This window comes from Yersinia vastinensis (assembly GCF_902726565.1).
Lineage (GTDB): Bacteria > Pseudomonadota > Gammaproteobacteria > Enterobacterales > Enterobacteriaceae > Yersinia > Yersinia vastinensis.
The window spans coordinates 399,947-457,617 of sequence record NZ_CACVAF010000002.1; the positions used below are offsets into that span (position 1 = coordinate 399,947).

A 57,671-nucleotide genomic window follows, 5' to 3' on the forward strand; every position below is an offset into this window, starting at 1 on the left:
ACACAGAGAAAACACTCTAGCGGCGGGCGAGCAATAGCCCTATAACCAACCCTACTGTGGCGCCGATTCCCACACTGCACCACGGTTTTTCGCGGACATAATCGTCGGTACAGCACGCCAGCGCTTTTGCCCGTTTGATATAGCATTCACTGCGGCCACTCAAACGGTATTGAACCTCCTTTAAGGCTTTCTCCGCCCGCGCTTTGATTTCCTGATAACTTTCATCGGCAGCATCACCCGAGGCCCGCAGCACCTCTTCCAATGTATCCGTCAACATGGTCAAATCATCATCCAGTGAAGTTTGCTGTTCTCTATCTCGGTTCATATGCGTTCTCCATGATTGAAAAAAGAGCATCCTATAAGGATAGTCTATCTGGGGAGGGACGAGGATGAGTTCGGATTGATGATGAGTTTGTGGGCACCTCCGTCGCCACTAATCTCATGTCGACTGAACCAAATCACCCAAATCAACCATAAACACTACACGCCCCCTGCTCTGCCCCGGTAAATTGCTCTCGCAACGCACCAAATAATTCTCGCCCAGATCCAGCATGGAAAGCCGAGATATCTGGCCGTTCCACAGGGCGGCTGGCCAATTCGGTTTCATCGACTAACAATGAAAGTTCACCGCTAACACCATCCACCCGAACCCGATCGCCGTTGCGGATTTTTGCCAGTAAACCACCGCAATAAGCTTCTGGCGTCACATGAATTGCCGAGGGGACTTTGCCTGATGCACCAGATAAACGGCCATCGGTGACCAGCGCCACTTTAAAACCGCGATCCAATAATACGCCCAGTGGCGGCATCAACTTATGTAACTCCGGCATTCCAATGGCTCGTGGCCCTTGATAACGTACGACCACCACACAGTCGCGGTTCAACTCACCAGATTCAAATGCTGGCCCGACGTCGTGCTGGTTTTCAAATACCACCGCAGGCCCTTCGATAATTTGATGCGCATGAGGCACTGCTGACGTTTTCATCACCGCACGCCCCAAATTGCCACTTAATACTTTGGTCCCCCCATGTGGCGAGAAAGGTTGAGCCAAATGGGCAATAACCTGATCATCCAGTGACCGCACAGGCCCGCTGCGCCATTGCAGCTCCCCCTTTGCCAGATAGGGTTCTTGGGTGTAACGCTGTAAACCAAACCCAGCCACCGTATGGACATCTTCGTGCAGCAAACCACCTTGCAGTAGCTCTCTTACCAGCAATGCCACTCCCCCCGCAGCCTGAAAATAGTTAATATCTGCCGGGCCATTCGGGTAAATGCGACATAGCTGCGGGGTCACTTCTGACAGTTCGGAAAAGTCATCCCAATTAATGATAATGCCTGCCATGCGCGCCATCGCCACCAGATGCATGGTGTGATTGGTCGAGCCACCAGTGGCCAGCAGTGCCACGATGCCATTCACTACCACTTTTTCATCCACTAACTGGCCAACTGGTAGATAGTTGCCGCTAATTTGTGTCAAACGCGTGACCTGACGCGCCGCCGCCGCGGTCAAAGCATCACGCAGTGGCGTATTAGGCTGAATAAATGAAGAACCGGGTAAGTGCAGCCCCATCACTTCCATTACCATCTGATTCGAGTTGGCGGTGCCATAAAATGTGCAAGTGCCAGCGCTGTGATAAGAGGCGGCTTCCGCTTCCAACAATGCATGTCTGTCAACTTTACCCTCGGCATACAGTTGGCGTACCCGCACTTTCTCTTTATTAGATAAACCACTGCTCATTGGCCCCGCAGGAACAAAAACCGCCGGTAAATGGCCAAATGACAAAGCAGCCATCAGTAACCCCGGCACAATTTTGTCACATACCCCAAGATACAAAGCCCCATCGAACATGTTGTGAGACAGGCCAATTGCCGCAGACATGGCAATGACATCACGGCTCATCAGTGACAGCTCCATGCCATCTTGCCCTTGTGTCACTCCGTCACACATAGCGGGAACTCCCCCCGCAACCTGCCCGACCGCACCGACATCATGCAGTGCCTCTTTCAATTGTTGTGGGTAATGCTCATAAGGCTGATGGGCGGACAGCATATCGTTATAGGAAGTAATAATGGCAATATCGCTACGTACCATATTTTTCAATGCGGTTTTATCATCAGGTTGGCAGGCAGCAAAACCATGAGCCAAATTGCCACAGGCCAGTTGCGAACGGTGAACGGTATTCCCCTTTGCTGCACTAATGCGTTGCAAATAGGCCGTGCGAGTCGCCGCAGAACGCGCAGTAATACGCTGCGTGACGCGGATGAGAGTCGGGTTCATCGCCATTCCTTATTCACTCAAGGGAGCCAAAAGTTCAATACTGCCCGCAGGGAGGCCGATAAAATCCGCCAATACCAGCAACAGCAAATTGTGATCATCCAGATGTGGCGCGCCGGAAACATTAACGCTGCCGATAATACCGGCCTGTCTAACCTGTAGTGGGTATCCACCACCTAACGCGGCGTAATCTCGCAAACTGACACCATAACGCGCTTCCAGCGAGGTCTGGCGCTGTTGCAGCATTAACCCGGCGGCATAAGAACTGATACCCAGTAACTCCACCATATGGCGTTTGCGCCGTAGCCAGTCACTGTTTTCAGCAGTGGTGCCTGGCATGGCGTAACTGAATAATGTTTGCCCGTTCACGGTGATATTGATAGCCAGAGCCACACCTTGCCGTTCGGCCTGCTGCTTGATTTTTTCACCTAACTGCCAAGCTGTTTCATGATTAAAATGCGTCAACTGCAAAAGCTGTTGGTGCTGTTGGCAGTGGGTGAGTTGCTGCTGTAAGTTCATGAGATTCTCCGGTGATGAGCGGCGGCTGGGTTATCTCCCATCGATACCGCCTATCTGGCTTAAGCGCGTTTGGCTTTGGCTAAGTTTTTGTCAGCCATTCCTGTTCCCTTGGTGGTGACTTCAACGTCACACTCTTTTGGCAAGGTAAGCGTAATCAGCCCGGCAATAATCAAGGAGCCAGCTAACATGCAAACTGCCGCACTTTGGCCGTAGAAGAAAATCATCACCCCCACCAAATACGGGCCGCAGAATCCGCCCAGATTACCTAACCCGTTAATCACACCACGCGCGCCCCCCGCCACTTCGGGTACCGCAATGCGCCCCGGAATTGACCAGAATGGACTCGTTGCTGCTTTAAGGAAGAAACCACACACCACTAACGCCAAATACGAGACCAGTACGTTGTGACGGAAAATCACCGATGTCACCAGACCCGCGGCAAAACAAAACAGGGAAATCATAATCAACAGACGGCGTTTCCCGGTTTTATCCGACAACGCAGAGATGACGTAAATACCGGCGGTAGTCGCAATAAAAGGCAAAATCGCCAGAACACCCACGGAGGCCATATTGCCGCCAGTCAGATTCTTTAAAATAGTGGGTAACCACAAGGTGTAGCCATAATCCCCTGTCTGATAAAAAAAGTTTAGTGCGACCAACTTCATCAAACCTCTATTGAGGAAAACAGCTTTGAGTGGGGCGTTAGTTACTGGCGTATCCAGCATCCGTTCAGCACGCTCCCGCGCCAGCTCTGTGACCAAATAATCACGTTCTTTGGCGGACAACCATTTGGCCTCTTCTGGCCGGTCACTGATAACAAACCACCACATCACCAGCACCACGGCTGATAGTGACCCTTCCAAAAAGAACAACCAACGCCAATCGAGTGCATTAATGATAAAGCCAGATAGCGGAGCGGTGAACATGCCTCCTATCGGGGCAAACATCATCACGAAAGCATTCGCGCGACCAATCTCACGTTCTGGGAACCAGTTACTGACCATGGTCAATACCACCGGCAACATGCCGCCCTCAGAAACCCCCAGAACAAAGCGCAGGAATAACAATTGATAATGGTTAGTGACAAAACCCGTCAGAATCGATACAACTGCCCAGACAGCAAGAGAATAAGCAATGAATTTTCTGCCACTACCATGAACGGCAATACGGCCGCCGGGTACTTGTAAAAATAAATAACCAATAAAGAAAATACCGCCCGCTAAACCGGCCATTTGGCTGGTAATAGCCAGATCGCTTTCCATACCGCCCGGTAGGGCAAAACTAATATTGACCCGGTCCATAAAAGAAATAATACAAGCAATCATTATTGGAACAATAACGCGGAACCAACGGGCATTAGGGATCTTGCTGTCCATATATATACGCCTTATGATAATAGCAAAGTATTACCCTGCACCAAGAATAAAGGTGCAAGGTAGGGCGAAAGCAAATAAGGATATTTGCTGCTGTTAATTAAATTTCACGCAATATTTTTTATTATGATGACTATTTAATTTATTTATAAACGATGGCCGTTGGCGCTTTTTCACCCGAGAAGTGAGCAAGAATATTAGAGAAGACAATATCACTCATTTGAATTCGGGTTTCTGTCGTGGCGCTGGCAATATGCGGCAGTAACACAACGTTATCCATTTCAATTAAGGCCTGAGGCACATTAGGTTCATCTGCAAAGACATCCAAACCAGCACCACCAATTTCTTGCTGTTGCAATGCATGAATTAAATCATCCTGATTAACCATACTGCCGCGAGCAATATTGATCAGCAGCGCATGATTTGGCATCACAGCAAAAGTGGTTTTATTCACCAGACCGGCGCTGTCTTTCCCGCCTGAAATAGCAACGACCAGAATATCGCTTTGCTGGGCAAGACTCATTAAGTCTGGCACATATTGGTAGGGCAAACTCTCGATGTGCACCGTGTCGGTATAAGCAATTTGCATATCGAAACCCACGGCACGGCGGGCAATCGCTTGGCCTATGCGCCCCATCCCGAAGATCCCCAAACGCTTGCCGGTCACTTTAGAGGAGAGTGGTAGGCTGCTGTGTGGCCACTGCCCGGCACGCAGGAATTTATCGGCCTGACATAAACGGCGAGAGGTGGCAATAATCAGTCCTAGCGCAGTGTCAGCCACATCGTCAGTCAGTACACCCGGCGTTGTGGTCACAATGATATTGCGCTCACGCGTCATATCCAGATCCACTGCGTCCGTGCCCACACCGAATATTGAGATAATCTGTACTTCGGGTAATAACGCCAGCACTTCGTTGGTTACACCGATATCACCGCGGGTCACAATGCCTTTGATATTCTTGCCCTGCTCTGCCAGAAATTCAGTGGGATCAGTCATCTGGAAAAGTTTATGAACCGTAAAATTTTGTTCCAGCTTCTGCGTTAAATAGTCCATTACTGGAGCGATGATCAATACGGCTTGTTTGCTGTTTTTCATTACGAGTACCTGATTATGTCAATAAATCAAAAACCAGAATGGCGACAGGTAATCATCGGATGATTGAGCCATTCAGCGAATATCGTTATGAGACCTGTTTTCAATGTTTTATTTTGTGATGTGGGTCACTGTAAATCATGTTAAGAAAACATGTTACCGGTAACGTGATCGACTTATCATTGCCAAAGCTGAATTGTTTCAGCTAATCAAATACGCGTTAATAAGTCATGTAATGCCTTAACCAAAATGTTATCGGTTAGCACTGTTTGTTATGGCAAGAGATAGCCTGATGATGGGGAAATCACTGGAAGCGGCTCACTGTTTACGTAGCACAATAATAGTGAGTCGCTGTAGAACGCGGCTTTCGAATGGCCGTGGAGATCTTAGATAGTCCCACCGAGTGAGATACGATAATGAAGGTCAACCTGTTCAATTGTCGGTATTTTTTTGATTTTCTTAATCAATATTTCAGCGGCAACTTTACCCATTTCAAAACGCGGCGTCGTGACACTGGCCAATACTGGCGTGGTTGCCTGACCAATATCCAAGCCATGAAAGCCAGAGATTGCCATTTCTGCTGGTACTGCGATGCCCAATTTTAAGCATTCCTGTAACACGCCAACCGCCATATCATCATTAGTGCAAAAAATTGCATCGACCTGCGGATACATTTGCCGTGCCAATGCCAACATACCAGCCCCAATAGAGACTGAAGAAACTTTGTTCGGTGTAATATGCAAAGGCGAGAACCCGGCATCACTCATTGCTTGGCTATATCCTTGATAACGTTTGCGATCTCGTACATCAGACATGGAACCAAAGTAGACAATATTCTGTTTCCCACTGGCCAGCAGCGTTGCTGTCATGTCATAAGCGGCCTGATAATTATTAAACCCCACCGTAATACGGTCGAACTGAGGCTCCAAATCCATCACTTGCGCTACCGGAAGTTCTGCGGCATTCAAATACTTATCAGCCCGTAATGTATGTTCAGAGTCAGTCAAAATCATCCCTGAAATTTGGCAAGACAGCAGATTAATTATCTGCTCCTCTTCACGTTCTTTATTGTAGTTATAGTTAACCACGAGCGTTTGGTAGCCGCTGGCCGCCGTCACTGATTCAATTCCAGCCAGTAGATCGGAGAAAATCTGGTTATTAAAGGAAGGCACTAAAATGCCAATACGCGGAGTCTTTTGATTAAGGCTGGTTTCCCCGTCAGAATCAGCACTGTAATTGACTTCTGTCATCACCTGAGCAATACGCTCACCGGTCTCTGGAGCCACTTTTTCCGGCGTGCGTAAGTAGCGGCTGACAGTCATTTTAGTCACGCCTGCAAGTAACGCGATATCCTGTAACGTAACACGCTGGTTTTTCATGGCATATACCTGGAACAAGAGTGCGGGAAGAGTGAAATGATTATGCACTGTTAGTGCGGATAATGAAAAGTATGTTACGGGTTAAAAATGGCATAACAGCCAAGAGCTCGATTATTAAGTTATTTTATTATCAATAAGTTAATCTGTAACTATCTTCCCATGTGAGTAAACTCCGTGCGGATAGCGTTATTTTCTCCTCATGAAGGCGATATTGCTCACGTTAGCGGTAACAGGCTGCTGTAACATGATTTAAAGTGATCTTCATCACAGTTTACTAAAGTGAAAAACGGTCTGATAGGCATATGTTTTCAAGCAGCCAATTGACTATTTTTATATTAATAACAGTTAATCGGCCACTATTTTTATTCGGCAACAATACTTATTGTATATGACGTTTAATTAACGCCATCAGGAATTTATTATGAAAAATTTGTTTTCTTTAGAAAAACGCAGAGTATTAATTACCGGTTCGGCACAAGGTATTGGATTTTTATTGGCAAAAGGACTCGCTGAATTTGGAGCCGAAATTATTATTAATGATATTACCGCTGAACGTGCAGAAAAAGCGGTGGCTGAATTACGTAACGAGGGGTTTATTGCTCATGCAGCAGCATTTAATGTGACTGACCATGATGCAGTGAATGAGGCTATTACACAAATAGAAAGTCGCATTGGTACTATTGATGTTTTAATTAATAATGCGGGTATTCAACGCCGCCATGCTTTTACTGAATTTCCAGAAAAAGATTGGGATGACGTTATTGCCGTAAACCAAAAATCTGTATTTTTGGTTTCACAAGCGGTCTCTCGTTATATGGTTCAGCGCCAACGCGGCAAGATTATTAATATTTGCTCGATGCAAAGTGAACTAGGCCGAGACACTATCACCCCGTATGCCGCCTCTAAAGGGGCAGTCAAAATGTTGACTCGTGGAATGTGTGTCGAGCTAGCCCGATATAACATTCAGGTCAACGGGATCGCTCCGGGTTATTTCAAAACAGAGATGACGAAAGCACTGGTGGATGATAAAGCCTTCACTGATTGGCTGTGCAAACGGACTCCAGCGGCCCGTTGGGGTGATCCAGAAGAGTTGATTGGTGCGGCGGTGTATCTCTCTTCAAAAGCCTCTGATTTTGTTAATGGTCACCTGCTGTTTGTCGATGGCGGCATGCTGGTTGCAGTCTGATAGGTACTGAGGGAAGTTATGTCCGGTAAATGCATTATTGTCATGGGCGTCTCCGGCACGGGAAAATCCTGTGTCGGGCAGGCGTTGGCGCAAAAATTGAATGCCAAATTTATTGATGGGGATGATTTGCACCCACGCGCCAACATTCAAAAAATGGCATCAGGCCAGCCTCTGAATGATCAAGACCGTGGGCCTTGGCTGGAACGGCTAAGCGATGTGGCCTATAGCCTGCAACAAAAAAATGAAGTGGGTTTTCTCGTGTGTTCGGCATTGAAAAAGCAGTATCGCGATCGTCTGCGCGAAGGTAATCAGGGGATTCGTTTTTTGTGGCTGACTGGTGATTACGATTTGGTATTGCACAGAATGCAGCAGCGGGCTGGACATTTTATGCCGGAAAGCCTGTTAAAAAGCCAGTTTGCAACACTCGAAGTACCCGATGCTCGCGAGCCTGATGTGGTTGCCATTGATATTTCGCCGGACATTGTCGGTGTGGTTGAACACTGCATCACCGCGTTAAAACAAGAAAGCAAGGTGAGCCACTGCGCTTAAGCTCCTCCAGTACCATGCTGATATAAAAACAATGCTGATGTAAGAATATAGGAATTATTATGATACTTGATGAACTGAAAAACGCAGTGAATAACCCACTCTACCCTGAGGCTATCCGTCGTACACTGGCAGCAATCAACAAACTGGATTTAGCCAATTTGCCTACCGGTGAACGCGATATTGAAGGCCGGGAGATTTATCTCAATCATATTATTGCTACAACTAAGCCATTGTATGAACAAGCCCCTGAATTACATCATTATTACATTGATATTCATATTCTGCTGGAAGGTAATGAAGTGATTGGTGCTTCCCCCACCACTCAGGGCCAGCGCCCGACAATGGATTTTGATACTGAGCGAGATTATGGCTTATTTGAAGGGATCACCACAGAAACCCTGCTAACTCTGGCCCCCGGAGATATCGCGATTTTGTTCCCCGGTGAATTGCATCGTCCAATGGGAACATTGGCCGAAATTACCCCACTACGCAAGCTGGTGGTTAAGGTTGCTCATCATCTGCTGTGATGTCATTTGAGTTGTAGCGAAATGACCGTTCGGTTGTTAAAACGCATAGCTTCACGCGTGGCACCATAAGCGATGGGGCACTGACAACCGAATCAGCCAGTTAGCCAAATTTCATCTCTTATTTTGTGTCCGCCGAGGGTGATAAAGAAGCCTCTTTCCCCGGACGACTCCGTCTAGCGGCCAGCCATAACCCGCTATTTTTCATGGCATAACCAAACACGGCTCCGACTAACAATGAAGCCACCACTAATTTCCAATCCCCATTGCCTGCAAAGGTGGCGCAGGCACCGATAAACGTGCCGGGTACAAACGATAACCACTGCTGGCACGCCTGAATACACATCAAAAATGCCACAATGCCTGTCAACATATATCCAAGCATGGTCCATTCAGGTTGCAATGCGCTGCCCTGAATAATCATCATCGCCCAGAACACACCGCTCATGCAGGTGAGCAACGTGATAAGCAACCCTCTCAGCCCCCCTTGCGGGCAAGCGAAATACGCGGTGCAACCAAGAAAACCCGCCCAACTGATAAGCCCTAAGCTGACCGCAACCCAGCCCCAAATACCCGAGAGAATGCCAGTGGTAATGGCAATCATCAGAATAATGTTCATCAGTGTGTACCTGCGCAAGAGAGTGAGACAAAACGTTCATTGGATGAAAGCCGCGCAGTTTACCTGAGTTTAGGTCATAATTTATCGATTTAAATCACATTAATAATGAAACAAATATTTTAATTTCATATTTAATGTGATTTTTATCACAAATATCATTCATGTACTTTTATGGTTTGGGTCGCGAAAAAATCTGAATAACTTGAAACAATCTTAATAGCCTCTAAAAGAAAAACCCCCTGTCAGTCGAAACTCACAGAGGGTTTTGTTTGGCTTCAGCGCACAGTTACATCAGCGGCTGGGCCATTTGAACCAGTGTAATCAACGGTTGTGGATAAATACCCAACACCAGTACCAAAATCGCGGAAATCAGTACCACTACACCACCGGCTGTCAGTGCCCAGTTGTTTGGTGTGTCGCGAACCAATGTTTCTGGCGCGCTAAGGTACAAACTAACAGTGACACGCAGGTAGTAATATAGGCCAATAGCGCTGCCCAATACCACCGCACCGGTCAGCCACCATAAGTTTGCACTGACACCCATTGCGACGACAAAGAACTTACCGATAAAGCCCAGAGTCATTGGGATCCCGGCCAGTGACAGCATCATCACGGTCATCACTGCAGACAGGATTGGCTTATGCCAGAACAACCCGCGATAGGAGAACAGCGACTCAGCATCCGGGCCTTTGTACGGACTGGACATCAAGCTGACCACACCGAAAGCCCCCAAGCTGCTGAACAAGTAACCCGCCAGATACACACCCACTGTTTCCAGTGCTAACTGGTGGGTTTGGACTGCCACCAGCGCAATCAACAAATAGCCAAGATGCGCAATTGAGGAGTAGCCTAGCAGACGCTTGATATTGGTCTGGCTGATTGCCATCAGGTTACCGAACAGAATCGATGCCACCGCAATCAGTGAAAGCACCAAACGGACCGCTTCACTGTCAGCCGCTGGCGCATACAGGAACAAGCGCATCACGACGGCAAAAATGGCAATCTTACTGGCTGTTGCCAAGAAGGTCGATACCGGAGCTGGTGCGCCCTGATACACATCTGGCGTCCAAAGTTGGAATGGCACCAGTGACAATTTAAAGCCGAGGCCGACAATCATCATCCCTAGGCCGGCCAGAATCAGCGGCTGATGGATAACCGAGTCACTCAGGCTTTTGCCCAAACCGGCGAAAGACAGACTACCGGATTCTGCATACAGCAGCGCCATCCCGAACAGCAGGAATGAAGAGGCTGCCGCCGACAGCAGCATGTATTTGATACTGGCTTCCAGCGAACGCTTCTGGCGATAGGCATAACCAATCAGACCAAACAGCGGCAAGGAGATCAGTTCGATACCCAAGAACAGCGAGGCCAGATGATTAGCACTGGCTAACAGAATGCCGCCCATGGCTGCGATCAGCACCAGTAGATAGAACTCTTCGCGGTTATCTGGGTAGCCATTAAGCCACGGATAAGCAAAGGTACTGGTTGCCAGACTGGCAACAATTACCAGCCCTGTGTAAAACATCGAATAGCCGTCAACCCGCATCAGCGGCGTGACATCCATCGGCCCGACTTGACCGACAAAGTAGAGTGACAGCAGTGCCAGGTTAAGCCCGATAACCGTCAGAGTGGCGTTAATAAAGTGATCGCGTCGCCACGCAATGGACAGCATCACAACCACCACCGTCAATCCGACGATCAACAGCGGTAGCATTGCGATCAGTTGTTGAGGAGTTATTGTCATGGCGAATTACGGCCTTGTTGTTGGAATAGATGAAGCTGAGAACCACTGCTGTACATTACTCATCGCAGCATGTGAAGTGTCGAGAATTGGCTGCGGGTAAACCCCCAGCAAGACTAACAACACCACTAACAGCAGGATGATGGACAGTTCCCTTGCACTCATGCCCGGTAATGCTTCTTGTGATTTTGGCGCGCCGTAATAAGCACGCTGCATCATAATCAGCGAGTAAACCGAAGCAAAAACCAGCCCGAAAGTCGAGATAACCGTGATAACTGGAACGACTTGGAAGCTGCCGAACAGGATCATAAATTCACCCACGAAGTTACCGGTGCCCGGCATCCCCAAAGTGGCTACCGCGAAGAACAACGACAGCGCAGGCAAATATTTGATTCGACCCCACAGGCCGCCCATTTGGCGCATATCACGTGTATGCAGGCGCTCGTATAGCTGACCACAAATGATGAACATACCCGCGGCAGAAAGACCGTGAGCAATCATCTGGATAACCGCACCTTGGTAGGCCAGTTGGCTGCCGGTATAAATGGCAATCAGGACAAAGCCCATGTGCGATACGCTGGTATAAGCAATCAGACGTTTGATATCCGTCTGGCAGAATGCCATCCATGCGCCATAGAAGATACCGACAACACCCAACCACATGGCGATAGGGGCAAATTCAGCAGAGGCATTTGGGAACAGTGGCAAGCTGAAACGCAGCAAACCATAAGCGGCGGTTTTCAGCAAAATCCCAGCCAAGTCGACAGAACCTGCTGTCGGTGCCTGACTATGCGCATCGGGTAACCAACCGTGTAATGGCACCACAGGCATTTTTACCGCGAAAGCGATAAAGAAGCCTAGCATCAGCAGATATTCCACATTGTGGGACATCGGCGTTTTCAGCAGGTCTTCGTAGTTGAATGTCCAGATGCCGGTGGCGTTGTAGTGCACAAACACCAACCCCAAAATGGCAATCAACATAATCAGGCCACTGGCCTGGGTATAGATGAAGAACTTGGTCGCTGCCGCGATGCGCGTTTTACCATCCGATGCTTTGTGACCCCACAAGGCAATCAGGAAGTACATCGGCACCAACATCATTTCCCAGAAGAAGAAGAACAGGAACATGTCGATGGCAAGGAACACGCCGATAACCCCACCCAGAATCCACAACAGATTCAGGTAGAAGAACCCCTGATTGCGCTGAATTTCACGCCACGAACAGAGGATAGCCAGCACACCCAGTAGGCCGGTCAACACGACCATCAGCAGTGACAACCCATCTAAAGCCAGATGGAAAGCAATGCCGAACCGTGGGATCCACGGCAAGGTGAATTCTGATTGCCACTGCGGGATACCCGCCGGATTAATCAGTGAATAGCTGCCCTGCACCCACAGTTGCAGAGAGAGCACCAATGTCAGCCCCATCGCGAGTAGCGCTATCCAGCGCGGTACTCTAGTACCGAAGCGCTCACACTGCCAAGACAGTAAGCCGCCGATAAAGGGGATAAGAATTAGCCAAGGTAATAGCATGGCGTTTTGTGTCCCTAATTAAACGAAAAGCAACAGAGCCAGTACAACGACTGCACCCAAACCCATAGACGCGACATACCAACGCACCTGTCCATTTTCACTGACGGTCAGACCGCGATTACTCCAGCGCGAAAGTATCGCCGGGGTATTCATCAGTGAGTTCAGCGGATCACGTTGCAACAGTCTTGCAATCCACAGATACGGGCGAACAAATACGTTGTGGTACAGCCAGTCGAAACCCCACGCATGGAACCACCAGACCGTAAAGAAGCGGCCCGGTGCACTTTGCGCAATGCTGTTTACCCACTGACGTTTGCCCAGATACAGTACCGCCGCCAGTGCAATGCCTACCACAACCAGTACGCCAGAGAAGATCTCCAGCGGCATTTTGCCCTCTTCACCGAAGTGAAGCTCTGGCAATACGCCCGCCAGTGGTGGTGTTATCAGCGCACCAACAAATGTTGACAGCACCAGCAACACAATCAGCGGCAAGCTATGGGTGATCCCTTTGACCGGATGCGCTTTGGTTTTTGGCTCGCCGTGGAACACAATGAAAATCATACGGAAGGTATACAGCGCGGTGAGGAATGCCCCAACCAAGCCTGCAACCATCAGATTGATATGGCCACTGGCCAATGCGCCCCACAGAATTTCGTCTTTACTGTAGAAGCCTGCGGTGACGATTGGCAATGCTGCCAGCGCTGCACCACCCACCAGGAAGCAGATATAAACCAACGGGATAGTCTTACGCAGACCGCCCATTTTGAAGATATTTTGTTCGTGGTGACAGGCCAGAATGACTGAACCGGAAGAGAGGAACAGTAAGGCTTTGAAGAAAGCATGGGTCATCAGGTGGAAAATCGCCGCATCCCACGCCTGAACGCCCAGCGCCAAGAACATGTAGCCAATCTGGCTCATGGTGGAATAGGCCAAGACCCGTTTGATATCGGTTTGTACCAAGGCGGCAAAACCTGCCAACACTAGGGTAACCGCCCCAATAATCCCTACCAGATGCAGAACTTCCGGTGCCATCAGGAACAGGCCGTGAGTACGGGCAATCAGATAGACCCCAGCGGTAACCATGGTTGCCGCATGGATAAGAGCGGAAACCGGTGTTGGACCCGCCATCGCATCCGCCAACCAAGTTTGTAACGGCAACTGCGCCGATTTACCCACTGCGCCACCCAATAACATTAGCGTCGCCCAAGTAATGGCGGTGGAGCCCATTTCCAGTTTCTGCGGTGCTAATACCATCAGCTCACGAATGTTCAACGTACCCAGTTCTTGGTAAAGGATAAACAAGGCGATAGCCAAGAACACGTCACCGACACGGGTCACGATAAAGGCTTTCATCGCTGCTGCACCGTTAGCCGGATTGGTGTAGTAGAAACCAATCAGCAAGTAACTGCACAGCCCTACCCCTTCCCAACCCAAATACATCAGCATCAGGTTATCCGCCAACACCAAGACCACCATACTGGCGATAAACAGGTTGGTGTAAGCGAAGAAGCGTGAGTAGCCCTCTTCCCCACGCATATACCAAGAGGCGTACATGTGGATCAGGAAGCCCACTCCAGTGACCACAGACAACATAGTCAGTGACAAGCCGTCTAGTGTCAGCGTCAGCGGAATGTTGAACGTACCAACAGACATCCAGTTCCACAGTGTTTGGTTAAACACTTGTACCCCGGTTGCCTTTTGGCTCAGGAAATCCACTGCGACATACAGAGTCACCAGCGCCGTCAGACCAATAGAGCCAACCCCGACAGTGGCGGAGGTGTTTTCAGACCAACGCCCACGGGAGAATGCCAACAGCAAGAAGCCCAGCAGTGGCAGCAGAATTGTTAAATATAATAGGTTCATCCGCGCATCTCACTGACTGTGTCGATATTCAGAGTATGACGGCGACGATACAGCTGTAACAGCAATGCCAGACCAATACTGGCCTCCGCTGCTGCCAGTGTGATCGCCAGGATATACATCACCTGACCGTCAGCCTGACCCCAATAACTGCCCGCCACAACAAAGGCGAGCGCCGCTGCGTTGATCATCACTTCAAGGCTTATCAGCATAAACAGCAGGTTGCGACGAATCAGCAACCCCGTCAGCCCCAGCACAAACAGAATGGCCGCCAAAATCAGGCCATGTTGTAGAGGGATCATGCTTGTTCCTCCGTTTTTCTTTTCGCTGATTCACTGGCACCCAGCACTTCACCCGGCTTATGTTCACGCCCGATATGGAAGGCAACCACCAGCCCTGCCAGCAATAGCATTGAAGCCAGCTCAACGGCCAGCACATAAGGGCCAAACAAGCTAATACCGACGGCTTTGGCATCCACCATTTCACCGCTGATACCCGAGTCACTGACTGAACTAATGGCGTAAATCAGCACTGATAACAGCACCAAGGCCAATAAACCAGGACCAATCCACAAGCTTGGTTTCAGCCAGTCGCGCTCTTGTTGTTCGACATTGCCAAGGTTGAGCATCATCACCACGAACACGAACAGCACCATAATGGCACCGGCGTACACGATGATTTCCAACGCACCGGCGAAGTAAGCCCCCAGCGAGAAGAACACTGCCGAAATAGCCAGCAGGGAGATAATCAGGTACAGCAGCGCATGTACCGGGTTGGTATGAGTGATAACGCGAATAGTCGCCACCACTGCCACCAATGCTGCAATATAAAATGCAAATTCCATGGAAGCTGGCTCCTAAGGCATCAGACCTTTAACGTCGATCGGTTTGGCTTCATTTTCGGCTTCGCCTTTCTGCTTGCCATCAATCGCCATACCGGACATCCGGTAGAAGTTATATTCCGGATATTTACCCGGCCCCGAGATCAACAGATCTTCTTTCTCATACACCAGATCCTGGCGTTTGAATTCACCCATTTCGAAATCCGGCGTAAGCTGGATAGCGGTCGTTGGGCAAGCCTCTTCACACAGACCACAGAAAATGCAGCGGGAGAAGTTGACACGGAAGAACTCCGGATACCAACGGCCATCTTTGTGTTCGGCTTTCTGCAATGAAATACAACCAACCGGACAAGCAACAGCACACAAGTTACAGGCAACACAGCGCTCTTCACCATCGGGATCGCGCGTCAGCACAATTCGACCACGGTAGCGCGGTGGCAGGTACACCGGTTCTTCTGGATACATTTGGGTTTCGCGCTTGTGGAAGGCATGAAGGCCAATCATCCACAGGCTGCGCACTTGGGTGCCGAAACCAACCACTAACTCTTTCAACGTCATGGTTCATTCACCCCTTATTGAGCGTTGTACAAAATGACCGCGGCTGTCGCCAGCAGATTCAGCAGGGTCAACGGCAAGCAAACTTTCCAGCCGAATGACATCACTTGGTCATAACGTGGGCGCGGCAAGGATGCACGGATCAGAATGAACATCACCATGAAGAAAGCCGTTTTCAGCGCAAACCAGATAAATGGCGGCAAGAACGGACCTTGCCAACCACCGAAGAACAAGGTGACTATCAGAGCAGAGACGGTCACGATACCGATGTATTCACCGACGAAGAACAGACCGAATTTCATCCCGGAATATTCAATGTGGTAACCATCGGCCAGTTCTTGTTCAGCTTCTGGCTGGTCAAAGGGATGACGGTGACAGACTGCAACACCCGCAATGGCAAAGGTCACAAAGCCAAAGAATTGCGGGATAACATTCCAGACGTGCTCCTGAGAGTTAACAATATCCTGCATATTGAACGAGCCTGCTTGTGCCACGACACCCATCAGCGATAAGCCGAGGAACACTTCGTAGCTCAGGGTTTGTGCAGATGCACGCATCGCCCCTAACAGAGAATACTTGTTATTACTGGACCAACCGGCGAACAGCACGGCGTATACCGCCAGCCCCGCCATCATCAGGAAGAACAAAATGCCGATATTCAGGTCTGCAACCGCCCAAGTCGGGCTGACTGGGACAATAGCAAAAGAGAGCAGCAGTGAGGTAAAGGCGATAACCGGTGCCAAGGTAAAGATGGCCCGGTCAGAGAAGCGCGGTACCCAGTCTTCTTTGAAGAACATTTTGATCATGTCAGCAACCAGCTGCAATGACCCGCCCCAACCAACACGGTTTGGCCCGTAACGGTTTTGGAATAGGCCTAGCAGGCGGCGCTCGCCAAAGCTCATAAATGCGCCGCAAGTCACTACCACCAACAGAATCACTACCGCTTTCAGGACAGAGATTAAAATCTCAATCAATTCAGGGGTAAACCAGCTCATAGTACTGCCTCCCGCAGATTCTCAACACGCGCACCCACCATAATCGGTGGAATGCCCGGTAAGCCAAGCGGCAAGCCGACCTGACCTTGAGCCAAGGTTTCACTCAGACGTACTGGCAGGCGCAGAGTCTGACCCGCGCAGTTGAACTCCACCAGCGTACCGAGATTAACCCCGAGTGTGGCAGCATCAGCCGGATTGACCATCACGTAAGGTGCAGGCATCCGTTGTTGAATCACATCTGAACGCTGAGACATCTCTTCACTACCAAACAGGTGGTAGTAAGGTGCTATCTGCCAGCTTTGAGCATGGGCGGTAAAGGCCGCAGGAACTGAATCAAAGTAACCGAGCGTTCCCTCCCCCGCTTCAATCAGGCGGACACCGGGATCGCCAAAGCGCAAATTGCCACCCACTTCTGCCTGGAATTTGTTCCATGCTTGCGGTGAGTTCCAACCTGGTGCCCAAGCAAATGGAATCTGCTGACGATCCGCCAGTGGGCTGTTGTTCCCTTCCATTGAGAAGGCAAACGGCGTGTCGATATCTTGTGGCTGACGCGGTTCATGCACACTAATATCTGCGCGCATAGCAGTACGACCACTGTAACGAATCGGCGATCGTGCCAGTTTCTGACCACGAATGCGGAATGTGGCATCGGGTGCGGCATCAACAATACCGGCTAACTGCGGCAATGCAGCCACACAAGCTTGAATCACGTGGTCAAGCTGAGTCCAGTCCACATGGCGGCTGGTATAAGTTGAGTGCAGGGAATGCAACCAACGCCAGCTCTCCAGCATAATGCTGCGGTTTTCAGGTTTTTTCGGATCATCATAGTAAGTCGGGTCATACACTTGGAAGAAGCGCTGAGCGCGACCTTCCTGATTGACCAATGTTCCGTCGCTTTCTGCAAAACTGGCCGCAGACAGAATCAAATCGGCTTTATCCATAATCGCCGTGCGCTGGTGATCGACCACAATCAGATTGGCTGTTTTCTCCAATGCAGCATCGACTTTGTCTTTTGCTGCGTGGCGATACAGGTCGTTTTCCATCACGATAACGCTGTCCGCATCACCTTGAGTCAACAATTCCAGCGCTTGATCCAGTGAACCGCCACCGATCATTGACAGACCCATGCTGTTGGCAGCACTGGCAACAAAGGTGATGCCCACATCAGAACCACGGACTTTCAACGCTTTCGCCACGTTGGCTGCCGCTTCAATAATGGCATCGCTACCCGCACTGCTACCGGTAATAATCAGTGGTTTCTTCGCACCGGCCAGCGCCTGTACGATGATATCCACTTTACCTTTCAGATCTTTTGACAGGTCATCAACCGCAGGTGCGGATTCATCCAGCGCATGGGCAATAGCAAAGCCTAGGCGAGCTTGATCATCCACTGGTGCACGATAATTCCATGCCGCAATATCATCCATGCGGGTGTTATCAACGTTGGTGATAAACAGTGGGTGTTTGGCATGCTGACCAATGTTCATAATGGCGGCAATTTGCCAGTCAGCCACTTTTTGTGCAGCGGCCATTTCACGCGCTTTGCCTTTCACTGCCTGACGGACAGACAAGGCGATGCGTGCGCCTGTCTGGGTCAAATCTTCACCCAGAATCAGCACGGCATCGTAACTTTCAATTTCGCGTAATGCAGGCGTGTAAATACCGCCCTCACGCAGCACTTTCAGCATCAGTTGTAGGCGTTGTTGTTCACCTGCGGCGATCCCGGTGTAGAAGTTTTCAGCCCCCACCAATTCACGCAACGCAAAGTTACTTTCCAAACTGGCGCGCGGTGAACCAATACCGATGGTTTTCTTCGCCTGACGCAGAATATCCGCCGCACCTTGCATCGCTTGTTCCGCGTTCAGGTGGATCCAGTCATTGCCACGCAATTGCTGTGGCTGACGTGGGCGGTCCTTGCGGTTGACATAGCCATAACCAAAGCGGCCACGGTCACACATAAAGTAGTGGTTTACCGTACCGTTGTAGCGGTTTTCAATGCGACGCAATTCACCATAACGTTCACCTGGGCTGGTATTGCAACCCACGCTGCACTGCTGGCAGATACTTGGCGCGAACTGCATATCCCACTTACGGTTATAACGCTCGGAGTGAGTTTTGTCGGTGAAGACACCTGTCGGGCACACTTCGACCAAGTTACCTGAGAACTCGCTTTCCAGCGTGCCACTCTCGGTACGACCAAAATAGACGTTATCGTGCGCGCCGTAGACACCGAAATCTGTGCCATCAGCGTAATCTTTGTAGTAACGCACACAGCGATAACAGGCGATACAGCGGTTCATTTCATGTGAGATGAACGGGCCGAGATCCTGATTTTGGTGCGTCCGTTTGCTAAAGCGATAACGGCGGAAACTGTGACCGGTCATCACTGTCATATCTTGCAAATGACAGTTCCCTCCCTCTTCACAGACCGGGCAATCGTGTGGGTGGTTAGTCATCAACCATTCAACCACACTCTCACGGAACGCTTTGGCTTCGCCGTCATCAATGGAAATAAAGGTTCCATCGGTAGCCGGGGTCATACAGGACATCACCAAACGCCCACGGGTGTCGTCTGCATTTTGGTATTGCTTTACCGCACATTGGCGGCAAGCGCCGACGCTTCCCAGCGCCGGATGCCAGCAAAAATAAGGAATATCGAGTCCAAGGGAGAGACAAGCTTGTAACAGGTTGTCGGCCCCGTTTACGTCGTATTCTTTGCCGTCTACATGAATCGTAGCCATATCAGCATGCTTCCAAGTGGCCTGAAATAATCCTTGTCCTTTACGTTGCTGCGACGTTGGCCGCCACGCAAATTATTGGGTTATGTTCAGGCATTAATTATAAAAACTTTCTTATCTGGCACACCGAGACGCCACATTTAATGCATCTCATGTGAGCCAAGGTGTCACCAGCGCTGCTTCAGCAAGTTGTTCGGTTGAATACCACTTATGGCTCGGGTGTTGCCATAGTCTTTAGCGGCGATCCCGGCTTCGAATTCTTCCCGGAAATATTTGATCGCACTTTGTAGTGGTTCTACCGCGCCCGGCGCGTGAGCACAGAAGGTTTTTCCCGGCCCCAAGAAGCGGCACAGTTGCTCCAGCGTCTCGATGTCGCCCGGCTGACCTTCGCCGCGCTCCAGTGCACGCAGGATCTTCACGCTCCATGGCAAACCATCGCGGCAAGGTGTACACCAGCCACAAGATTCACGGGCGAAAAACTCTTCCAAATTGCGCACCAGCGGGACCATACCAATTTCGTGGTCTACCGCCATCGCCAGTGCAGTTCCTAAACGGCTGCCTGCTTTAGCAATATTCTCGAAATCCATCGGCAAATCTAAATGGTCGGCGGTCAGGAAGTCAGTCCCTGCACCACCTGGCTGCCAAGCTTTGAATTTCAAACCATCGCGCATACCGCCCGCATAATCTTCTAGAATTTCACGGGCAGTGATACCAAACGGCAGTTCCCACAGACCTGGATTTTTCACCCGGCCAGAGAAGCCCATCAGTTTAGTACCGGCATCGTTACTTTTACCGGCAGTGATCCCTTGGTACCACTCAACACCATGCTCAAGAATGGCGGGGACGTTACACAGCGTCTCCACGTTATTCACGCAAGTCGGTTTGCCCCAAACACCAGAAGATGCAGGGAAAGGTGGTTTAGAACGAGGGTTAGCTCGACGACCTTCTAGCGAGTTAATCAACGCGGTTTCTTCACCGCAGATGTAACGGCCAGCACCGGTATGGACAATCAGCTCGAAATCAAAACCGCTGCCCATGATATTTTTGCCCAGCAAACCCGCTTCGTTAGCCTCAGCAATGGCACGACGCAGGTTAGCAGCGGCTTCAATGTATTCGCCACGCAGGAAAATGTAGCCACGGTAGGCTTTCAGCGCGAAGGCACTGATCAGCATCCCTTCCACCAACAGATGAGGCAATTGCTCCATCAGCAAGCGGTCTTTATAGGTGCCAGGCTCCATCTCATCGGCATTACACAGCAAATACCGAATATTCATGCTTTCGTCTTTTGGCATCAGACTCCACTTCAAACCCGTGGAGAAGCCAGCACCGCCACGCCCTTTCAGGCCAGCGTCTTTGACCAAGCTAACAACATCAGGTGGTGCCATGCCTTTTAAGGCTTTTTCAGCACCTTGGTACCCGGTTTTGCTGCGATATTCATCCAGCCATACGGGCTGTTTGTCATCACGCAAACGCCAAGTCAGCGGGTGCATTTCCGGGGTACGGACGATCTCTTTGGTAAAACCTGAAGTCATGGTCATGGATATTGCTCCAGTAACTTTTCAATATCTTCAGGTTTCAAGTAGCTGTGGGTATCGTCGTCGATCATCATCGTCGGGCCACGATCACAGTTACCCAGACAGCAGGTCGGCAGCAATGTAAAGCGGCCATCAAAAGTCGTCTGCCCCGGTTGAATACTGAGTTTTTTCGAAATCGCAGCCTGAATCCCCTGATAACCTGTGATGTGGCACACCACGCTGTCACAGTAACGGATCACATGACGCCCAACGGGTTGGCGGAAGATCTGGCTGTAAAATGTCGCCACTCCCTCAACATCACTGGCTGGGATACCCAACACATCAGCAATAGCATGAATCGCACCATCCGGTACCCAGCCCCGTTTCTTCTGCACAATTTTTAGTGCTTCGATTGACGCGGCGCGGGCATCTTCGTAATGGTGCTTCTCATGTTCGATAGCATCACGTTCTTCAGCACTCAATTCGAAAACGTCAGTTGTGGTCGCCGGTTCAGCCGCATTGACTGCCAGGTTCGCCACATTTTGGCTTTCGTTATTTACCTGAGTCTCTTTTTGATCACTCATAATTAGCGGTCCACATCAGACATTACAAAATCGATACTGCCCAGATAGACGATCAAGTCAGATACCAAGCTGCCACGGATAACCGATGGGATCTGCTGCAAATGGGCATAGCTTGGTGTACGTATCCGGGTGCGATAACTCATGGTGCTGGCATCACTGGTCAGATAGTAGCTGTTGATCCCTTTGGTCGCTTCAACCATCTGGAATGATTCGTTAGCTGGCATCACTGGACCCCATGAAACTTGCAGGAAGTGAGTGATCAGCGTTTCGATATGTTGCAGCGTACGTTCTTTCGGTGGTGGCGTTGTCAGTGGATGGTCAGCCTTAAATGGCCCTTCTGGCATGTTTTTATAACATTGCTCCAGAATGCGCAGGCTTTGACGCAACTCTTCCACTTTCAGCATCACGCGGTCATAACAGTCGCCGTTGTTACCGATTGGCACTTCAAAATCAAAGTTTTCATAACCGGAATACGGACGCCATTTACGCACGTCAAATTCAACACCTGTCGCACGCAGGCCAGCACCGGTCACACCCCATTCCAACGCTTCTTTAGAATTATAAGCCGCCACACCAATAGAACGCCCTTTTAGGATGCTGTTCTGTAATGCGGCTTTGACGTAGGAATCAAGGCGTTTTGGCATCCAGTCAAGGAAGTCACGCAGTAGACGTTCCCAACCACGTGGGAGATCGTGCGCGACACCACCAATGCGGAACCAGGCCGGATGCATACGGAAACCAGTGATAGCTTCCACCAAGTCATACACTTTCTGCCGGTCGGTAAAGGCGAAGAACACCGGTGTCATGGCACCAACGTCTTGGATGAAGGTACTGATGTACAACAAGTGGCTGTTGATGCGGAAAAGTTCAGACAACATCACTCGGATGGTTTTGACGCGATCCGGAACCTCAATACCAGCCAGTTTTTCCACTGCCAGCACATAAGGCATTTCGTTTACACAACCGCCAAGGTATTCGATACGGTCGGTATAAGGAATGTAGCTGTGCCAAGATTGGCGTTCGCCCATCTTCTCCGCGCCACGGTGGTGGTAACCCACATCTGGCACGCAGTCGATAATCTCTTCACCATCAAGCTGCAACACGATACGGAACGCACCGTGTGAAGAGGGGTGGTTCGGGCCGAGGTTCAAGAACATGAAGTCCTCGTTTTCGGTTCCGCGCTTCATGCCCCAATCTTCGGGTTTGAAGGTCAGTGATTCCATTTCCAGATCTTCTTTCTGCTTGGTCAGCACAAAGGGATCGAATTCCGTGGCACGCGCGGGGTAATCTTTACGCAGCGGGTGACCTTCCCAGCTCTGCGGCATCATGATGCGCGTCAGGTGCGGGTGACCATCAAAGGTAATACCGAACATTTCCCAAGTTTCACGCTCATACCAGTTGGCATTAGGGAAAATCTTGGTTGCTGTGGGCACATGCATGTCTTTTTCAGACAGTGCCACTTTCAGCATGATGTCACGGTTACGCTCAATGGAAATCAGATGATAGAAAACAGAAAAATCCGCAGCAGGGAGGCCCTGGCGGTGAGTACGAAGGCGCTCATCAACACCATGCAAATCAAACAGCATGACATACGGCTTCGGTTGTTTTCTCAGGAACGACATTACTTCCAGTAATTGTTCACGCTTGATCCATACCACGGGCATCCCGGTACGGGTAGCCTGAACAACAAGGGCCTCAGGCCCAAAACGGTTCGACAGTTCACCAATCACCGGATCATCAAGATGATCTCGGGTCTGCCACGCAGGCTGGGTGCTGTCGGACGTCGTTAAATCGGTCATTATTTATTCACCACACTGTTTTTTCACCACACTGAATGTGTCATTTTGTGGTCTTTTGCCGCACACATGTTCTGGAAGAAAACGGTTCTATCCAAAAACAAATCACTTACGTACCAAAATCTTACGCGACTATTCCCGCAGAAATAGTCAGCTTAGATCTCGTCAGGAGTACGCAGGTTAGTTACTGCAATTCGTTCAGCATGCTTACGTTCTCTTTCTGGTTGCATATTGGCGCGGTAAACACCTTGATCACCCACAACCCAAGAGAGAGGACGGCGCTCTTTACCGATAGATTCCTGCAACAGCAGCAAAGCTTGCATATAAGCTTCCGGACGCGGTGGGCAACCAGGAATATACACGTCTACCGGTAGGAATTTATCCACGCCTTGTACTACGGAATAGATATCGTACATGCCGCCGGAGTTGGCACAGGCGCCCATAGAGATAACCCATTTAGGTTCCAGCATTTGTTCATACAGACGCTGAATAACCGGAGCCATTTTGGTAAAACAAGTACCGGCCACAACCATGAAATCGGCCTGACGCGGTGAGGCGCGTAATACTTCGGCCCCGAAACGTGCCACGTCGTGTACAGCAGTGAATGATGTCACCATCTCCACATAACAGCAGGAAAGACCGAAGTTATACGGCCAAAGAGAGTTCTTACGCCCCCAGTTCACCATGTCATGCATGGCGGTCTCAAGTTTACCCATGTAAACACTACGGTGGACATGTTGCTCGAGAGGATCGCCGCTGACGGTTTCCTGAGTTTGCAGGGGGTAACGGTCGTTCTCACCGTTAGGGTCTATGCGGGTGAGCGTATAGTCCATGTTAATGCCTCGCTATATTAATTATTGGCGATTATCTTGCGCTTGCGGATGACTGCTGGCGTATTTGACTATGCTCGGTTTACTCACGCGACGACTAGAACGCGCAGGAGTCCAGTCCAGAGCGCCGATGCGCACCAGATAAACCAAACCAGCCAAAAGCACCAAAATGAAAATGGTTGCTTCGATAAAGCCGACCCAGCCACTCTCACGGATAGAGATTGACCACGCATACAGGTATAAGGCTTCAACATCGAAAATAACGAAGAACATGGCGACCAGGTAGAACTTGGCAGACAGACGCATGCGCGCAGAACCTACCGAGTCAATACCCGACTCATAGGGGACGTTTTTAGCGCGGGCCCGAGCTCTCCCACCCAGAAAGAACGCACCTAGCAGCATCAAACCGCACAGCCCGATAGCGCCGATCAGGAATACAGCGAACGCCCAATGATGAGCGATAACTTCAGTGGTTGTTGACATACTCATTGCTTACTCATCAAAAGTGGCGTCGGACATCCTGCTCTTGTACTGGCAGTTAGCGCACCACATCGATTCAAAGGGAAGGATAAAAACCACACAAAACACACTGTCTTTACAACTGTTTAGCCAGTGTTTTACTGTGGGCTTTTTACTCCTTTCAGTAACCTTTTGTCAACTTTGACAAAAGTAACAACAGATTAATTTACAAACGCACGATCTTACTTAACATTTGGTGCGACTCATAAAGCTAAATCGAGTCAGTAATTTGTTAAGCCAGAACATACACATATAAACCAACTTGGATAGTCATCTTTAACTATACCATTGTCTCAGGAATAACCGGTTCTTCCACTCACTAGCTAGGGGTATTTTTTTGATCCAGAACACGTTTTGAGTGTTATTTCATAAATATTTGGTATGAAAAGTTGCTATTTAGTATTTAAAATAAATGAAACGATGTTTTAATAAAAAATATAATGCTAATAATAAAATAGATATTAACCATTAAGTTAATCTGGTTTATCGACGGTAAACTTATCGAGATAAACATCTATAAGTGAATCAAAACGGCGAGTTGAATGCAAAATTAAACTGAAATCAGTGAAAATGAATATTTAGTCAAAAATAAAAATAAAAAAGCCCCTAAAACAAGGGGCTTATGATGCTTTTATAACCTAAATACTTAGCTTTGATCGTCTATTAAATAATCAGAATCCAGTATTAAATCCGAGCCAGACTGCAACCCATGTTGATGGCCGGTTTGCATAGCATCGAAGATGGCGAGCGCCAATTCATTGCCACACTGGTTGTCTTTACAAAGCGAATAATGCGTTTCAGGCAGGCGGGGTAACCCTTCTGTCTCACCCAATACACGCAAGTCAGGACTCATCATTTCTATTGGTCTGGCGGTCACACCTAGCCCCGCCCTCACCGCTGCCCGAATGGCAGAAAGTGAAGAAGCGACATAGGCGATTCGCCATGCGATACCCGCTCTGGTCAGATGTTCTATTGCCATATCGCGGAACGGGCTAGGCTCGTCCATCACCACTAACGGTACTGATTCACCAGACTGGAACTGATAGTCAGCGGAACAATACCAAAGCGTAGGTGATGTTCTTAAGATCACATGAGGATGAGTGTCGACCTTAGCCGTGGTAATGGCCAGATCCACTTCGCCTTGACTCAGCATGTCAGCGATGAGTGGGCTACGTTTCACCCGCACATCAATTGCCAGCCGAGGATAAAGCGTCGCTACTCGATTTAATAAGAAAGGTAGCAGCGTATCGGCAGTATCATCCGATGCGCCGATAATAAGTGACCCTTCTATATTACTGTACATCAGTGACGTACAAGCTTCATCGTTGAAACGCAAGATTTTTCTGGCATAGCCAAGTAACTGGAGACCATGTTCAGTAAGTAATTTGTTACGCCCATGACGGGCAAATAACTCCTTACCGACTAACTGTTCTAACCGTTGCATTTGTTGGCTAACTGCTGACTGAGTTCGACAAACCGCTGCAGCAGCAGAGGCAAAAGTATTCAAGTCAGCAACAGCTACAAAGGTTCTAAGCAGATCGAGGTCGAGATTAATTATCGGACGATTTGCATTTGTCATAGTGTATTCTTCACTTTTTTGAATTCTAATTACAAACTACCCTGGTGTTTAAGTATCAGCGCTATCAATAAGGGACAACGCTAAGTATGACAGTACCCCACTCATTAGAGTAGGGCAAAAAATTTACTTATATTTCGTTACCGCTATCTCTTTTTAAAAAAAACTATTGGTGTAACTCTGTATTTGTTTGTGAATTAGGTCATAAAAATACGCTAAATCTTCGATAAATGAAGATTTTTTTCTTTAGTAACCCTGATTCTTTGCTGCTTTTATAAAAAGTAGCCACTCTATTTTAATTAAATAGGCAAGGTGCAAAAGTTGAAAAATATTAAAAAATATCAATATATCTTCGCCCTCAATTCTAATCCAATTGAGTTAATTCAATCAGTAAGGCCTAAGAATTAGTAAAGAATCGCAATGTTAACATTAATTATTCTTAATAGTTTTCCTATTTACAAATTCTCTCTTTTTTACCCAATCTAAATATGTATGATGATATAAATTGTTGAATTAAGATCCTTATCGCGACAACACAGAAAAATGATGTATCCACACTCACTATATGGGTAAATCTCCGCTCAAAAGAGAATGCTTAAAGTCTCAGTAGAAACTTTATTTTGTTTACAGTTATGTCTGTTGAAATCAATCAGAATAAAACTTCAGATAAACTCATCAATCAGATATACCGAAGAGGGATAAACAGTAAAAAGCCCCGTGTCGCCCCCTCTTCTTTACACTCGTCAGACTTTTGCACTAAAGATATGCATATAACTTCAAAAACCTACGGCGTCGGAGTACATTGAACACCTTGCAGTGTTCCACGCTGAGGACACGCTTTTACCAGCAAAAGGCTCAATTTTTTATGTCCCCCATTGAGAAATCCAGCAAACTGGACAACGTCTGTTATGACATTCGTGGACCAGTGCTAAAAGAAGCTAAGCGTCTTGAAGAAGAAGGTAACAAGGTTCTGAAACTAAACATCGGCAACCCAGCCCCGTTTGGTTTCGATGCACCGGATGAAATTCTGGTGGATGTGATCCGTAATTTGCCGACTGCACAAGGCTATTGCGACTCCAAAGGCCTGTTTTCGGCGCGCAAAGCCATTATGCAGCACTATCAGGCTCGCGATATGCGCGACCTGACGGTAGAGGATATCTACATTGGGAATGGCGTTTCTGAGTTGATCGTGCAATCCATGCAAGCATTGCTCAATCTTGGCGATGAAATGTTGGTGCCAGCCCCAGATTACCCTTTATGGACAGCGGCTGTGTCGCTTTCAAGCGGTAAAGCTGTGCATTATATGTGTGATGAAGAATCAGGTTGGTTCCCTGATTTGGATGATATCCGCAGTAAAATCACGCCACGAACTCGTGGGATAGTGATTATCAACCCAAACAACCCAACTGGCGCGGTTTACAGCAAAGAACTGCTGTTGGAGATTGTCGAAATCGCTCGTCAGAATGACCTGATTATTTTCGCCGATGAGATCTACGATAAGATTTTATATGACGAAGCCCAGCATCATTCTATTGCCGCTCTGGCGCCAGATTTACTGACCGTGACATTCAATGGTTTGTCCAAGACTTATCGTGTTGCGGGATTCCGTCAAGGCTGGATGGTATTGAATGGGCCGAAGAAGCACGCCAAAGGTTATATCGAAGGCTTAGAAATGTTGGCCTCGATGCGGTTGTGCGCCAACGTACCAATGCAACACGCGATTCAAACTGCATTGGGTGGCTATCAGAGCATCAGCGAGTTTATTCAGCCGGGTGGGCGTTTGTATGAACAACGCGACCGCGCTTGGGAGCTGATCAATGAAATCCCGGGGGTTTCCTGCGTGAAACCTCAGGGCGCGCTCTATATGTTCCCGCGTATTGATGCCAAGAAATTTAATCTGCATGATGACCAGAAGATGGTGCTGGACTTGCTGTTGCAAGAGAAAGTATTGCTGGTACAAGGCAGTGCATTTAATTGGCCGTACCCGGACCATGTGCGGATTGTAACGCTTCCCCGTGTGGATGAGTTGGAGATGGCCGTGAGGAAGTTGGGGCGGTTCTTGGAGACATACCACCAGTAAGTTTTATGGGGTTGGTCGAGATAAATGAAATTCAGTTTGGTTGATATTCATTTAGCCTACCAAGTCCGGTTGGTAATCGTTCAGGTGATCGGTTCGGTTGACATGAGATCAACGGCAACTTAATCCCCGTCACCTCAGCCGCCAAAGGGGTCACAAGCGTGTGACCCCTTCTGTCATCCCCGCGCTTGCGCACGTATCGTTAGCCCACTTCGTGGGTAGCCCTCGGCTCATCGTTTCGCTGACGGACCGGTCGATTCACTCCTGTTCAAATGTGCTTTTAAACACTCAGGTCAAAGCCATGTTTCTTGGTTTTGAATTTCTTTTTTGATGTTGAGCGCAATCAGGAATATTACCGACAAGGATGGCAGGCTTCGAAGAACAAGTAACCACTGAATGAATATCAACCGAAACCTAATCCATTCTCACACAACTGAACTTATTCACCAGAACCAATATCAACGAAAACCAGATCCCATACTCAATAACGACTCTGATAAACTACCTGTAGACCTGCATTTGCAAAGATAAAGAGAGAACACTATGAGTCACTTCTTCGCTCACCTATCCCGCCTGAAACTGATCAACCGTTGGCCACTGATGCGCAATGTCCGCACAGAGAATGTTTCTGAACACAGTTTGCAGGTGGCTTTTGTCGCTCATGCACTGGCTATCATTAAGAATCGTAAATTTAATGGCAATCTTAACGCCGACCGAATTGCCTTGCTGGCGATGTATCACGATGCCAGTGAAGTGATAACTGGCGATTTGCCCACCCCTATCAAGTATTACAATCCTCAGATTGCCCATGAATACAAAAAGATAGAGAAAGTTGCACAGCAAAAACTGATCGAAATGTTACCAAAAGAGTTACAACACGATTTTCGCTGTCTGCTGGATGAGCATTATTACAGTGAAGAGGAAAAAGCACTGGTTAAACAGGCTGATGCCCTTTGCGCTTATCTTAAATGTCTGGAGGAGTTATCCGCGGGCAATAATGAATTTATTCAAGCTAAAGCGCGATTGGAGAAAACGCTCGCGATGCGCCAAAGCCCAGAAATGGATTACTTCATGGAAGTATTTGTCCCCAGCTTTAGCCTATCGCTGGATGAAATTAGCCTCGACTCGCTGGATTGAAACCTACTTTGCTCCAGTGTTATTGGCGCGACAAGTCGGCGGTTAGCCCTTGTTGCGCCAATAACAAAAGCTAAAATGGGAATAACAGCGGTACCACCATCACACTTACAATCATCACCAGAAAAGTAAACGGCACCCCCATTCGGATAAAATCACCAAATTTATAACCACCGGGGCCTAATACCAGCGTATTGACTGGGGATGAAACCGGCGTCATAAAGGCGGCAGATGCCGCGATGCCAATAATCATTGCGAAGGGATACGGAGAAACGGACATTTCGCGGGCAGCAGCAATTGCAATGGGTGCCATCAATACCGCGGTGGCCGTATTGGAAATAAATAACCCAATGGTGGCGCACAATACAAATAAGCACAGCAACATTACCCGCGGCCCCATTCCACCAGCAACATCCATTAAACCACGGACGATTAAATCCACCCCTCCGGTTTTCTGTAGCGCTTGTGCAAAGGGCATCATCCCGATAATCAAAATCAAACTCGGCCAATGGATTGAGCGGTAAGCACTGTCCATATCAATGCAACGGAACTGCCCCATCAGCAAACACGCCACCAGCGCTGCAATCACATTCGGGACTTCGTCGGTCAACATCATCGCCACCATCAATGCCAGACAAAATAAAGCATGCGGGGCTTGTGAGATTGCCGGAGCCACTTCGTCAACTTCAGCAGGCAAATTCAGTACGATGAAATCACGCGTTTTTTGCTGTAACTGGCGAATCAATTTCCAGTCGCCAATCACCAGCAAGATATCGCCAAACTGCAATTTGTCGTCAACCAGTTTGCCTTCCAATACCTTACCGTTGCGACGAATGCCCACCACATTTAAGCCATAGCGCGTTCGAAAAGTCATTTCGCGTAAACTCTTTCCTAGCAAGGTAGAGTCAGGGATCAACGATACTTCAGCCATCCCAACGTTACGTGACTGCTCAGAGAAATACTCACCCCGCAGTACCATCGGCTCTAACATTTGATCAGTGCAGAATTCACGTAAATCCATGCCACTGTCTGACATATCTATCAGCAATACATCGTTTTCGCGCAGTTCCGATGAACCCGTCGCGCTCACCATAACCCGACGAAAACGCTTCCAGCGCTCAATCCCGACCACGTTCGCGCCATAGCGAGAGCGCAAATGAAGTTCATCCAGAGAACGGCCAATTAAGGGGGAATCATGGCGGATTGCCAGACGGCGCGCGCGCCCCGTCAGTTTATAGTCGCGAATCAGATCACGGAAAGTACGGCGCTTCCATTGCTGCTCTTTTTCTGAACTCGCCGGTGTACCGCCCAGCCAACGCCGGGCGACTAACATATAACCAACGCCCATCAGCAAGATGATAAGGCCAATCGGTGTGACGCCAAAGAAGCCAAACCCCTTGATGCCTTCTCGCAATAATTCACTGTTAACAACCATGTTGGGCGGGGTCGCAACCAACGTCATCATGCCGCTAATAAGCCCGGCAAAACTCAACGGCATCATCAACCGCCCCGGAGAAATCTTCATCCGGCTAGCCACACTCAGGACTACCGGGATAAAAATTGCGACGACCCCAGTCGAACTCATAAAGGCCCCAAGCCCTGCCACTGTCACCATCAAAAGCGCCAGCATTTTGGTTTCACTGTGACCGGCCACTTTCACCAACCAATCACCGACCTGATAGGCCACGCCGGTTCTCACTAACCCCTCACCAATCACAAACAAGGCTGCAATCAATATCACGTTAGGATCGCTAAACCCGCTAGTGGCTTCCCCTAATGACAACGTGCCACTCATGACGAAGGCAATAATGACCAATAACGCCACAACATCCATTCGTAATTTATTGGTAGTAAACAGCACAATAGCTATCAGAAGTAGCGTCAACACCCACAATAGTTCGCTGTTCAAAATGGCCTCGTTGGCAGAAAGTGAAGAGGGAGTATCCGACTCTCGTAGTAAAGCATTAAATGAAGTCAATACCGCTGTTTGAGATCAATAATGGCTGTAAATTTATGCGGTTACCATCCCGCAATCGCATAAATTATATTTTTTCTGAAAAATTTATCTCTGCGCTATATTTATCACAGCAAAAGAGCGCCATAAGGCGCTCTCAATCAAAGCGAGAAAAAGTGGTTAATTAATAACACGAACAACTGCGCCATTTGCTGTGGCGTCAACGGCAATTTGCTCAAGTGAACTGAGAACCAAATCGACTTGGTCAAGTTTTGGCGTGTCAGCAGGCGCATTCACGGCAATCACTTGGCAGCCTGCCGCCAGCCCAGACAAAATCCCAGCGGGCGCGTCTTCCACCACAATACAGTCGGCGGGAGCCAACCCTAAACGTTCGGCTCCCAACAGATAGGCATCAGGCATAGGTTTGCCATGCTTAACCTGTTCAGCAGTCACAAACACTTTAGGTTCCGGTAGATGGCCCGCAGCACGACGAGCTGAAGCCACGGGGACTGAACCTGAGGTTACAATAGCCCACGGGATAGACAAACGGTTAAGTCGTTCCAGCAGTGACACAGCCCCCGGCAACGCAGTCACTCCGTCAGTGTCATTGGCTTCAATGTGCTCTAATGCCAAAAACTCTGCCTGAAGTTCAGCATCATTTGCACCTGGCATAAAATGGCGAAGAGAGGTAATTGCTTGTTTGCCATGGATAAATTCAAGAACTTCTGATGGATCTACGCCGCGGCCTTGCGCCCAGCCAATCCAGGCTCGTTCAACAGCAGGTAATGAATCAACCAGAGTCCCGTCCAAATCAAAAAGAAAACCTTTACACTCCACAAGCACATCCTCATCAATAAACCAATTTATACCCCGGAGGATATATTCAATCACCCAACCATCACGCCCAATCAAGCATTGATAATTTGCGAAATCTCAACAGCACTCAAATGATACTGGCGTGGGCATGACTGCCAGATAGCCAGCATACGTTGGTATTTATCCCACATAGGAGTTTGGGAATTAAAGCCATGTGTTCCTGAATCAAAGTGGGTATAGCGCCCTTCCGTATTGACCATAAAACGCACATAACTTAGATAGCGGGATTCCGTCGCGGCATCAAAACCCAGGAACGCAATGCGGCGCTCATCCAAGTCTTGTTTGTCTTTTAGGTTGCCACAGGAGACTTGCAAAGCGTGATGCATCTCCATGATATTAATGATGGTACGGCAAGTCTCTTCGCTCATCTCACCAAAGTCGCGGTCCAGTTCACGCATCTGCAAACCAAAACCACGCTCGACGATAGTTTGTAGTCGGCGATAGCGTTCAGCGTTTTCCGGATCCAGCATGGTCATCATTTTGTACTGATTCGACAGAATCAGTCGTTGGGCGTTGGTCATATCCATCACTACACTCCTAAGACATCAATAATGAGGAAATCATCGCATACAGAGTGGGGCCATACTTTGATTTGACAGGGGATTTTGCGCTGCTGTTAACAGATCCACAAAAAGCCCCGGCAGCAAACAAAGCCCCGGTATCTCTTCCTCTATCATGCCACGATGAGCATCAAAAAACGCATCAGCCCTCAATGTGTTTTACAAGTCATCGAGAAACGTTTTATCCAACTGTTTAAAGGCGCGTTTCAATACATCGGCAAGCGACTGGTAAGTTGGTGTCTGTTCAATCGGTGCCACCGCTTGCCCGGCTTCTGCCAGTTTGTTCCGTACATCATGGAACCACTGCAATAACGTCGGCGGCAACGGCGTAATTGCACGTTTACCTAACCACCACAATCCTTGCATCGGTAAACTGCAGGCAAAAAGTGCGGTGGCAATGGCTGGCCCTAATTGGCCCCCTAGGGCTATTTGCCAAGTCAGCGTAAAGATGGCCAACGGCGGCATAAAACGAATGCCAAAACGCGTCGCCGTCGACACACGATTCTCTGGAAACACCGGTGCTAGGCGTTTATCCGCCGGCCAAGTTTTCATATAGCGCTGGCCCAGCTTCAGTATCTGAAACCAACTTACGGTATCAGAGGGTTTTGTTGTCATGGCTCACCTCAACTTCACAAGCAAAAATTAAAAATTTTTTTGTAATCCACAAACTAAAAATTAGTCTGTTAAATATATTTTGTTTTTAGGCGGCGCTATCGGTATCCTAGTCCGGCCTTTTGGCCGCATAGAAGATGACACTAAATATGTCAACTTTTCGCAGCATTTAAATCAATTTTGTTAAATCGCACAGGTTTTTACCACCAGGCATTAACGTTTTATCAGCGATTTTTTCATCATCATGCCTTTTTTGCTATCGCATGATGTTAATCATTAATGTCGACGCCAATATGCGCTACGCTTTTGGACAGATTGACGTTTTATTAACCACGTGTTTTTCGCTGTTTTTGTCCTTCCGCTACTATTGGTATCGAGTAGACAAAAACAAATACCAAACACGACTATAAATAGGTACTTCCATGTCGAGTAAGCTAGTACTGGTTCTTAACTGCGGTAGCTCTTCCCTGAAATTCGCAATCATCGACGCAACCAACGGTGAAGAACACCTCTCTGGTTTAGCCGAATGCTTCCACCTACCAGAGGCTCGCCTCAAATGGAAAATGGATGGTGGTAAACACGAAGCCGCATTGGGTGCTGGTGCAGCACACAGCGAAGCACTGAATTTCATTGTTAATACTATTCTGGCACAAAAACCAGAGCTTTCCGCTCAACTGACCGCTATCGGTCACCGCATCGTTCATGGCGGCGAGAAATTCACTGCATCAGCAATTGTTACCGAAGAAGTTATTCAGGGTATCAAAGATTCCATCCCGTTTGCACCACTGCATAACCCAGCACACCTGATCGGTATCGCTGAAGCATTGAAATCCTTCCCGAATCTGGCTGATAAAAATGTTGCAGTGTTCGATACTGCCTTCCACCAGACCATGCCGGAAGAGTCTTATCTCTACGCCCTGCCGTACAACTTATATAAAGAACATGGTATTCGCCGCTATGGCGCACACGGTACTAGCCACTTCTATGTGAGCCAAGAAGCCGCCAAAGTCCTGAACAAACCATTGGAAGAACTGAACGTCATCACTTGCCATTTGGGCAATGGTGGTTCTGTCACTGCGGTTCGTAACGGTAAATGTGTCGATACTTCTATGGGGCTGACGCCACTGGAAGGTCTGGTTATGGGTACCCGTAGTGGTGATATTGACCCGGCAATCATTTTCCACCTGCATGATTCTATGGGGATGAGCGTTGATCAAATCAACAAGCTATTGACCAAAGAATCTGGCCTGCTGGGCCTGACCGAAGTCACCAGTGACTGCCGTTATGTTGAAGACAACTATGAAACCAAAGCAGATGCACGCCGTGCAATGGATGTGTTCTGCCACCGTCTGGCTAAATATATCGGTGCTTATACTGCACTGATGGATGGCCGTCTGGATGCGGTTGTCTTCACGGGTGGTATTGGTGAAAACGCCGCAATGGTGCGTGAACTGACCTTGGACAAACTGGCACTGCTGGGCTTTGAGATTGATCATGAACGCAATCTGGCAGCACGCTTTGGTAAGTCTGGCACCATCACCAAAGATGGCAGCCGCTTGGCTCTGGTTATCCCGACCAACGAAGAGCTGGTTATCGCGCAAGACGCCTCTCGTCTGACCGCGTAATTATTCTTTATACTTATATATCCAAAGAATTTGGTGTTGCAAGCAGGTAGCGAACGTACTCATCCCGAATCACTTACTCCAGTATGTGATTCGGGTTATTGAACGTAGCCAACCCACATGCAACTTGAAGTATGACTGGTATATATACCCCATAGATTTCGAGTTGTAGATAGACGGCAACAGAATGAACTCAAGGCGTTGAGATAATGCAATGACTTGGGTGAATGATGGCAGCCAACAACTCTGCAACTCGAAAGATGGCGGGTATAAAACCGTAAAGAGGTTTAGCCGTGTCCCGTACAATAATGTTGATCCCTACCGGCACCAGCGTTGGTTTAACCAGCGTCAGCTTGGGTGTCATCCGCTCCATGGAACAAAAAGGTGTACGCTTGAGCGTATTCAAGCCAATCGCCCAGCCACGTGCTGGTAACGATGCACCTGATCAAACCACCACGATCATTCGCGCGAACTCCAGCATCACTGCTGCTGAACCACTGAATATGAGTCATGTGGAAGCGTTGTTGAGTTCTAATCAGCAAGACGTGTTGATGGAAGAAATTGTTGCCCGTTATCACGAAAATACCAAAGATGCTGAAGTGGTTCTGGTTGAAGGTTTAGTGCCAACTCGCAAACATCAGTTTGCTAATGCCCTGAACTATGAAATCGCCAAAACCCTGAACGCTGAAATCGTGTTTGTAATTTCATTGGGTAATGATTCACCGGATCAATTGAAAGAGCGTATCGAACTAGCACGTTCCAGCTTTGGTGGCAGCAAAAACAAAAACATCACCGGCGTTATCATTAATAAACTGAATGCCCCGGTGGATGAGCAAGGCCGTACTCGCCCTGACCTGTCTGAAATCTTTGATGATTCAACCAAGGCCAGTGTGGCAAAAATCGATCCAAAACAACTGTTTGCCAATAGCCCGCTGCCTGTTCTAGGCTGTGTGCCTTGGAGCTTCGAGCTGATTGCCACCCGTGCAATCGATATGTGCAAACATTTGAACGCACGCATTATTAACGAAGGTGATATCAAAACTCGCCGCGTTAAATCTGTGACGTTCTGCGCCCGTAGCATCCCGCACATGTTGGAACACTTCCGTCCGGGTTCTCTGCTAGTCACTTCCGCAGACCGTCCAGATGTGTTGGTGTCTGCTTGTCTGGCAGCGATGAATGGCGTTGAAATCGGCGCAATTTTGCTGACCGGCGGCTACGCCATCGATGAGCCAATTAAACGCTTGTGTGAACGTGCCTTCCAAACTGGCCTGCCAGTCTTTATGGTAGACACGAATACTTGGCAGACCTCTTTGAGCCTGCAAAGTTTCAACCTGGAAGTTCCAGCTGATGACCATGAGCGTGTTGAGAAGCTGCAAAACTATGTTGCCAGCCATATCAGCAGCGAGTGGATTGACTCTCTGACTGCCACCTCTGAACGTTCACGTCGCCTGTCTCCTCCAGCATTCCGTTACGAGCTGACGGAATTGGCGCGTAAAGCGGGCAAACGTATCGTACTGCCAGAAGGCGACGAACCACGTACCGTGAAAGCGGCTTCTATCTGTGCCGAACGTGGCATTGCCACTTGCGTGCTGTTAGGTAATCCAGAAGAGATCCAACGCGTTGCTGCGGCTCAAGGCGTCGAGCTGGGTAAAGGCGTTGAAATCATCGATCCGGTTGCTGTACGTGAGCAATATGTTCCGCGTCTGGTTGAACTGCGCAAGAGCAAAGGCATGACCGAAGTGGTTGCTCGTGAGCAGTTGGAAGACAACGTAGTTCTCGGTACGTTGATGTTAGAAAAAGGCGAAGTTGACGGTCTGGTATCAGGTGCTGTTCACACCACCGCAAACACTATCCGCCCACCGTTGCAGTTGATCAAAACCGCACCGGGCAGTTCGCTGGTTTCTTCTGTGTTCTTCATGTTGCTGCCTGATCAGGTTCTGGTTTACGGCGACTGCGCGATTAACCCAGACCCAACAGCTGAACAACTGTCAGAAATCGCTATCCAGTCTGCTGATTCTGCCGCAGCATTCGGTATCGAACCGCGTGTGGCGATGATCTCTTACTCCACCGGTAATTCTGGTGCAGGTAGCGATGTGGAAAAAGTCCGCGAAGCAACACGTTTGGCACAGGAAAAACGCCCAGATCTGATCATCGATGGTCCATTGCAGTATGATGCGGCAATCATGGCAGACGTGGCTCAATCCAAAGCGCCTAACTCACCCGTTGCGGGTAAAGCAACAGTGTTCATCTTCCCTGACTTGAATACCGGTAACACCACCTATAAAGCGGTACAGCGTTCTGCCGACCTGATCTCTATCGGGCCGATGCTGCAAGGCATGCGTAAGCCAGTTAACGACTTGTCCCGTGGTGCGTTGGTAGACGATATCGTCTATACCGTGGCATTGACCGCCATTCAATCAGCACAAGCTGACGCGTCTTAATCTTCGGGTTAAATCATATAAAAAACGCCAGCCTTGTGCTGGCGTTTTTATTTGGTTATCGACTTATCACCTCATGATTCTGCATGTCAGGTACTTTGTCGTGGTTCAAACTTATAGTTGAAGCTCTGATTGAGAGGTTCATCTATCTCATCGTCATCATTATCTAGCATATCAATCAGCATCTTACCCGCTTCCTTACCCATCTTTTTGTAATCAATACGCATGGACGTGAGCGTTGGGTGAGTCTGATCACAGCTGTCTGAACCGTCTAAACACGCCACTGCAATGCCACTGGGGATTTTCAACAACCGCCGCTGACATTCAAATAACACACCAAGGGCAATATCTTCGTGGCTACATATCACAGCATCCAATTCAGGTTGGCGCTGGAGTATTTCGGTCAGCGCATAACGGCCAAACTGCAAACTGGCACTCTCTGGCGTTGTGACAGTTTGATCCCCATTTTTGTAATGCTCAAGCATCGCTTTATGCCAGCCATTTAATTGCTGACGCTGCAAACGGTTATCCATATGCGCGCCAATAAACCCAATATTATGGTAACCCCGCTCCAGCAAATGGCGGCTCAATTCATAGGCTGACTCAAAAAAAGCCGCTTCAAGAGTAATTTTTGCCCCTTTGAAATAAGACCCAACCACATTCACTGTGGGGATGTTCGCTCGCTCAAGCAGTTGATAAGTTTTATCCGCCAACTGCGAACCAAAAATCACTACTGCCGCCGGATTGCTTTGCAGCAATGTCATCAGTATTTCAGCTTCTTTACGCTGATTATATTCGTGACAACCTAATAAGAGTTGGAACTCATTCTTATTCAAAATCTGTTGCAGCGCCTGCATAAAGCGAGAGCTGGCTTTGTCAGTGAGAGAGGGAATTAAGACGGCGACAGTATCGCTGTGACCGGATGCTAATGCCCCTGCGGCACGGTTAGGGATATAGCCAAGTTTTTCAACCGCTTGTTCTATTTTCTCACGTAGTTTGTCTGACACCTGCTCCGGCGTTCGCAGCGCTCTGGAAACAGTCATCGACCCTACCCCGGCGTAATTCGCCACATCAGATAGCGTGACCCGCCCGGTATTGCGGCGCTTGCGCGTTTTTTCCATGCTGAATTCCTGCCTAATTAAAATGTCTTGCCTGCCGACAACAAACCATTCCGTATTCACATCGACAATTCATTGCATTGTATATGGCTTATTACGAGATAGCTAAAGGACCGGATGCGACAAATGATAGCGCTATCACAAATTTTGATAGCGCTATCAGGTAGCGCTATCAATTGAGATATTCATCACATTAATAACAGTGATAACTATCTACTCTCACGTTAACAGTCATCGGGAGTCATATATATCATGTTAAAAACACTGTTAACGCCAGACGTCATTCAAGTCGTCACCCAGGCAAAAGATTGGCGTGATGCCATCGCGATTTCATGCCAACCGTTAATTGATAATGGCGCGATTGAAGCCCGGTATGTCGAGGCGATTTATCGCTCCCATGAGGCCATTGGCCCTTACTATGTTGTCGGGCCGGGGATTGCTATGCCGCATGCCCGCCCAGAAGAAGGGGCGAATAAACTCGCTCTGGCATTAACCGTTATTACCGAGGGCGTCACGTTCAACGCAGAAGGTAATGATCCGGTCAAACTGCTCATCGTGTTGAGTGCAACAGACAGTACGAGCCATATCGAGGCTATTTCTCAACTCGCTCAGTTGTTCGATAACGATAACGATGTGGCCGCCTTGCTTAATGCTAAAACGCAGCAGGATATTTTGTCCGTTATTGCGCGTTATTAATCAAAACATTAGGTTCGGATAATAATTTTAAGGGGAAAAAAATGAAAATTACAGTGGTTTGCGGTAACGGCCTAGGCACCAGCCTGATGATGGAAATCAGCATCAAAAATATCCTGAAGGAATTGGCGGTCAGTGCTGAGGTTGATCATGTTGACTTGGGTTCGGCTAAAGGAACACCCAGTGATATTTTCATCGGCACCAACGATATTGCCGAGCAGCTCATTGCTCAGGCCGTCGGTGGAAAAATTGTTGCTTTAGACAACATGATTGATAAAAAAGCCATGAAAGAACGTTTGTCTGTGGCATTAACTGAATTAGGCGCTTTGTAACTGGAGGCTGGCATGGATTTCTTCCGCTTTTTAATGAGTGATGTTCTTTCCGAACCGGCAGTGCTGGTGGGTCTCATCGCTTTAATCGGCTTGATTGCACAGAAAAAACCAGTCACGGAATGCATCAAGGGCACCGTAAAAACCATCATGGGTTTTGTGATTTTAGGTGCTGGTGCAGGTCTGGTCGTATCGTCTTTGGGTGATTTTGCCAATATCTTCCAACATGCTTTCGGTATTCAGGGCGTCGTCCCCAATAACGAAGCCATTGTGTCCGTCGCACAGAAGAGTTTCGGTAAAGAAATGGCGATGATTATGTTCTTCGCTATGGTTATCAATATCCTGATTGCCCGCTTTACGCCGTGGAAATTTATCTTCCTGACAGGGCACCACACGCTGTTTATGTCGATGATGGTCGCCGTAATTCTTGCAACCGCTGGGATTAGTGGTGTAACACTGATTGTTATCGGTTCGCTGGTCGTTGGGGTTGCAATGGTGTTCTTCCCTGCCATCGCCCACCCTTATATGAAAAAGGTGACTGGTTCTGATGACGTGGCAATCGGCCACTTCTCTACCCTGTCTTATGTCTTAGCGGGTTTTATCGGCAGTAAGTTTGGTAATAAAGAACATTCGACTGAAGACATGAATGTGCCGAAAAGTCTGCTGTTCTTGCGTGATACCCCCGTCGCAATCTCTTTTACCATGTGCATTATTTTCATCGTAACCTGCCTGTTTGCTGGGCCGGAAGTGGTGAAGAGCCTCAGCGGTGGTAAAAACTGGTTCATGTTCTCACTGATGCAATCCATTACTTTCGCCGCAGGTGTATACATCATCTTGCAAGGTGTGCGTATGGTTATTGCCGAGATTGTTCCTGCATTTAAAGGGATTTCAGACAAGTTAGTGCCTAATGCTAAACCGGCTCTGGATTGCCCAGTTGTCTTCCCTTACGCACCTAATGCTGTATTGGTTGGCTTCCTGAGCAGCTTTGCCGCAGGCCTTATCGGGATGTTTGCGCTGTATTTGATGAACATGACCGTGATTATCCCAGGTGTTGTGCCTCACTTCTTCGTTGGTGCTGCTGCTGGGGTGTTCGGTAATGCAACGGGCGGGCGTCGCGGCGCTATTCTGGGTGCATTCGCACAAGGTCTGTTAATTACCTTCCTGCCAGTGTTCCTGCTGCCAGTGCTGGGTGACATCGGTTTCGCCAACACCACATTCAGTGATGCTGACTTCGGTGCTTTGGGTATTTTACTGGGTATTATTGTTAGATAATCAGTAAGATAGAAACAAGAAAGAGAAAAGCCCCTAGAAAGGGGCTTTTTTATGGCTGATAGGGATTAATCTTCGCGTGGTGTGATTTTTCCGTAATCCTGCTCATTATTGCGTGTTAGCCACAGTGACAGGGCTTTCAGAGAGTCGGGAGTGAATTCATCACAACGAGCGGTGATTTCTTCTGGCAGCATCCAGCGAACTTCATCTATCTCTTCCGCTTGTAATGCAAATGGGCCATGAGAGACGCAGCTAAACAAAGCCCCCCACACACGACAGCACTCTTCTTCAAAGTAAAACTGGCCATGTTCGGCAAAAGGCACACCGGCAATACCTAGCTCTTCTTCCGCTTCGCGCCGGGCGGATTCAAGGTAGTTTTCACCACTTTGCACGACACCACCGGCGGTTGCATCCAGTTTCCCGGGATAGAAATCTTTACCCTCAGTGCGGCGTTGTACCAGAATTTTGCCCATTCCATCGTGCACCACAATATAGGTAGCACGGTGGCGTAGTCGTTGAGCTCTCATTTGTTGACGACTGGATTGAGCAATAACATCATTTTGCTCATCAACAATATCAACCCACTCGATGACTGCTGCTGGATTTTGCTCCACCATCCTCTGAAACCTTCTATCTGGGCGCATTTAGATGCGCGCAATTGTTAATCAACAGTGTTTTTCAAAAACAACATTATAAGTATTTATATTGATTCACTTTTATCAGCTAAGGGCGCAAAGCCAACTGAACAACAGGCTCATCATTTTGTAGGGTCAGAACCTGTAAAACACCCTCATCCAACATGCCATAACTTGCTGGATACCCTCCTTTGGGGATACTGACGGAACCGGGATTGAAACATATTACCTCATCCTGCCACTGCGCCTGAGGCAGATGAGTATGACCATAAACCAAGACATCCCCATGACGCAACGGAGGAAGTGCAGCGGGATGATAAAGGTGACCATGCGTCAAAAATAAGCGCGTTTCCGACATAATAATCTGCTGCCAACCAGCCATCATCGGAAATTGTAATAACATCTGGTCGACTTCACTGTCGCAATTGCCGCGCACAGCGATAATCTTATTTTTATAGGGATTAAGGCATTCTGCTACTGCCGCTGGCTGATAACCTGCCGGTAATGCATTACGTGGCCCGTGGTTGAGCAAGTCACCCAACAGCACTAACCACTGCGCCTGACTACGTTCAAAGATCTCCAACACCTTTTCAGTGGCAGGCAGCGACCCATGCAGATCAGAAGCAAACATTAACTTCATGGTATCGTTTTCCTCAATAAGTCAGACTTAACATGTAGTCATAACACTTAATGAAAGCTAAATGTGGCCGTATTCTATCATCCAATCCGTCGGATTAATCCGATAAAAAACACTATCTGCCATAAGAAAATTTTATCGTAAAAAGCAACGCCGACATTACAGAATAATGTCAGCATGATGCAAATTCCAATGAGGGGGCGGCGTTATAATAGAGGTCGGGATGCCAGTTCTTCCAGTGTGAGCTGATTGAATAGATATCCTTGCATGGCATCAATATTACTGCCTTTAAGTTGTTCTGACTCATCCTGATTTTCTACGCCGACAACAATCACTCCGAGGCAATATTTCTTAATGTTATTTATCAGGATAGGAAAAGTATGCTTATTGTGCTGCCAGAAGAAATGCTTATCAATTTTCACATACTCAAAAATATTGGCCGTTACTGCATTTAAAGTAGAGCCGCCACTCCCTAGATCATCAAGCCATAACGGGTATCGCCCAGCCAATTCACGGAGTAATGGATTATTCATCCCATCAGATAAATTGGAGAAAGTCTCCATGATTTCTAGCCGTAAAAAAGGCATTTCGTCCAGCATTTGACGGGTTGAATCATCAGTAACAATCACACTGGCCAAGTCAAAATCGATATTAATAGAGAGCAAAACATTGTTCGTGATAAACCAATCGCTATAAGCTTTGACCGCGCGTAATTGGTCATGGAATAAATCAGTCTTTCCGCCGATATCCAATTCTTTAATAAACTGTTCGACATCGATGGCTAAATCGACCGATTTAGCTGAAAATCGGCTTAATAGCTCAACGGCTAATAAGCTACCGTCTTGCCTGTGTATAGGTTCACACACATAAGTACAGTTAACTTCGATGTTTAGCTTCATGCGCACCTGGAAAAGTGTATGGACAACAATGAGATCACAACTTGACCTCAGCTGGAGGATTTATAAGCCGCCGTGAGTTTTTATAAAACACCTAATATTTATTTATAAAACATCCAACGTCACAAGGCGAAAAGACTGACCGCCTATTTTCTATTCAGATGTGTATGTTCACTCTAGCAGAAAATCACAAATTCAGTGTTTTAAAAGTCGTCTTGTCTGGCTTATAACCTTTGTTAGCGCTCAACAGCAATAAGACCACGCGGTGTTTTAACTGGTAATACCTGAGCGCTTAACACTGTATTAATCGGACAGATCAGATGATTTGTTTAGCTATTATTTTTTTATTTTCTCAAATGATGTTGCTGACAACATATAGGCACTGTATTGCTCCACGACTAACGGGTCTGAAGGGGGCTTATCTGGATAAAAATTAACTCAGGATGTGCTCATCATCGTATGAGAAGAGCACAGAATCACCTATGCTAAAAGAGATGCTGATAGGCAGACATGACGACAATAACACTGAAGTAAGAAAGGCATAAACGGAGATTGGCGATGCGTATTTTAATCACTGGAGCTACAGGACTCATTGGGCGTAGTCTCAGCGCGTTCCTTTTATCGCAAGGCCACCAAATAACCGCGCTAACCCGAAATCCGCAGCGGGCTACTGAAGTACTGGGTTCACAAGTCACCTGCTGGTCAACTCTTGATGATAAGTATGACCTCGACGATTTTGATGCAGTGATTAATCTGGCGGGTGAACCTATAGCGGAAAAGCGCTGGACGGCACAGCAGAAGGAGATTCTGTGTCAAAGTCGCTGGCAGATAACCGAGAAATTAGCGACGTTAATTAAAGCCAGTCGCCAGCCGCCGGCGGTGTTTATTTCAGGATCCGCAGTTGGATTTTATGGCGATCAGGGGCAAGCATTGGTCACCGAAGATGAGGTGCCACATGATGAGTTTACTCACCAACTCTGTGAACGTTGGGAAAGCCTCGCTCTGGCCGCCCAAAGCACTAACACCCGCGTCTGCCTACTGCGTACCGGGATAGTATTAGCCCCTCATGGCGGTGCATTAGCGAAAATGGTGCCGCTATTACGCTTAGGATTGGGGGGGCCAATTGGGGATGGTCGCCAATATCTGCCATGGATACATATTGATGATATGGTTCACGGTATCCATTATTTACTGACCACAGAGGGACTGAGTGGTCCGTTTAATATGGTTTCACCTTATCCCGTCCATAATGAACAATTTATTGCCACACTGGCAGACGTGCTGGATCGCCCTGCGGTGATTCGTACTCCGGCAGCAGCCATTCGCTTATTATTGGGGGAATCCGCTGCCTTAGTGCTAGGAGGGCAACGGGCAGTACCGAAACGGCTAGAAGAAGCCGGTTTTGCCTTTCGCTATTTCGAACTAGAAGATGCTTTGCGTAATGTACTGAAAAAGCCTGGGGGATAGCTCTGCGAGTTATCCCGCCCTTCCCGATACATTTCGAGTTGCAGCCAAGCGGCAACAGAATGCACCCAAGGCGTTGAGATAACTCAATGGCTTGGGTGTCTGATGGCAGTAAACATCACTGTTGCTTGAAAGATGATGGGAATAAATTGTTACTTCAGTGCACCAGACAGGAACTGCTGTAGGCGAGCACTTTTGGGATTACCAAAAAGCTCGGCTGGCGGCCCCTCTTCTTCAATAACACCTTTATGCAAGAAAATAACATGGCTGGAGACATGGCGCGCAAACTCCATTTCATGGGTCACTACCACCATGGTTTTCCCCTCTTCTGCCAGTTTTTGCATAATACGCAAAACTTCACCCACCAGTTCAGGGTCCAGTGCAGAAGTCGGCTCATCAAACAGTAGTACATCCGGCTCCATCGCTAATGCCCGTGCGATAGAAACACGTTGCTGCTGGCCGCCTGAAAGATGTACCGGATATTTAGCGCGAGCACGTTCATCAATACCCACTTTATCCAAATAGCGAATAGCACGCTCTTTTGCCACAGACTTACTCAGCCCCAAGACTTGGACCGGTGCCTCCATAACATTTTCCAGCACCGTCATATGGCTCCACAAATTAAAATGCTGGAATACCATCGTCAGTCGGGTGCGCAGTAATTGCAGTTCTTTTTTATCAAAGACTTTTAATTGCCCGTCTTTATCCCGAACTAAACGAATATCCTGATTATTAACGCTAATCGACCCTTCGCTAGGTTTCTCAAGAAAGTTGATACAACGTAAAAAAGTACTTTTTCCCGAGCCGGACGACCCAATAATGGAGATGACATCGCCAGCTTTAGCTGAAAGTGAAACCCCCTTTAAAACCTCATGTTCACCATAGTGCTTATGCAATTCCGTCACAGACAGCTTAGTTTCAGCTATTTTAGTTTCTAGTGTGTCAGTCATGGTCTCTCCATACTTAATGCGATGCCTGAGGTTTTATATGTGCCAGCCAACGTTTCTCTGCCTGGCGGAACAGGCTAATTAGCGTAAAGGAGATAATCAGATAAAGTACGGCAGCAATACCAAAAGCATAAAACGGCTGATAAGTTGCGGCGTTAATATCGCGCGCTATTTTCAGTATATCCGGCACCGTGGCAGTAAAAGCCAGTGCGGTGGAATGCAGCATTAAAATAACTTCATTACTGTAGGCCGGTAAAGCAATACGCAGTGCTGAAGGTAAAATAATACAGCGATACATTTTAAATCGTGAAAAACCATATGCTCTGGCCGCCTCAATTTCACCGTGGGGAACAGAACGAATAGCCCCCGCAAAAATCTCGGTCGTATAAGCACAGGTATTCAATGTCAGCGCTAAAATTGTGCAGTTTAATCCGCTACGGAAAAAGGCATTAAGCAGATCATTTCCTCGGATAATCTCTAAACTATACACACCAGAATAGAACACCAATAATTGTACATAGAGCGGCGTACCACGAAAGATATAAGTAAAGATCCAGACCGGTAAACGAATCCATCGCCGTTCTGCGACGCGTGCCACCGCCAATGGAATAGCCAGTAATCCCCCCATTACAACAGAAGAAATTAACAACCATAACGTCACGGACAGCCCGGTAAACCGGTAACCATCACTCCAGAGCAGGGCTTGCCAATACTGATGAATAATATCAATCATAGTTCAGCCCTCTTCACCCCATGGGAATAGCGCCGTTCCAACCAGAGCAAAACACCATTCGAGACCGTGGTGAAAATCAAATAAACCACACCGGCCACCAAAGCGAAAAAGAAGGGTTGATAAGTGCCCTTTCCTGCCAATTGTGTGGCTTTGACCACATCATTCAATCCCAAAATAGAGACCAATGCCGTCGCCTTGAGGATCACTTGCCAGTTATTACCAATCCCCGGTAATGCATAGCGCATCATGGCCGGAAACATGATTCTGCGGAAAATCTGGCTGGAATTAAAACCAAATGCTCTTGCCGCTTCAATTTGGCCAGCAGGAACAGCCATATAAGCGCCACGAAAAGTTTCGGTGAAATAAGCCCCATAAATAAAACCGAGCGTAATAATCCCGGCAGAAAGAGGGTCAATATTGATTTGTGCAAAACCAAGTGATTCGGTAATGCTATTGAGGGTTATCTGCAAACCGTAAAAGATAAGCAGCATCAAGACTAAATCAGGTACGCCGCGAATCAGCGTGGTGTAGCACTCAAACAGGCCAGATAACAACCGGTTTGATGACAATTTTCCACCGGCACCAATCAAGCCGATAATCACTGATAGCAACACTGAGCACAGTGCTAACTCCAGCGTCACCAGCGCACCTTCAAATATCAGTTTCGAATATCCATCCAGCATCTGGGTTATCCTGTTTTACTGAGTAAGGAGTCTGGTTAATTGCTCTGTGTTGGCCCCAGCCTGAATAGGCTGAGGCCATAGCGGCAAATGGGATTAACCGCCGTAAACATCAAAGTCGAAATATTTTTTCGCGAGTTTGTCGTAAGTGCCATCTTGGCGCATTTCAGCAAAGGCTTTATCCAAGGCTGCTTTCAGCTCTGTATCATCTTTGCGCAAACCCATACCGGTGCCTACACCAAAGAATTGATCATTTTTTACTGACGGACCGGCGAAGGCATAACCTTTACCGGCTTCTTGTTTCAGAAAACCTTCACTGCCGGCAACTTCATCTTGGAAGGCAGCATCAATACGGCCAGAGGCTAAGTCCGCATAAATCAAATCCTGATTTTGATAGGCTACGACATCAATACCTTTTGGCTGCCATTCCGCATTCGCAAATGCTTCTTGAGTAGAACCTTGTAAGACCCCAACACGTTTGCCTTTTAAGGCAACCAACGTTGGCTCAATCTTGCTGTCTTTTGTGGCGATCAAGCGGGCATTAGCCGCGTAGAGTTTGTCAGTAAAGGCAATCTCTTTTTGACGTTTTTCTGTGATGGAGAGCGAGGAGATAATGGCATCAATTTTTTTAGCTTTCAGCGATGGGATTAATGCATCGAAGTCACTTTCAACAAAAGTACATTTAGTATCAATTCGGTTGCATAATTCTTTGGCTATATCGATATCAAAACCGACTAACTGACCACTGGCATTTTTAGATTCAAATGGTTCATAAGTTGGATCTGTACCAATTTTGATATCTTTCGGAATAGCGGCAAAAGCACTGCTGGCGGCAGCTAATGCTAATACTAAAGGCAGAACCAAAATCTTCTTATTCATACATAACCCTCAAATTGATTTTCGATGCCACAAAGCGCGTTAGTTTTCTGTATTACCCAGAGCGTTCATAAATCAATTTGCAGTAATCGTGCCAGTAATCACTGGGAAGAAAAGCAAATTTTATGGCCGTTTTCTTAGCATGAAAGCCACTAAATGCAGGCATCTGGTTGTTAACAGAAACTGAATGCGAATGCCATGCAACAGCACGCGTTCTGAAACAGGATCATTATGGTGCATGATCCGCTCCATTTCAGTGCGATGTTGCACAAATGTATCAATTAAGGGAAATAATGTTAATTCGAACCTTGCCAGCGAATAAAGAGATCTTTAGGCAGTTCAATATCGAATTGATCGATAATCCGGTTCACCGTCTGATCGACAATATCTTGAATACTTTGTGGTTGGTGATAAAACGCGGGCATAGGTGGCATAATCACCGCCCCCAATTCAGCGGCTTGTACCATCAGGCGTAAATGCCCTAGATGCAGTGGTGTTTCACGCACACACAAAACTAATGGGCGGCGTTCTTTCAATATCACATCCGCCGCGCGCGTCAGTAAACCATCCGTATAGCTATGGACAATGCCAGATAATGTTTTGATTGAGCAGGGTAAAATAACCATACCGCTGGTCTTGAACGATCCCGAGGAGATGCACGCGGCTATATCACGAGAATCATGCACAACATCCGCCAATGCCTGTACATCTTTGACACTGAACGCCGTTTCAAGCGCCAATGTTTGACGCGCGGCATGACTGAGAATTAAATGGGTTTCCACGCCCTCGACATGTTGCAGTACCTGTAATAACCGAACGCCATAAATAGCACCGCTGGCACCACTGATACCAATAATAAGTCGTTTCATGGGAACTGCCTCAACCAAATGACGGATAACAAATTATCCACAGTATAACCAGAAATGAGGCCAATTGACTGTCTTAGGTGATTATCTGCTAAGAATTGCAACGTCCTATGTAAAAACAAAAAAGGTGCACCGCGCCTGAACGCAAGTTGCACCTTTTTGATTCATCTATACCTTGAAAGATGGAGGAGGATATTAACCCTCGTTATGCATCTCAAGATTTTCTGCTTCATTATGATTACGTAATGCTTGCGCATCATCGTTACGTAATGACTCCAAATACTCCAGATAGCTCTGATCCACATCTTTAGTTACGTAAACGCCATTAAAGACTGAGCACTCAAACTGAGCAATATCAGGGTTATCTTCACGTACAGCCTCGATAAGGTCAGTAAGATCTTGGAAAATCAGCGCATCAGCGCCAATCAACTGGCGAATCTCGTCGACTTCACGGCCGTGGGCAATCAATTCATTAACACTTGGCATGTCGATGCCATACACATTCGGGAAGCGAATTTCAGGAGCTGCAGACGCAAAATAAACCTTCTTCGCCCCTGCATCACGCGCCATCTCGACGATCTGTTCCGACGTAGTACCACGCACAATAGAGTCATCCACCAATAACACATTCTTATCGCGGAATTCTGCACGGTTGGCATTCAGTTTACGGCGTACAGATTTACGGCGTTCTTGCTGGCCCGGCATGATGAAGGTCCGGCCTACATAGCGGTTTTTCACAAACCCCTGGCGATACGGTTTATCCAAGATGCGGGCGATTTCCAGCGCGATATCGCAGGAGGTTTCCGGGATAGGGATCACAACATCAATGTCCAGATCTTCCCATTGCTTGGCAATTTTCGCCCCCAATTTCTGGCCCATGCGCACACGCGCACTGTAAACCGAAATCTTGTCCATAAAGGAGTCTGGACGGGCAAAATAAACATACTCAAACAAGCACGGATTGTATTTCGGATTTTCAGCACACTGGCGGGTGAACAACTGGCCTTTTTCGGTGATATACACCGCTTCGCCCGGAGCAACATCGCGCAGGAATTCGAAGCCAAGGGTATCCAATGCCACACTTTCAGACGCAACCATGTATTCATTGCGACCATCAGCTAAAGTGCGCTTACCAATCACCAGTGGGCGAATACCGTTAGGGTCACGGAACGCGACCATACCGTGGCCGATAATCATCGCGACACAAGCATATGCCCCACGAATTAATTGGTGCGTCGCAGCAACAGCGGCGAAAATGTTATCTGATTCCAACGGATAATGTTGGAAACGGTCCAATTCACTGGCAAAAATATTCAGCAGAATTTCTGAGTCAGAAGTGGTGTTCACATGACGGCGAGAAACTTCGAATAATTTCTTTCTCAGCTGGTGAGCGTTAGTCAGATTCCCGTTATGGGCCAGAGTGATACCAAACGGTGAGTTAACGTAGAAAGGCTGAGCCTCGGAAGCACTGGAACTGCCTGCCGTTGGGTAGCGAACATGGCCAATACCCATATTCCCCTGTAAACGCAGCATATGCCGGGTTTCAAATACATCCTTCACCAAGCCGTTTGCTTTACGCAGCCGGAACCCATTATGGGCATCAATGGTAACGATGCCTGCAGCATCCTGGCCTCGGTGCTGAAGCACCGTCAACGCATCATAAATCGACTGGTTTACCGGTGCAAAACCGGCGATACCGACAATACCGCACATGTTGTCTTTTCCTCATAAGCCGCTCCGAATCGGTAATTGATTCGGTAAGAAACTCGACGTGCTCTGCAGGTAGTCAAAGAACCACCTGATGATATAACTGAACTGCGGGATTAATTGTGACTGCTTCCAGTCGACACTCTGCGAAAAGCCAGTAAACGTATCCAGAAAGAACAACATGGCAGAGACTATCAGAACACCTCGCAGCGCGCCAAAACAGATCCCCAGCACCCGGTCAGTTCCTGATAACCCAGTACGCTCAACCAATGAACCAATCACATAGTTAACAATAGCCCCGACAATCAATGTCGCGATGAACAAAATGCCGATGGCAATTCCGTTGCGTACCACCTCATCCTCAAAGCGAGTGAAGTAGACAGCAAGGTAAGTGTAAAAATGGCTGGCAACAAAAAACGCACATCCCCATGTTACAAGTGACAATGCTTCACGGACAAAACCCCGGATTAAGCTAACTAAAGCAGAAAATCCGATAATCCCTATAATGACGTAATCAATCCAGACCATGACTATTCCAATGACGAAATCGCCGCTGCATCCTGTTCGCGGCGAATTCTAACAGAAAAAGAAAACGTTTGCGTAGAGGAATTCTTACCCGCGAAAATGAAAGCTTATCCCAGTAGGTGTGATTGTTGCGGTCAGTTTGAACACAAACAGCGCGCAAGAACCGGAGCGTACACGAAGTACGTGAGGATTCTGAACACTGCTCAGGTTCAAAATGGCAAATAAAACAACCCTAATGGGATAGGCGCTTAAAGTGCGGTGACTTAAAAATAACCATCGCCGCACCAAGAAGCCGCTAGAACCCTGTACACCCTGATATCTTAACCCTTGGACAAACTTTAACGCCCGGTACTATAAGGCCTAACCTGTCCACTCAAGCCGCTTAATGAATTAAGCTCTGGCAAAGCCGATTGCAATTTCTGTTTTGACGCATCCGGCCCGACATATAACCGAGTAATCTGACCCTGAACAGGTGTCGCTGGCACCGTAAATGCCCGATGGCCCGACAGACGCAGTGTCGCGACAATTTCATTCACTTTAGCCGCATTTTTCAGTGCACCGAGTTGGACGACATACGCCTGCCCTACTGGCACTTTTTCTTCAGCCGGCGGTTTGATCTCTGGCTTCACTTCTTGCGGTTTTTTCTCAACAGGAGTGGGCTTGGTTTCAACGGGTCGACTTTCTACCGGTCTAGTTTCAACCGGCTTAGTTTCGACCGGTTTTCGCTCAACAGGTTTCACCTCAACCGGCTTACTTTGTATTACCGGTGGCGCTACGATTGTGGGTTCAGAGGGTAAGTTACCGGCATCATTCGCAGCTTGAGAAACGGAATCATCTTTAGGAATACCCACAGCTTGCGCAGCACCTTCTGGCGGCGCAATAGGCAGGGGTTGACTGACCGGTGGAACCGCATCAATCTCTTGGCTGTCACCGGGTTTTGGCACTAAGGGAATGGCAGCAAACTCATCCTCATAATGCTTTTTTTTACCATCCAGTAGCCCCGGCAGCACAATCACGCCCAAGGCCACCAGAATGATGGTCCCGACTAAACGGTTCTGAAACTTACTTGCCACTCGCTCTCCTTCAATGTCTTTACAAACTCAACGCTGTCACAGATTCAATGCAGCCATCACATGAGCAACAGTGTGGAAAGAGCCACAGACAATGACCACATCCCGTGGTCCGGCATCTTGCATGGCCTGACGCCACGCTGTTTCTACATCACTAAACTGACGTGACTGTGCCAGATGTTCAGCTAACTGCTCTGCACTGGCCCCACGCGGACCTTCCAATGGCGCACAATACCACTCATCAACTTGCTCAGATAAACACGCCAGCGTACCCGCAATATCTTTATCTGATAGCATCCCGATGACCGCCCGCACTTTGCCCTGTTTTGGCAGTTGAGCTAGCCTGTCCGTTAGGTATCGTGCCGCATGAGGGTTATGAGCCACATCCAAAATCAACCGCGGTTGTTCACTCACTATCTGAAAACGCCCCGGCAAACTGGCTGCCAATAAGCCTTGGCGGATAGCATCTTCGCTCAGGGGTAATCCAGAATAATGCAGCACCGCCAGTGCCGTCGCCGCATTGGCTAAAGGCACATTAGGTAACGGTAAATTTTGCCATTGGCGGTCGTCACACTGCCAACTCCAGTTCTGATTGTTCTGGCTGAACTGCCACGCTTTATCGCGTTGATACAGTTTTGCACCTAATGTTGCGGCCACATCAGCAATAGACTGAGGCATATCTGGCTCGCCAACGATGGCCGGTTTTCCACTACGGAACACACCGGCTTTTTCACGACCAATACTCTCTCTATCGAATCCAAGCCAGTCGGTGTGATCAATTGCAATGCTGGTAACCGCCGCAACATCAGAATCGACAATATTGGTCGCATCCAGCCGCCCGCCCAGCCCAACTTCTAAGATAACCACGTCAAGCTTAGCCTGCTTAAATAATTGCAGTGCTGATAACGTGCCAAACTCAAAGTAAGTCAATGAGATATTGCTACGTCCAGCTTCAACTTGGGCAAAAGAGTGGCTGTGCTGCGCTTCAGAGAGTTCTTTCCCCTGAATACGAACACGTTCGGTATAACGCAAAAGATGAGGTGAGCTGTAAACCCCGACCCGCAGACCCGCGGCAAGTAAAATCGACTCAAGGGTACAACAAGTGGTGCCTTTGCCATTCGTGCCGGCAATGGTGAATACTGTAGGGGCTGGCTTAAGTAAATCCAGACGCTCTGCAACCTGCTTTACACGTTCCAGGCCCAACTCGATTGGTTGAGAATGCAAACGCTCAAGATAGTCAAGCCACGCGGCCAAAGGCGACGTGGCTTGGGGAATGAGATGATTGTTCATGAGTCCCGTCACTGGCCTTTTTTTCTCTGACTTAAAGCTATAAAGCTCAAGCTACGATACCGGGCACCACCTTATCAGGAGGTGCCCGTTGGGTTAATCAGGCATCGGCCTGATTATCAGTCGTCGCTGCATCAGCCTTGGCCTCAACCACACTTGGCTGTGGCTGATGAGTCAATTTAGACAAGATGCTGGCCAGCGTCTGACGCATAACCGGACGGCGAACTATCATGTCGATAGCACCTTTTTCAATCAAGAACTCACTGCGCTGGAAGCCCGGCGGCAGTTTTTCACGTACCGTTTGCTCAATAACACGCGGGCCAGCAAAACCAATCAGCGCTTTAGGTTCCGCGATATTGATATCGCCCAACATTGCCAAACTGGCGGAAACACCGCCCATGGTTGGATCCGTCAGAACGGAGATATACGGCAAGCCACGCTCTTGCATTTTCGCCAAAGCAGCACTGGTTTTTGCCATCTGCATCAGAGACATTAATGCCTCCTGCATACGAGCACCGCCGCTGGAGGAGAAGCATACCAGTGGGCAATTATCTTCCAATGCCTGTTCTACCGCGCGCACAAAGCGGGCACCGACGACTGATGCCATTGAACCGCCCATAAAGGCAAATTCAAATGAAGCAGCAACAATAGGCATCCCCTGCAAGGTTCCTTTCATGGCAACCAGCGCATCTTTCTCGCCTGTCTCTTTTTGCGCAGCAGAAAGCCGGTCTTTATACTTTTTGGAATCCTTGAATTTCAGGATGTCCTTCGGCTCCAGCTCGCTACCCAATTCAACTTCACTACCTGCATCCAGCAGCATATGTAACCGCGCACGGGCTGACATACGCATGTGGTGATCACACTTAGGACACACTTCCAGATTGCGCTCTAATTCGGCACGATAAAGTACCTGACCGCAACTGTCGCATTTTGTCCACACCCCTTCAGGAATACTCGCTTTACGGGTTTGTGAGATATTGCTTTTGTTGAGAATTCGTTCAATCCAGCTCATCGATGACCTTTCTGTTTGAACCTGGCTGTTGCCAGTCCGCTGTTCATGCTTTAACCATCTCCCTGAAAACACCCCAATAAAAAATGCCTAAGATACACGTTGGTACAGCGTAACCAAGGCACTCATACTCAGGTTGTCCGCAGGAACAGACCATAAATGTCACTCATTAAACCATATTGGCTCGACAGTGTAGATAAAAAACTGGTCGAACCCTCGGCTTAGGTAACGTTTTTACTGATTTTTCTGACGTGCCGCTGCACGCCGATGACGCCAAACCTCGAATACACCGGGCAAAATTGACACCACAATAATAACGACAATCAGCAATTTCAGATTGTTCTGCACGATAGGCACATTACCAAAGAGGTAACCAGCATAAGTGAATAACAGTACCCATACCAATGCCCCAATCACGTTATACGCGGCAAAATGCCGATAGGACATTTTCCCCATACCGGCCACAAATGGCGCAAAAGTACGAATGATCGGGACAAATCGGGCCAAGATAATCGCTTTACCACCGTGTTTTTCATAAAACTGATGGGTTTTATCCAGATAACTACGACGGAATATTTTGGAGTCCGGATTACTGAATAGTTTTTCGCCAAATACCCGACCAATAGCGTAGTTAATGGCATCCCCTAAAATGGCCGCAGTGACCATCAGAGCAACCATAATGTGCACATTGATATCATTGGAAGGTAGAGAGGCCAACGCACCGGCCACAAACAGCAAAGAATCCCCCGGCAAGAATGGTGTGACCACCAGACCGGTTTCACAGAATAAAATCAGGAATAAAATGCCATAAACCCAAACCCCATATTGCGACACCAACTCCGCCAGATGAACATCAATATGCAAAATAAAATCAATAACGAAACGTATAAATTCCATAAATACTCTCGGTAAGTCGCTAAACCTAATTTTTGATTGGGCGAGTTTAACTGAACTTTCTTAGGTATTCCTTAGCCCCAAATTATTGCCAGCCAAACTCATATTCACTTTTTCTATCAGTCATCCGCTAAAAAAAGTGGCCCCATCGGTGCTTTTGGTAAAGCAAAGTGTTCGGGATAGTCAACTGAGACCAAATACAACCCTTCTGCTTTCGCGGTTGCTGCCGCACGTGTTCTATCTTTAAGCGCCAACAGCTCGGCCATCCAAGTCACATCCTGATTGCCACAACCCACCTCGATCAGGCTACCGACAATATTACGCACCATATGATGGACAAAAGCGTTGGCCTTGATATCTACCACGATATACGCGCCATGTCGGGTAACTTTGACATGTTTTACATTTCTCCATGGTGTACGCGATTGGCACTGCACTGCACGAAACGAGGTAAAATCATTTTCGCCGAGTAGGCATTGGGCCGCTTGCTCCATTTTTTCAGCATCCAACGGCATATAACAATGGGTGACCCCTTGCGCCAAAACGGCCGGACGATAGCGATGATTAAAAATAATGTAGCGGTAGCGGCGAGCCGTCGCACTAAAGCGGGCATGAAAATCATCATCAACTGTTTTTACCCAACGCACCGCAATATCTGGTGGTAAATGGCTGTTGACCCCCATAGTCCATGCGGCATCTTTACGCATCGCCGTGGTGACAAAATGCACCACCTGCCCGGTCGCATGCACACCGGCATCTGTCCGCCCAGCACAAAAGACGCCAATAGGTTCATTGGCAACTTTTGATAACGCGGCTTCGAGAGCCCCCTGCACGCTGGCAACTTCTTGTTGCCGCTGCCAACCAAAATAGCGGCTACCATTGTATTCAATACCCAGCGCAATCTTTATACCGACAGCTTCAGCCACGGTATTGTCTTGCTGGGCCAACTCAAGTTCGGACATCAGTATAGTTGCTCCTGCAACAGGCGCTCCGCCGTTTCAATCGCCATCAATGCACCGCCAAAGCGAATGTTGTCCGCGACTGACCAGAACTGCAACACCTCGGGAATACCATAATCATTGCGGACACAACCAATGCTCAGAACATCACTGCCGGAGGCATCGCTGACCTGAGTGGGGTAGTCATCTTCGTCAGATAACTGAATATCTTCACAATCTTCAAGTTCGCTGCGGGCTTCCTCCGCAGAAATTGGTCGTAATGCCTCCAGATGAACCACCTGTGCCTGACCATAAAATACCGGTGACTGAATACAGCTCACTGAGATTGGCAAACCTTCATCTTGCAAGACCTTACGTACCTGGTCCACCAGACGGCGCTCTTCACGTACACTGCCCTCTTCATCTGCCAGCAGCGGCAACACGTTAAATGCCAATTGTTTCGCGAAAATACCCGGTTCGGAGGGAATACCATTTAATAGCTTAGCGCTTTGCCCAGCAAGATCATCCACCGCAGCTTTACCATGGGCGGAGGCAGAAATCAGCGCTGTCACATGCAGGCGAGATAAGCCAGCCTCTTCCGTCAATGGCTTAATGGCCGTCAGTAACTGGCTCGTCAGGCTATCAGCGACGGCGACAATATTACGATTGCGATAATCTGCCAGCACTTGCGGGTTCACACTCGGCACCACCAACGGCACATCGTGTTCCATAGCGAACAAACCACTGCTATCAATAACTAAACAACCCGCATTCCCAGCTTCTTCGGCATATTGCGCGGAGGCTTCACGGCCTGCGACAAAGAAAGCCAACTGTGCTTGAGACCAATCAAATTCAGCGACATTTTCGACCAGCAAACTTTTACCATTGAAGCGCACGGTTGCGCCGGCACTGCGCTCACTGGCCAGAGGATACAATTCACCAACCGGGAACTGGCGCTCACTTAATAGCTCCAGCAAAGCTTCACCTACTGCGCCCGTAGCTCCTAACAGAGCAATATTCCAGCCGTCAGACATGTTGGTTTTCTCCACTAATGATTGATAAGACAAAGGCGGTAAAATACCGCCTGATATTCAATAACGATTAATTTATATAGCGAGTTAACGTAACTGAGCGGTAAACCCTAATTTCTGTAATAGCTCTGCGCTGGCCGCGTTGTCACACTGCACGCAAAGTGATGACCATTCGCGACGTTCCTGATAGTGCT

The 57,671-nt window shown here is 48.2% G+C and carries 54 protein-coding genes (1 of these 54 cut by a window edge); 11 read left to right on the forward strand and 43 right to left on the reverse strand.

The window, feature by feature from the left end; translation table 11 throughout:
• Nucleotides 1–16 precede the first annotated feature (16 nt).
• The 6 genes from HUZ92_RS04435 to HUZ92_RS04460 all read right to left on the reverse strand — a co-directional run bounded on the left by HUZ92_RS04435 (nt 17) and on the right by HUZ92_RS04460 (nt 6,640).
• On the reverse strand, nt 17–325 hold the full coding sequence (locus HUZ92_RS04435; protein WP_050096919.1) for a DUF883 domain-containing protein: 309 nt from the start codon (nt 323–325) through the stop codon (nt 17–19).
• Nucleotides 326–467: 142 nt separating this feature from the next.
• Nucleotides 468–2,279, reverse strand: a complete 1,812-nt coding sequence (edd, locus tag HUZ92_RS04440; protein ID WP_050096918.1) for a phosphogluconate dehydratase — start codon at nt 2,277–2,279, stop codon at nt 468–470.
• A 9-nt stretch (nt 2,280–2,288) separates the two neighbouring features.
• On the reverse strand, nt 2,289–2,795 hold the full coding sequence (locus HUZ92_RS04445; protein WP_050096917.1) for a heme-degrading domain-containing protein: 507 nt from the start codon (nt 2,793–2,795) through the stop codon (nt 2,289–2,291).
• A gap of 59 nt (nt 2,796–2,854) precedes the next feature.
• Nucleotides 2,855–4,171 carry an MFS transporter gene (locus HUZ92_RS04450; RefSeq protein ID WP_145580002.1) on the reverse strand — a complete coding sequence of 439 codons (1,317 nt, stop codon included), beginning with the start codon at nt 4,169–4,171 and terminating at the stop codon, nt 2,855–2,857.
• A gap of 139 nt (nt 4,172–4,310) precedes the next feature.
• Complete coding sequence (locus HUZ92_RS04455) at nt 4,311–5,264, reverse strand: 2-hydroxyacid dehydrogenase (protein WP_050096915.1); 954 nt, start codon at nt 5,262–5,264, stop codon at nt 4,311–4,313.
• A 383-nt stretch (nt 5,265–5,647) separates the two neighbouring features.
• Entirely contained in the window at nt 5,648–6,640 is a 993-nt protein-coding gene (locus HUZ92_RS04460) for a substrate-binding domain-containing protein (protein WP_050096914.1), read from the reverse strand.
• 421 nt (nt 6,641–7,061) lie between these two features.
• On the opposite strand from HUZ92_RS04460, the gene idnO reads away from it, so the two are divergent.
• Genes idnO through HUZ92_RS04475 form a run of 3 tightly spaced genes read left to right on the forward strand, consistent with a single transcriptional unit; the run spans nt 7,062 to nt 8,902 of the window.
• On the forward strand, nt 7,062–7,826 hold the full coding sequence (gene idnO, locus HUZ92_RS04465) for a gluconate 5-dehydrogenase (RefSeq protein WP_050295294.1): 765 nt from the start codon (nt 7,062–7,064) through the stop codon (nt 7,824–7,826).
• Between the two features lie 18 nt (nt 7,827–7,844).
• Entirely contained in the window at nt 7,845–8,375 is a 531-nt protein-coding gene (locus HUZ92_RS04470) for a gluconokinase (RefSeq protein WP_050096912.1), read from the forward strand.
• Between the two features lie 59 nt (nt 8,376–8,434).
• Nucleotides 8,435–8,902, forward strand: a complete 468-nt coding sequence (locus HUZ92_RS04475) for a YhcH/YjgK/YiaL family protein (RefSeq protein ID WP_050096911.1) — start codon at nt 8,435–8,437, stop codon at nt 8,900–8,902.
• Between the two features lie 118 nt (nt 8,903–9,020).
• On the opposite strand, the gene HUZ92_RS04480 is transcribed toward HUZ92_RS04475, so the two are convergent.
• From HUZ92_RS04480 to rovM, 15 genes are all read right to left on the reverse strand, one after another.
• Nucleotides 9,021–9,518: a DUF1097 domain-containing protein gene (locus HUZ92_RS04480; protein ID WP_050140355.1), complete on the reverse strand. Its 498-nt coding sequence runs from the start codon at nt 9,516–9,518 to the stop codon at nt 9,021–9,023.
• A 286-nt stretch (nt 9,519–9,804) separates the two neighbouring features.
• The gene (gene nuoN / locus HUZ92_RS04485; RefSeq protein WP_050096909.1) at nt 9,805–11,262 is read right to left on the reverse strand and encodes an NADH-quinone oxidoreductase subunit NuoN; all 1,458 of its coding nucleotides are present in this window, start codon (nt 11,260–11,262) and stop codon (nt 9,805–9,807) included.
• Nucleotides 11,263–11,268: 6 nt separating this feature from the next.
• Nucleotides 11,269–12,792, reverse strand: coding sequence for an NADH-quinone oxidoreductase subunit M (nuoM, locus tag HUZ92_RS04490; RefSeq protein WP_050096908.1), 1,524 nt, complete (start codon nt 12,790–12,792; stop codon nt 11,269–11,271).
• Nucleotides 12,793–12,810: 18 nt separating this feature from the next.
• Nucleotides 12,811–14,655: an NADH-quinone oxidoreductase subunit L gene (gene nuoL, locus HUZ92_RS04495; protein ID WP_050096907.1), complete on the reverse strand. Its 1,845-nt coding sequence runs from the start codon at nt 14,653–14,655 to the stop codon at nt 12,811–12,813.
• Nucleotides 14,652–14,954, reverse strand: coding sequence for an NADH-quinone oxidoreductase subunit NuoK (nuoK, locus tag HUZ92_RS04500; RefSeq protein ID WP_032815102.1), 303 nt, complete (start codon nt 14,952–14,954; stop codon nt 14,652–14,654). Before nuoK ends, nuoL begins: the two co-directional genes overlap by 4 nt.
• On the reverse strand, nt 14,951–15,496 hold the full coding sequence (nuoJ, locus tag HUZ92_RS04505; RefSeq protein WP_050096906.1) for an NADH-quinone oxidoreductase subunit J: 546 nt from the start codon (nt 15,494–15,496) through the stop codon (nt 14,951–14,953). The genes nuoK and nuoJ overlap by 4 nt, the downstream gene beginning before the upstream one ends.
• Before the next feature lie 12 nt (nt 15,497–15,508).
• A complete protein-coding gene (nuoI, locus tag HUZ92_RS04510; protein WP_050096905.1) occupies nt 15,509–16,051 on the reverse strand; it encodes an NADH-quinone oxidoreductase subunit NuoI in 543 nt (180 codons plus the stop codon).
• A 14-nt stretch (nt 16,052–16,065) separates the two neighbouring features.
• Nucleotides 16,066–17,043 (reverse strand): NADH-quinone oxidoreductase subunit NuoH, encoded by a 978-nt coding sequence (gene nuoH, locus HUZ92_RS04515; protein ID WP_005159221.1) that lies wholly within the window; start codon nt 17,041–17,043, stop codon nt 16,066–16,068.
• Complete coding sequence (gene nuoG, locus HUZ92_RS04520; protein WP_050096904.1) at nt 17,040–19,784, reverse strand: NADH-quinone oxidoreductase subunit NuoG; 2,745 nt, start codon at nt 19,782–19,784, stop codon at nt 17,040–17,042. Before nuoG ends, nuoH begins: the two co-directional genes overlap by 4 nt.
• A gap of 164 nt (nt 19,785–19,948) precedes the next feature.
• On the reverse strand, nt 19,949–21,319 hold the full coding sequence (gene nuoF / locus HUZ92_RS04525; protein ID WP_050096903.1) for an NADH-quinone oxidoreductase subunit NuoF: 1,371 nt from the start codon (nt 21,317–21,319) through the stop codon (nt 19,949–19,951).
• Nucleotides 21,316–21,879 carry an NADH-quinone oxidoreductase subunit NuoE gene (nuoE, locus tag HUZ92_RS04530; RefSeq protein WP_050140354.1) on the reverse strand — a complete coding sequence of 188 codons (564 nt, stop codon included), beginning with the start codon at nt 21,877–21,879 and terminating at the stop codon, nt 21,316–21,318. The genes nuoF and nuoE overlap by 4 nt, the downstream gene beginning before the upstream one ends.
• A 2-nt stretch (nt 21,880–21,881) precedes the next feature.
• Nucleotides 21,882–23,678: an NADH-quinone oxidoreductase subunit C/D gene (nuoC, locus tag HUZ92_RS04535; RefSeq protein WP_050096901.1), complete on the reverse strand. Its 1,797-nt coding sequence runs from the start codon at nt 23,676–23,678 to the stop codon at nt 21,882–21,884.
• A 152-nt stretch (nt 23,679–23,830) separates the two neighbouring features.
• Complete coding sequence (locus HUZ92_RS04540) at nt 23,831–24,508, reverse strand: NuoB/complex I 20 kDa subunit family protein (RefSeq protein ID WP_050096900.1); 678 nt, start codon at nt 24,506–24,508, stop codon at nt 23,831–23,833.
• A 21-nt stretch (nt 24,509–24,529) separates the two neighbouring features.
• On the reverse strand, nt 24,530–24,994 hold the full coding sequence (gene nuoA / locus HUZ92_RS04545; protein ID WP_050096899.1) for an NADH-quinone oxidoreductase subunit NuoA: 465 nt from the start codon (nt 24,992–24,994) through the stop codon (nt 24,530–24,532).
• A 676-nt stretch (nt 24,995–25,670) separates the two neighbouring features.
• Nucleotides 25,671–26,603: a virulence transcriptional regulator RovM gene (rovM, locus tag HUZ92_RS04550; protein ID WP_050096898.1), complete on the reverse strand. Its 933-nt coding sequence runs from the start codon at nt 26,601–26,603 to the stop codon at nt 25,671–25,673.
• An 862-nt stretch (nt 26,604–27,465) separates the two neighbouring features.
• Here rovM and HUZ92_RS04555 point away from each other — a divergent pair.
• Together HUZ92_RS04555 and yfbR are read left to right on the forward strand one after the other, a co-directional pair.
• Nucleotides 27,466–28,680, forward strand: coding sequence for a pyridoxal phosphate-dependent aminotransferase (locus tag HUZ92_RS04555; RefSeq protein ID WP_050096897.1), 1,215 nt, complete (start codon nt 27,466–27,468; stop codon nt 28,678–28,680).
• 540 nt (nt 28,681–29,220) lie between these two features.
• A complete protein-coding gene (gene yfbR, locus HUZ92_RS04560; protein ID WP_050096896.1) occupies nt 29,221–29,814 on the forward strand; it encodes a 5'-deoxynucleotidase in 594 nt (197 codons plus the stop codon).
• Nucleotides 29,815–29,884: 70 nt separating this feature from the next.
• On the opposite strand, the gene HUZ92_RS04565 is transcribed toward yfbR, so the two are convergent.
• From HUZ92_RS04565 to yfbV, 4 genes are all read right to left on the reverse strand, one after another.
• Nucleotides 29,885–31,720 (reverse strand): SLC13 family permease, encoded by a 1,836-nt coding sequence (locus HUZ92_RS04565; RefSeq protein WP_050096895.1) that lies wholly within the window; start codon nt 31,718–31,720, stop codon nt 29,885–29,887.
• Between the two features lie 225 nt (nt 31,721–31,945).
• Nucleotides 31,946–32,602 carry a sugar phosphatase gene (locus tag HUZ92_RS04570; protein ID WP_050097731.1) on the reverse strand — a complete coding sequence of 219 codons (657 nt, stop codon included), beginning with the start codon at nt 32,600–32,602 and terminating at the stop codon, nt 31,946–31,948.
• Between the two features lie 71 nt (nt 32,603–32,673).
• Nucleotides 32,674–33,168 (reverse strand): YfbU family protein, encoded by a 495-nt coding sequence (locus HUZ92_RS04575; RefSeq protein WP_050096894.1) that lies wholly within the window; start codon nt 33,166–33,168, stop codon nt 32,674–32,676.
• Between the two features lie 192 nt (nt 33,169–33,360).
• Nucleotides 33,361–33,816 carry a terminus macrodomain insulation protein YfbV gene (yfbV, locus tag HUZ92_RS04580; protein ID WP_050096893.1) on the reverse strand — a complete coding sequence of 152 codons (456 nt, stop codon included), beginning with the start codon at nt 33,814–33,816 and terminating at the stop codon, nt 33,361–33,363.
• A 419-nt stretch (nt 33,817–34,235) separates the two neighbouring features.
• Between yfbV and ackA the strand changes: the two genes are divergently transcribed.
• Nucleotides 34,236–35,438, forward strand: coding sequence for an acetate kinase (gene ackA, locus HUZ92_RS04585; RefSeq protein ID WP_050096892.1), 1,203 nt, complete (start codon nt 34,236–34,238; stop codon nt 35,436–35,438).
• Nucleotides 35,439–35,743: 305 nt separating this feature from the next.
• The gene (gene pta, locus HUZ92_RS04590) at nt 35,744–37,876 is read left to right on the forward strand and encodes a phosphate acetyltransferase (RefSeq protein WP_050096891.1); all 2,133 of its coding nucleotides are present in this window, start codon (nt 35,744–35,746) and stop codon (nt 37,874–37,876) included.
• Between the two features lie 86 nt (nt 37,877–37,962).
• On the opposite strand, the gene HUZ92_RS04595 is transcribed toward pta, so the two are convergent.
• Nucleotides 37,963–38,994 carry a LacI family DNA-binding transcriptional regulator gene (locus HUZ92_RS04595; protein WP_050096890.1) on the reverse strand — a complete coding sequence of 344 codons (1,032 nt, stop codon included), beginning with the start codon at nt 38,992–38,994 and terminating at the stop codon, nt 37,963–37,965.
• 249 nt (nt 38,995–39,243) lie between these two features.
• Between HUZ92_RS04595 and HUZ92_RS04600 the strand changes: the two genes are divergently transcribed.
• Genes HUZ92_RS04600 through HUZ92_RS04610 form a run of 3 tightly spaced genes read left to right on the forward strand, consistent with a single transcriptional unit; the run spans nt 39,244 to nt 41,285 of the window.
• Complete coding sequence (locus HUZ92_RS04600; RefSeq protein ID WP_050096889.1) at nt 39,244–39,687, forward strand: PTS sugar transporter subunit IIA; 444 nt, start codon at nt 39,244–39,246, stop codon at nt 39,685–39,687.
• Between the two features lie 41 nt (nt 39,688–39,728).
• The gene (locus HUZ92_RS04605; RefSeq protein WP_050096888.1) at nt 39,729–40,016 is read left to right on the forward strand and encodes a PTS sugar transporter subunit IIB; all 288 of its coding nucleotides are present in this window, start codon (nt 39,729–39,731) and stop codon (nt 40,014–40,016) included.
• Nucleotides 40,017–40,028: 12 nt separating this feature from the next.
• A complete protein-coding gene (locus HUZ92_RS04610) occupies nt 40,029–41,285 on the forward strand; it encodes a PTS ascorbate transporter subunit IIC (RefSeq protein ID WP_005277900.1) in 1,257 nt (418 codons plus the stop codon).
• A 65-nt stretch (nt 41,286–41,350) separates the two neighbouring features.
• On the opposite strand, the gene yfcD is transcribed toward HUZ92_RS04610, so the two are convergent.
• The 3 genes from yfcD to HUZ92_RS04625 all read right to left on the reverse strand — a co-directional run bounded on the left by yfcD (nt 41,351) and on the right by HUZ92_RS04625 (nt 43,453).
• Complete coding sequence (gene yfcD / locus HUZ92_RS04615; protein ID WP_050096887.1) at nt 41,351–41,899, reverse strand: NUDIX hydrolase YfcD; 549 nt, start codon at nt 41,897–41,899, stop codon at nt 41,351–41,353.
• A 106-nt stretch (nt 41,900–42,005) separates the two neighbouring features.
• Nucleotides 42,006–42,557 (reverse strand): phosphodiesterase, encoded by a 552-nt coding sequence (gene yfcE, locus HUZ92_RS04620; protein WP_050096886.1) that lies wholly within the window; start codon nt 42,555–42,557, stop codon nt 42,006–42,008.
• A 203-nt stretch (nt 42,558–42,760) separates the two neighbouring features.
• Nucleotides 42,761–43,453, reverse strand: coding sequence for an EAL domain-containing protein (locus HUZ92_RS04625; protein ID WP_050096885.1), 693 nt, complete (start codon nt 43,451–43,453; stop codon nt 42,761–42,763).
• A gap of 555 nt (nt 43,454–44,008) precedes the next feature.
• On the opposite strand from HUZ92_RS04625, the gene HUZ92_RS04630 reads away from it, so the two are divergent.
• On the forward strand, nt 44,009–44,917 hold the full coding sequence (locus HUZ92_RS04630; RefSeq protein ID WP_050096884.1) for a TIGR01777 family oxidoreductase: 909 nt from the start codon (nt 44,009–44,011) through the stop codon (nt 44,915–44,917).
• A gap of 149 nt (nt 44,918–45,066) precedes the next feature.
• On the opposite strand, the gene hisP is transcribed toward HUZ92_RS04630, so the two are convergent.
• From hisP to pdxB, 14 genes are all read right to left on the reverse strand, one after another.
• Nucleotides 45,067–45,864, reverse strand: a complete 798-nt coding sequence (gene hisP, locus HUZ92_RS04635) for a histidine ABC transporter ATP-binding protein HisP (RefSeq protein WP_072086433.1) — start codon at nt 45,862–45,864, stop codon at nt 45,067–45,069.
• Between the two features lie 13 nt (nt 45,865–45,877).
• Entirely contained in the window at nt 45,878–46,594 is a 717-nt protein-coding gene (locus tag HUZ92_RS04640; protein WP_050096883.1) for an ABC transporter permease, read from the reverse strand.
• On the reverse strand, nt 46,591–47,277 hold the full coding sequence (locus tag HUZ92_RS04645; protein ID WP_050096882.1) for a histidine ABC transporter permease HisQ: 687 nt from the start codon (nt 47,275–47,277) through the stop codon (nt 46,591–46,593). Before HUZ92_RS04645 ends, HUZ92_RS04640 begins: the two co-directional genes overlap by 4 nt.
• Before the next feature lie 93 nt (nt 47,278–47,370).
• A complete protein-coding gene (gene argT, locus HUZ92_RS04650; RefSeq protein ID WP_050096881.1) occupies nt 47,371–48,153 on the reverse strand; it encodes a lysine/arginine/ornithine ABC transporter substrate-binding protein ArgT in 783 nt (260 codons plus the stop codon).
• A 293-nt stretch (nt 48,154–48,446) separates the two neighbouring features.
• A complete protein-coding gene (locus tag HUZ92_RS04655) occupies nt 48,447–49,019 on the reverse strand; it encodes a UbiX family flavin prenyltransferase (protein ID WP_050096880.1) in 573 nt (190 codons plus the stop codon).
• Between the two features lie 192 nt (nt 49,020–49,211).
• A complete protein-coding gene (purF, locus tag HUZ92_RS04660) occupies nt 49,212–50,729 on the reverse strand; it encodes an amidophosphoribosyltransferase (RefSeq protein WP_050096879.1) in 1,518 nt (505 codons plus the stop codon).
• A 12-nt stretch (nt 50,730–50,741) separates the two neighbouring features.
• The gene (cvpA, locus tag HUZ92_RS04665) at nt 50,742–51,251 is read right to left on the reverse strand and encodes a colicin V production protein (RefSeq protein WP_004708846.1); all 510 of its coding nucleotides are present in this window, start codon (nt 51,249–51,251) and stop codon (nt 50,742–50,744) included.
• 335 nt (nt 51,252–51,586) lie between these two features.
• Nucleotides 51,587–52,321, reverse strand: coding sequence for a cell division protein DedD (dedD, locus tag HUZ92_RS04670; RefSeq protein ID WP_145525297.1), 735 nt, complete (start codon nt 52,319–52,321; stop codon nt 51,587–51,589).
• Between the two features lie 36 nt (nt 52,322–52,357).
• Complete coding sequence (gene folC / locus HUZ92_RS04675) at nt 52,358–53,608, reverse strand: bifunctional tetrahydrofolate synthase/dihydrofolate synthase (protein ID WP_145580003.1); 1,251 nt, start codon at nt 53,606–53,608, stop codon at nt 52,358–52,360.
• A gap of 97 nt (nt 53,609–53,705) precedes the next feature.
• Nucleotides 53,706–54,617 (reverse strand): acetyl-CoA carboxylase, carboxyltransferase subunit beta, encoded by a 912-nt coding sequence (gene accD / locus HUZ92_RS04680; RefSeq protein WP_050096876.1) that lies wholly within the window; start codon nt 54,615–54,617, stop codon nt 53,706–53,708.
• A gap of 231 nt (nt 54,618–54,848) precedes the next feature.
• Nucleotides 54,849–55,511 carry a DedA family protein gene (locus HUZ92_RS04685; RefSeq protein WP_050096875.1) on the reverse strand — a complete coding sequence of 221 codons (663 nt, stop codon included), beginning with the start codon at nt 55,509–55,511 and terminating at the stop codon, nt 54,849–54,851.
• A gap of 116 nt (nt 55,512–55,627) precedes the next feature.
• Nucleotides 55,628–56,470 carry a tRNA pseudouridine(38-40) synthase TruA gene (truA, locus tag HUZ92_RS04690; RefSeq protein WP_050096874.1) on the reverse strand — a complete coding sequence of 281 codons (843 nt, stop codon included), beginning with the start codon at nt 56,468–56,470 and terminating at the stop codon, nt 55,628–55,630.
• A complete protein-coding gene (locus HUZ92_RS04695) occupies nt 56,470–57,480 on the reverse strand; it encodes an aspartate-semialdehyde dehydrogenase (RefSeq protein ID WP_145580004.1) in 1,011 nt (336 codons plus the stop codon). The genes truA and HUZ92_RS04695 overlap by 1 nt, the downstream gene beginning before the upstream one ends.
• An 84-nt stretch (nt 57,481–57,564) precedes the next feature.
• Nucleotides 57,565–57,671: the end of a 4-phosphoerythronate dehydrogenase PdxB gene (gene pdxB, locus HUZ92_RS04700; protein WP_145580005.1), read on the reverse strand. 1,021 nt of this gene lie beyond the right edge of the window; the window shows 107 of its 1,128 coding nt (coding positions 1,022–1,128); the start codon falls outside the window, past its right edge; its stop codon occupies nt 57,565–57,567.

Coding starts and splice junctions, on each gene's coding strand:
- HUZ92_RS04600 (WP_050096889.1), top strand. CDS start 39,244: ATGTTAAAAACACTGTTAACGCCAGACGTCATTCAAGTCGTCACCCAG.
- hisP (WP_072086433.1), bottom strand. CDS start 45,864: ATGACTGACACACTAGAAACTAAAATAGCTGAAACTAAGCTGTCTGTG.
- accD (WP_050096876.1), bottom strand. CDS start 54,617: ATGAGCTGGATTGAACGAATTCTCAACAAAAGCAATATCTCACAAACC.
- HUZ92_RS04540 (WP_050096900.1), bottom strand. CDS start 24,508: ATGGACTATACGCTCACCCGCATAGACCCTAACGGTGAGAACGACCGT.
- nuoH (WP_005159221.1), bottom strand. CDS start 17,043: ATGAGCTGGTTTACCCCTGAATTGATTGAGATTTTAATCTCTGTCCTG.
- nuoG (WP_050096904.1), bottom strand. CDS start 19,784: ATGGCTACGATTCATGTAGACGGCAAAGAATACGACGTAAACGGGGCC.
- yfbR (WP_050096896.1), top strand. CDS start 29,221: ATGAGTCACTTCTTCGCTCACCTATCCCGCCTGAAACTGATCAACCGT.
- HUZ92_RS04695 (WP_145580004.1), bottom strand. CDS start 57,480: ATGTCTGACGGCTGGAATATTGCTCTGTTAGGAGCTACGGGCGCAGTA.
- pta (WP_050096891.1), top strand. CDS start 35,744: ATGTTGATCCCTACCGGCACCAGCGTTGGTTTAACCAGCGTCAGCTTG.
- HUZ92_RS04655 (WP_050096880.1), bottom strand. CDS start 49,019: ATGAAACGACTTATTATTGGTATCAGTGGTGCCAGCGGTGCTATTTAT.
- nuoL (WP_050096907.1), bottom strand. CDS start 14,655: ATGAACCTATTATATTTAACAATTCTGCTGCCACTGCTGGGCTTCTTG.
- HUZ92_RS04685 (WP_050096875.1), bottom strand. CDS start 55,511: ATGGAATTTATACGTTTCGTTATTGATTTTATTTTGCATATTGATGTT.
- nuoC (WP_050096901.1), bottom strand. CDS start 23,678: ATGACCGATTTAACGACGTCCGACAGCACCCAGCCTGCGTGGCAGACC.
- nuoK (WP_032815102.1), bottom strand. CDS start 14,954: ATGATCCCTCTACAACATGGCCTGATTTTGGCGGCCATTCTGTTTGTG.
- truA (WP_050096874.1), bottom strand. CDS start 56,470: ATGTCCGAACTTGAGTTGGCCCAGCAAGACAATACCGTGGCTGAAGCT.
- HUZ92_RS04435 (WP_050096919.1), bottom strand. CDS start 325: ATGAACCGAGATAGAGAACAGCAAACTTCACTGGATGATGATTTGACC.
- nuoM (WP_050096908.1), bottom strand. CDS start 12,792: ATGCTATTACCTTGGCTAATTCTTATCCCCTTTATCGGCGGCTTACTG.
- argT (WP_050096881.1), bottom strand. CDS start 48,153: ATGAATAAGAAGATTTTGGTTCTGCCTTTAGTATTAGCATTAGCTGCC.
- HUZ92_RS04630 (WP_050096884.1), top strand. CDS start 44,009: ATGCGTATTTTAATCACTGGAGCTACAGGACTCATTGGGCGTAGTCTC.
- HUZ92_RS04470 (WP_050096912.1), top strand. CDS start 7,845: ATGTCCGGTAAATGCATTATTGTCATGGGCGTCTCCGGCACGGGAAAA.
- purF (WP_050096879.1), bottom strand. CDS start 50,729: ATGTGCGGTATTGTCGGTATCGCCGGTTTTGCACCGGTAAACCAGTCG.
- nuoN (WP_050096909.1), bottom strand. CDS start 11,262: ATGACAATAACTCCTCAACAACTGATCGCAATGCTACCGCTGTTGATC.
- HUZ92_RS04475 (WP_050096911.1), top strand. CDS start 8,435: ATGATACTTGATGAACTGAAAAACGCAGTGAATAACCCACTCTACCCT.
- nuoA (WP_050096899.1), bottom strand. CDS start 24,994: ATGAGTATGTCAACAACCACTGAAGTTATCGCTCATCATTGGGCGTTC.
- HUZ92_RS04445 (WP_050096917.1), bottom strand. CDS start 2,795: ATGAACTTACAGCAGCAACTCACCCACTGCCAACAGCACCAACAGCTT.
- HUZ92_RS04640 (WP_050096883.1), bottom strand. CDS start 46,594: ATGATTGATATTATTCATCAGTATTGGCAAGCCCTGCTCTGGAGTGAT.
- ackA (WP_050096892.1), top strand. CDS start 34,236: ATGTCGAGTAAGCTAGTACTGGTTCTTAACTGCGGTAGCTCTTCCCTG.
- edd (WP_050096918.1), bottom strand. CDS start 2,279: ATGAACCCGACTCTCATCCGCGTCACGCAGCGTATTACTGCGCGTTCT.
- HUZ92_RS04460 (WP_050096914.1), bottom strand. CDS start 6,640: ATGAAAAACCAGCGTGTTACGTTACAGGATATCGCGTTACTTGCAGGC.
- HUZ92_RS04625 (WP_050096885.1), bottom strand. CDS start 43,453: ATGAAGCTAAACATCGAAGTTAACTGTACTTATGTGTGTGAACCTATA.
- cvpA (WP_004708846.1), bottom strand. CDS start 51,251: ATGGTCTGGATTGATTACGTCATTATAGGGATTATCGGATTTTCTGCT.
- HUZ92_RS04455 (WP_050096915.1), bottom strand. CDS start 5,264: ATGAAAAACAGCAAACAAGCCGTATTGATCATCGCTCCAGTAATGGAC.
- HUZ92_RS04595 (WP_050096890.1), bottom strand. CDS start 38,994: ATGGAAAAAACGCGCAAGCGCCGCAATACCGGGCGGGTCACGCTATCT.
- idnO (WP_050295294.1), top strand. CDS start 7,062: ATGAAAAATTTGTTTTCTTTAGAAAAACGCAGAGTATTAATTACCGGT.
- nuoI (WP_050096905.1), bottom strand. CDS start 16,051: ATGACGTTGAAAGAGTTAGTGGTTGGTTTCGGCACCCAAGTGCGCAGC.
- HUZ92_RS04605 (WP_050096888.1), top strand. CDS start 39,729: ATGAAAATTACAGTGGTTTGCGGTAACGGCCTAGGCACCAGCCTGATG.
- yfcE (WP_050096886.1), bottom strand. CDS start 42,557: ATGAAGTTAATGTTTGCTTCTGATCTGCATGGGTCGCTGCCTGCCACT.
- nuoE (WP_050140354.1), bottom strand. CDS start 21,879: ATGAGTGATCAAAAAGAGACTCAGGTAAATAACGAAAGCCAAAATGTG.
- yfbV (WP_050096893.1), bottom strand. CDS start 33,816: ATGACAACAAAACCCTCTGATACCGTAAGTTGGTTTCAGATACTGAAG.
- HUZ92_RS04480 (WP_050140355.1), bottom strand. CDS start 9,518: ATGAACATTATTCTGATGATTGCCATTACCACTGGCATTCTCTCGGGT.
- HUZ92_RS04645 (WP_050096882.1), bottom strand. CDS start 47,277: ATGCTGGATGGATATTCGAAACTGATATTTGAAGGTGCGCTGGTGACG.
- folC (WP_145580003.1), bottom strand. CDS start 53,608: ATGAACAATCATCTCATTCCCCAAGCCACGTCGCCTTTGGCCGCGTGG.
- nuoJ (WP_050096906.1), bottom strand. CDS start 15,496: ATGGAATTTGCATTTTATATTGCAGCATTGGTGGCAGTGGTGGCGACT.
- yfcD (WP_050096887.1), bottom strand. CDS start 41,899: ATGGTGGAGCAAAATCCAGCAGCAGTCATCGAGTGGGTTGATATTGTT.
- rovM (WP_050096898.1), bottom strand. CDS start 26,603: ATGACAAATGCAAATCGTCCGATAATTAATCTCGACCTCGATCTGCTT.
- HUZ92_RS04450 (WP_145580002.1), bottom strand. CDS start 4,171: ATGGACAGCAAGATCCCTAATGCCCGTTGGTTCCGCGTTATTGTTCCA.
- HUZ92_RS04555 (WP_050096897.1), top strand. CDS start 27,466: ATGTCCCCCATTGAGAAATCCAGCAAACTGGACAACGTCTGTTATGAC.
- HUZ92_RS04575 (WP_050096894.1), bottom strand. CDS start 33,168: ATGGATATGACCAACGCCCAACGACTGATTCTGTCGAATCAGTACAAA.
- HUZ92_RS04610 (WP_005277900.1), top strand. CDS start 40,029: ATGGATTTCTTCCGCTTTTTAATGAGTGATGTTCTTTCCGAACCGGCA.
- nuoF (WP_050096903.1), bottom strand. CDS start 21,319: ATGACCATGACTTCAGGTTTTACCAAAGAGATCGTCCGTACCCCGGAA.